Source organism: Acinetobacter sp. YH12144, from assembly GCF_013418345.1.
Classification (GTDB): domain Bacteria; phylum Pseudomonadota; class Gammaproteobacteria; order Pseudomonadales; family Moraxellaceae; genus Acinetobacter; species Acinetobacter amyesii.
This window is the reverse complement of sequence record NZ_VPCD01000015.1, coordinates 1-57,671: the sequence shown is the minus strand read 5'-3', so window position 1 is coordinate 57,671 and position 57,671 is coordinate 1. Positions and strand designations below refer to the sequence as shown.

The following is a 57,671-nucleotide window of genomic DNA, read 5'->3' as shown; positions in this document are numbered from 1 at the left end:
ATGGGGCTATGCGAACCGCTTGCTCGATTTATGTGAAAGTTTTCACTCTTTATAAAAATTCAAACTTATCCAATATAGAAAACATCTACTAGCTTGTAGGTGTTTTTTTATTTTCTAAAATTAGATGAAAAATCATGCGTAATGTCGTTGATGTATCTCGAAAATATTGAAAAACTTTAAAAAATATTCAAGCACAGCCGATTTATTGTTTAAGATGAAAGTCAAAGAAATATATAAAGAGTATTGAGCATGATGTTGATGTTACTTTGGGGATTTATTTTATTATTGGCGCTGGCGGTTATATTTTTAATTTGGCTACAGTTTAATCGTGACGTATCGCAATCTACCGCGCATGAAACCTTGCCACTTGAAGAAAAAGTGGTGCATCTAGAAGCCAACCTGAAAAAGACCTTGGAAATTATGCAAGACCTTGCAAAGAAAATGCATATCCAGCAAGAAGTATTAGATCAAACCACTCACAAATTACAGCAAGTTGAATTGCAAAATGCAGAATTGGTGAACATTTTGGCAAAAGTTGTCAAAACCGATCAAAGCTAATCGAAAGATAAAGAAGACTGCCCATAGCTCGATATCTGCATGAAGCATGTAATCTCAAGGTATGGGTATTTTTTTATCCAATAAGATGATTCTCAATATTTATTGTCATTGGGTTCAAATCGTAGTTCACGCGTTTTTCAACATATGATCGTATGGGACTAAATCAAAATTTGTCTTAACACGGCTGCTGAAAGCATGCTAATCACAACGGTAGGCAATAATGAAAAACGTGATGCTGCAAATAGGGTAATGGCCATCACGATCAAATCAGCAGGATTATCTTTAACAAAATAAGGCGCGATCACTGAGATCAACACACAGCCGGGAACAACTTCCATAATTTGACGTTGTTTGTTGGTGAGGCTACGGTTTTTCAGTAACACATAACCCAAGATACGGGTCAGGTAAGTGGTTAAGGCAATAAATAGAATCGCGATCAGGGTGCTAGAGTGGATCATACATCATCTCCAATTAGGAAAAATGCAGAAGCAATACCCGTAACTGCGCCAATCGGAACATACCAGCCCGCAGGGAGATACAAATAAGCCAGAGATGCGGCAATCAAACTGACCAGCCATGGACGTGCCGCTTTAAAGCCTTTCCACATGCCACGTAGTAAAACAAGAAATACAGCAGGGAAGGCCATATCAAAACCAAGTCGACTAATATCGCCAAGTATCGGTCCGATCATTGCTCCTAAAGTGGTAAAGCCGACCCACATCAAATATAGAGCACAGCATAAGCCTGCATAGAACATTAAACTAAAGGCGCGCTGAATTCCCAAAGCATTAGATTTTTTTTGCGCATCGGCCAAACCTACGGCCCAACTTTCATCGCACATAAAAAATAAAGCGGTATAAACCGTGCGATTCGGGAGATGTCGTAAATACGGGACAAGGCTCGCCCCCATTAATAGGTGCCGACTATTCACTAAAAACGTAATAAACATCAGCATGAGAATATTAGGGGGATTGGTCCAAACTTGCAAAATGGCAAATTCAGAACCACCTGCAAAGTTAAGACCAGTCAAAAGCGGAACTTCTAAACTAGAAAAGCCTTTATGTGTTGCCTGAGCACCCAGAACTAATGCAAAAGGAATAATGCCCAGCAGCATTGGAATAGATGTTTTTAGACCTCGTTTAAACTCAATAGAATGCTCTGAATGGGTATGATTGAGTGTACTTTGTCTAAACATCAACATGACGTTTTCCATGAAGCGAGATCGAAAGCAATATTTTATGGATATCTGAGCAGCATTTGGCAGCTATTTTATGGAAGATTGCTTTTATTGTGCAATGAAATTGCTAAAATAAAGATTATTGTGAAATTTAGTGCCTTTATTGATGGATCAGATAGATAAACGCATTTTGCAAGCATTACAGCAAAATGGAAAACTACAAAATAATGAATTGGCCCAACTTGTTGGTTTATCGCCTTCGCCATGTTTGAGACGGGTCAAGCAACTAGAAGATGAAGGCTATATTGAAAAATATGTCGCCTTACTGAACCAGTCAAAATTGAATTTAAGTTTAACGGTATTTGCTCGGATTTGGCTAAAAGGTCAAGATGCAAAAACCGTGAATGATTTTGTTGCAGCGATTCAAACGATGCCTGAAGTGGTTGAATGTCAACTCATGGCAGGGGATTGTGACTTTTTCTTACGTATCGTCGTGGCAGATTTAGAAGCCTATCGAAAGTTTCAGATTCATCATTTAACGCAGATCGCCAGTGTGCAAAATGTAAAAACAGAGATACCGTTACAGGCTGTTAAACTAACCACAGCGCTTCCTTTGGATTGATGCTCTAGTCTTAAATGAAGTTATTGAGCCTGATCATATTTATAACTTTGTTTAAAACTTCATCTATAGAAAGTAGAATGCTTATTATTTTTTATCAAATGGTTAAAAAATAACGTTCATAGGATTTTAAAATAGAAGCATAAACATGGATTTAGTTGTAAAAGTTAAAGCTGTGGATGAAGTAATGAATGCTGAAGCATCTTTTATGAAAAAGTCGTGTGCAAGCGTAAAACTATCGTGCTAAACTAGGAGAAATCGGGTGTGCTCCCGATTTTTTTATGCGGATTTGTTCCGCGCTGACAAGAATTTAGGTTTACAACATGCCCATTTCAGAGACATGGTTATTACCTGATGGTGTAGCTGATGTACTGCCAGAACAGGCGCAAGTGATTGAATCTTTGCGTCGTGAAGCATTAGATTTCCTCGCATCTCGAGGTTATCAGTTGGTGTACACGCCATTCATTGAATACATCGAATCTCTATCTTCTCTTTCAGAATCGAATCAAGATTTAGACTTAGCCACTTTTAAAGTGATCGACCAACTTTCAGGTCGTTTGCTTGGTGTGCGTGCCGATATGACACCACAAGTGGCTCGTATTGATGCGCATGTACATCCTGTCGAAGGTGTAGCTCGTTATTGCTACGCTGGTACAGTACTACATACTAAGCCACAGGGTTTTAATACCACACGTGCACCTTTACAGTTAGGTGCAGAATTATTTGGTTCAGACAGCATTGATGCTGACGTTGAACTGATTGATGTCATGATCAACTTGCTTGCTAAAGCAGGTCATGCAGATGGTATCCATCTTGATTTAGGGCATGTCGGTTTATTCCGCAGCATGGTAAAACAAGCTGGCTTGAGTAAAGCGGTTGAACGTCAGTTATCTGACTTGTATCAACGTAAAGCGCTACCTGAACTTGCTGAATTCACACAAAGCATTCCAAATGGTGCTGACTTCTATACATTAGGTCGTTTTGCAAGTGACTTAGATGCATTGCAAGCCAATTTAACGGCTGATGTATTGGCAAATGAAGCATTTAAACTGGCTTTTGATGCAGTGAAATCGACTCAAGCGGCAATCCAAGCCCGTTGGCCTGATCTACACATTGGTATCGATGTTGTAGAACTTCGTTCATATCATTATCACACTGGTTTAATGTATGCCGTATATGCACCAAACCGTGCTGCGCCATTGGCTCAAGGTGGTCGTTATGACGGTATTGGTGAACACTTCGGTCGCGCGCGTCCAGCGACAGGTTTCTCTTGTGATCTATATGCATTAACTGCAGGTCAAGTTCAGAAAAACCAAGTTTTGGTTGCACCAAAAGGCATCGAAGCAGATTTATTAAAGGCAATTGAGGCAGCACGTACCGAAGGATTCAGTGTTGTTCAATTGTTAGGTAATGATGATTTAAGCTCAGCACCGTATGCAACGCACCAGTTGGTGAATGCAAATGGCGAGTGGACAATCAAACAAATTTAATCTCGGATGTGCCTGCGGGCACACACGTTTTTTCCAATTTTAACAGCATGATGCAATGAGGCTATTATGGGCAAGAATGTTGTGGTACTTGGTACCCAATGGGGCGACGAAGGTAAAGGTAAGATCGTCGACCTGCTCACAGATCAAGCGGCTGCGGTAGTTCGCTATCAAGGCGGACACAACGCAGGTCATACACTTGTGGTTGGTGGTAAGAAAACTGTTTTACACCTCATTCCATCTGGTATTTTACGTGACAACGTATTGTGCTTAATTGGTAATGGTGTTGTTTTATCACCTGAAGCTTTAATCCACGAAATGGAAGTTTTAGAAAAAGAAGGCGTGCCTGTACGTGAACGTCTACGTATTTCTCCAAACTGCCCATTGATCCTTCCACACCATATCGCCCTTGACCAAGCACGTGAGAAAAAACGTGGCAATGCGAAAATTGGTACTACAGGTCGTGGTATCGGTCCTGCATACGAAGACAAAGTGGCTCGTCGTGCAATCCGTGTTGCTGACTTGGTTCGTGGTGGTGCTCATCTTAAAGCTCAACTAGAAGAGCTTCTTGAATACCATAACTTCCAATTGACTCAATTCTTCGGTGTTGAAGCCGTTAAAGTTGAAGATATAATCGCTCTATGTGACGAATGGCGTAAAGTCATCGAACCTATGGTGATGGACGTTACTGGCGAACTTCATGCTTACCGTAAAGCAGGTAAGAAAATCATGTTTGAAGGTGCGCAAGGTTCACTTCTTGACGTTGACCACGGTACATATCCGTACGTTACTTCTTCAAATACGACTGCTGGTGGCGTAAGCTCAGGTTCAGGTCTTGGTCCATTACACCTTGACTATGTATTGGGTATTACTAAAGCGTACACAACTCGTGTAGGTGCTGGTCCGTTCCCAACTGAACTTGTTTATGATGCTGCTAACGATGTTGGTGATGCAATCGGTAAACACTTAGGTACAGTGGGTTCTGAATTTGGTGCGTCTACTGGCCGTCAACGTCGTTGTGGTTGGTTCGATGCTGAAATTCTACGTCGTTCAGTAGAAGTAAACTCACTTTCTGGTATTTGCTTAACTAAACTAGACGTTCTAGATGGTTTAGAAGAAGTGAAAATCTGTGTAGGTTACGAAGCAGCTGATTCTGGTTGTGTAGGTTCTTCTGATGCGCTTGCATTTGAAACTTTAAAACCGATCTACGAAACTATGCCAGGTTGGTCTGAGTCTACTTTCGGTGCGAAATCACTAGATCAATTGCCACAAAATGCAATTAACTACGTGAAACGTTTAGAGCAATTGATTGAATGTCCAATCGACATCATTTCAACTGGTCCAGACCGAGATGAAACAATCGTATTACGTCATCCATTCGACGCATAATGTTGTTGAATTAAGATGTAAAAGCCTCGCGAAAGCGGGGCTTTTTTATATAACGAAGAATACAACTTCAAAAAAGTTGATTAAATTTAAATGATGGAAAAATAAAGATTTTGAAAAAATAAGCATAAAAATATTGAGTCAGTCAATTTTTTGTATATATTTGACACTCTTTATAAATAACTAGAGATCATGATGAATTATAAAAAATCTTTGGCATGCTTTGCCGTAGCAGCTTCTTTATCAGGTTGTACCACGATTGCTGATCTTGCAGGTGCTGATTCTGCATCTTTGAACTTACAGGCAACACAGTCTTATAACGCAATGCTGAAAGACGCACAGACCAAACAAGTGCTCGATACCAAGTCTGCGACTTATCAAAAAGTAAACCGTGTTTTCTGGAAAATGAAACCATTTGCAGATCAGATGAATCAAACGGGTCAGGCTTTTGATTGGAAAGTTGCCGTGATCAAGTCTAAAGAAATCAATGCCTATGTCGCACCCGGTGGCAAAGTTGTTTTCTATACAGGAATCGTCGAAACACTCAAACTTACGGATGATGAAGTCGCTGCAATCATGGGTCACGAAATGGTTCATGCCTTAGAAGAACATGCAAAAAATAAAATTGGCGCTTCAGCACTAACCAATCTTGCGGTGAGTATCGGTTCACAATATGTAGGCAATGCTGCAGGCGGCTATGGTGCAACCTTGCTTGACTTGGGGAGTCAATTTGGTGTGGGCTTGCCGTATTCACGTAATTTGGAAAGTCGCGCGGATAAAGGTGGCCTAGTGATGATGGCAAAGGCTGGATACAATCCAGAAGCGGCGATTTCATTGTGGAAAAAAATGAATGCGAATGATAACAGTGGCAACGACGCACTGAGCAAATTTATGTCTACACACCCAAGCAATAATGACCGTATTGCTGCTATGCAAAAAATGATGCCGGAAGCGCAGCAATATTATAAAAATGCGACACCTTCGAGTGTACGTCGTTAATATCTGCGGTTTTCAAGACTAAAGTTGCATTTTAGTACGCTACACACTTTGTGTTGAGTTGCTAAAATGCAATTTGAATTAGGAAGAGAAGTGCAGGATGCAAAAGAATATTTCGACCACCATTTTTTATTCTTTATTATTTGCGATGGGGGGAGCACCCACTATTGCTATGATGATCATTCGTGCCCAAACTCAAGATCCACAATTAATTTATCAAGCCCTGATTGGGTTGTCGGTGATTATTGCCTGTATTCTTGTGCCCATAGTTTTGATACAAAATGCTGTCTTATTTTTTAAGCGAAAAAATGTGCAGTTAGAAGAAAAAATTAAGCCATTAATGCATGTGTATTTGGGCTTGAATGTGGTTTGTTTAATCTATTGGTTGGTTCTTCAATTTTCGGCTTAAAAAAATTACATAAATACTATTATAAGTCGCTACAACTTCGTTTTAAGCTCCAAACCATAAGAATATAATATCCATAAATTCACTTATATTTTAATGGTCTGGAGTAGCCTTAATGAAAAAAATAATTTTAACGAGCCTGTGTATGGCCGGTGTAATGACGATTTCGGGCTGTGCGACAGTGGCAGATATGGCAGGAGCGGATACTGCTACATTGAACGCGCAAGCAACACAAAGTTATAACAAAATGGTGACAGATGCGCGTTCTAAAAATCAGCTCGATACCTCTTCGAGTACATATAAGCGCATTAATACTGTATTCCAAAAACTACGTCCTTATGCAGACCAAATGAACCAAACGGGTCAAGCGTTCCAATGGCAATTGGCGGTCATGAAATCTGATCAAGTCAATGCCTTTGTAGCTCCAGGCGGTAAAGTTGTATTTTATACAGGTATCGTCAATAAACTAAATTTAACTGATGCAGAAATTGCAGCGGTTATGGGACATGAAATGGTCCATGCTCTTGAAGAACATGCAAAAAGTAAATTGGGTGCTCAAGCTTTAACGGATCTTGCGCTGAATATTGGTTTAAGTGCCGCAGGCAATAATGTCGGTCAATTGGGCACTGCTGCTGCGCAGTTAGGTAGTCAAATCGGTATAGGGTTACCGTATTCACGTTCTCTAGAAAGCCGTGCTGACCAAGGTGGTTTAATGTTAATGGCACGTGCAGGTTATAACCCACAAGCGGCGATTACACTTTGGGAAAAAATGAACAAGCTTGAAGGTGCGGGAGGTTCATCATTCCTGTCTACGCATCCATCAAACTCACAACGTATTGAAGCGATGCGTAAAAATCTACCAGCAGCGCAGCAGGTTTATAACCAACGTCGTTAATTCATAAGAATTAATTATCCGTTTTAAAAAGCAGGCCGTGGCCTGCTTTTTTTCTATCACGAACAAAAATCATTGATAGATTTTGATGATATTTCATTTAGAGATTTAATTTCATTATCTTTTTTATCAAATTCTTTAAGGTTGTTTTGATAAGTTTTAAAGATTGTACAATTCCGTTGCTTTAGCTTTTGATCCGATTCTTTCCATTGATAAGGGTTCCATTTTTTTTCGTTACTTATTTTAATGGATGAATTTTCTAGGTCGGTTAAAAAATGTTTTGCAAATTTAGTTCCATACCAAACATTATCTTTAAATACCAGTGAACCATCAATATAAGTTCTCTTTAGAAGCTCATCGGGGACTAAGAATGCATCTTTTTGTTGTTTGAAAAACAAACGCCGCCACATGTGATTATAGTTTTTATTAAAGAATTGCTCATTAACTTGTAATGCATTTTGGGGTAATGCACGTAATTGAGTTGTTTGCGGTGTAATATCACGTCTAAGTGCACGTTCAGCCCAATTAGCCATACTTTCCAAGTACCATGCGTTTTTAAATTGTGCATAGCTATATTGGTATAAATGAAATAATTCGTGAGTGATCGTAGTCTAATAATTTCCAGGAAAGTCTTTTAATTGATTTGAAATAGAAATGCTGATAAAGCAAAGATTATTTTTAAGATTCGTGGCACTTGGCGCTCGAGATGAGTTTTCATAGGCGAGCCCATTTCCTTTTAGTTCGTGTACATATATGGCAATAGCCTTTACATTCTTATATCTTGGGCTTTTTAGAGGATGTCTAAATCCTGCTAGTTTAAAGATATCTCTTGATGCGACTGCTTGGATGGCAATATCTTCGATATAGTCAGGAATTGCATTATTGTTTGTATCGTTCAGATTTTGGATGCGGTCTCTACTTTTCTGTTTATCCGAATAAAAAATATAGAATTCATCTTTTTGATAGACGCGATTGAGTTGCTTTGCGCTTTTTAATTCGAAACTGCTACAAGTATCGCTAGATCCGTATGCTGGAAAAGACATATTTATGAGACATAGACTTAATAGAAGGGTATGAGTTTTCATTCTTATTCAATAAATTATTTGCTTTACATGAAATATAGCAAATAAAAAAAGGCAAAGTAAAAACTTTGCCTTCTTGCACTAGAGATTGGAAGATCTTAGTGGTGGTGACCGCCTGCACCGTGTACGTGACCGTGTTCAAGTTCTTCAGCAGAAGCTTCACGGATTTCAACGATTTCAACTTCGAAAGTTAAATCTTGACCAGCAAGTGGGAAGTTTGCATCAACAAGAACGTTGTCGCCTTCAACCGCTTTAACTGTCACGATTTGAACGCCGTCATCAGTTTGAGCTTGGAATTGCATACCAGGTTGGATGTTGTCCACGCCTTGGAACATTTGAGCAGGAACTTCTTGAACGAGATCAGGATTGTATTCGCCATAACCTTCAGCAGCAGGAACAGTTACAGTGAATTTTTCACCAACAGTTTTGCCTAAAAGTGCTTTTTCAAGACCTGGAATGATGTTACCAGCGCCGTGCAAATATGCTAGTGGCTCACCTTGAGATTGGTCGAGAGTTTCACCCTCTGCATTAGTCAATGTGTAGTGGAAAGAAACCACAGAGTTATTTGCAATAGCAGTCATGTTATTGATCCATTCAATTTTTTAAGGGTTACATCATAAAGTGAAATTGCACTTTTGTAGACTAAATTTATCAAAAAAATGCAATTTTTAAATGTTTATGATGCTTTTTTCATTAATTGGGGCAGATCTGTAAATTTCAATGCAATTTAATTTTAGGCGCGATTTTTCGTGTAACAAAATCTTTAGCCGTTAATAGTCCTGCATGTGCATAGCCGTAAATTGTGGCTTGATGCATTCGATACAATGAAACATACATTGATTTGGCAACAAAGCCTTGAACATTGACCTGACCTAAAAGTTCACCTACTGCTTTATGTTTACTTAATGAGACTAGGGAGCCTTTGTCTGAAAATACGAACATTGGGAGTTGCTGACCACGGATGCGTGCCTTTAAGCAATCCACGAGAAATGACGCTTGTTGGCTGGCAACTTGAGCGCGTGGGCCGAGGACGGGTTCATCTGCACGCGGTTGGCAATGAGCACAATCACCAAAAGCGAAAATGTCAGGGTAGGCTTTGGTTTGTAGTGTTGCATACACACTTAAACGCCCCATACGGTCTTTTTCAAAACCTTCAAGCTTCTAAATCACTTCTGGTGTTTTAATACCTGCAGCCCATACTTTCAGTTCAGCTTTAATTTTACTGCCATCATTAAAATAAACATGTTCAGCATCGACTTTTTCCACACGTTTAGAGGTTAAGACCTCAATTTTCATGCGTTGTAATTGCTGCTGTGCATGCTCGGCCATTTTTTCAGGGAGTGCAGGCAGAATCCGATCAGCACCTTCAATTAAATTGATCTGTACGCTTTGCGGATGAATTTTATTTAAACCATATTTATAAAAATTATGTTTGGCTTCGACCAATTCTGCGGAGAGTTCAACGCCAGTTGCACCTGCGCCAATAATGGCAATTTTCAACTCACGTGCTGTATTGCTATTTTGCGCATCCAAATATAACTGTAAGAGATCTTGTTGGAAGATTTCAGCTTGTTGTAGGCTGTCCAAATAGTGGCAATGTTCATACACGCCCGGCGTGTTGAAATCGTTAGAAACTGAGCCTAAAGCAAGAACAAGGGTGTCATAACTCAGTTGCAGTTGTTCTTGAGTAGATTCATATTTTCCTTGTTGGACTTTGCTGAGCTGAATGGTTTTTTCAGTAGGATGAACATTTTCAAACTTAGCCAAGACAAACTCATAATGATGCTTCGCAGCATGCGCATAGTAGTTGATTTCTTCTTCGCTGACTGACATCGTGCCTGCGGCAATTTCATGTAAAAGGGGTTTCCAGACATGCGTGAGTTTCATATCTACGAGGGTAATGCGCGCTTTCTTTTTTTTCCCGAGTAAATCACCGAGTTGCGTAACCAGTTCTAAACCACCAGCACCACCACCGACAATGACAATATGGTGTAACTTGGAGTCATCAGCGTTATTCATTGAATTACCTATTTTATTATTGTTGAAAAAAAGAAGATGGCACGAGTATGTCATCTTCTTTATTGCACAAATAACGAATTGTCTTACAAGTTACATAATCACATCATTGACCTAAAGGGTAGGTTTTAACTTCTGCTGCATCCGTATTAAAGATGCTAAAAAGGCCTTTGATCCACATCATGAAACGCTCAAAAATATTGGCTTCTTCAATTTGCACGTCATCTTCGATATCAAAGGTATTGATCAGCTGATTATTTTGATAAACAGTAACGGTGGCTAATTTCATTACTTCAGCCAAAGGCGCAGTGAGTTCTTTTTCATTTACTTCAACACTCAGTTTAGTCTGTGTTTCATGAAGTGGTTCAATGGCTTGAATTTGGCCATTGCTAGTATTTAAAAGAATACGTTGCTGTGTAGGATCAAAAGCTTTTAAATCGATGGCATAAGCTTGATCATAAAGTGAAGTTGTAATCAGTTTAGGTTGTTGAGTTTCCACCTTAAACATTTTCAAGGTTGATTTAACCACAGGTAATTCTGCAATTAATTGCTTATCTTTGATTGCAACTTCATTACGTGTATAGGTATAAGCCAAGTTCATGAGGTTGTGTGCTACTTCTGCACGTTTTAATCCACTTTTTGCCCCTAATACTACAACAATCAAACGACGTTCTGGCGCGTCAGGATTCGCGATCAAACGGTTGGCTGTTAAAGCTAAGTTATAACCTGCAGCTTTAGTAAAACCTGTTTTTAAGCCATCAACGGTGGGATCTTGTTTTAATAAGATATTGGTTGCACGGTGGAAGCGTTGGTTATAACTAAAACTTTGTTGTTTTGAATAATACAAATAGTCAGGTGTGTCAGTCACCAGTGCTTGCCCTAAACGTGCAAGGTCAGCCGCCGATGAATAATGTTCTGGCATGGTAATACCGGCTGGATTTTGAAAATTGGTGTCATTCATGCCCAAAGCTTTAGCTTCTTTGTTCATGCGTTCAATAAATTTTGGAATATCACCAGAAATGCGTTCAGCTAAAGTCACTGCGGCATCATTGGCTGACATGACCACAAGACCTGCTAAAAGCTGATCAACTGAAATTTGTTCACCAGCTTTGAGATACATTTGTGATTCATCCCATTGAACCACTTGTACGACTGGGGTTGCGGTTAAGATTTCATTTTTCTTTAAATGACCTGCTTTAATTTCCTTTAAAGCAATATAAGCCACCATCATTTTGGTAAGTGAAGCAGGGGCACGCTGAACATGGCTATTATGTTCTGCAATCACCTGACCCGACTGAGGGTCTAAAATGGTCCAAGCTTCAGCTTCAACGGTTTCAGGGACAATATTTAAAAGGGCAGCATTTGCTATCGTGGAGCATAGAAAACTAAGCAGCGCGATGAGGTAAATCATGTGTTTCAATGAGGTTCCTTAACCAACCATTCCGTTGGTGGTAAAACGAAAAAATTTTTAGGCATGCTATGCCTTTTTTTTTCTGCTGACTAGTCATTATTGTAGACAATTGCGACAGTTCCGCATTCAGTTGTAAAAAATGTTAATCTAATTGATAAGTTATCTTTTATTTATTTTATATCGCCCATTATGTTGCATTATCAAATCGAATTTGACGATTATCGTCAGCATCTAGTCCATGTCACTGCACGTTTCTTGGCAAATCCTACACAGGTGCTTTCGTTGCCTACTTGGATTCCCGGAAGTTACTTAATCCGTGAATTTTCGAAGCATATCGAAGCCGTTCGAGCATATGATGAAGATGGGCGTTTGTTACAAATTGAGAAATTTGAAAAAAATAAATGGCGTTTATTCAATACAGATCATGAGTTGATCACGGTTGAATATGATGTATATGCCTTCGATTTATCGGTCCGTGGTGCTTATGTCGATCAAAGCCGTTTATATGTCAATCCAGCTTGCGCATGTTTAGGTTTAGTTGACCAAGAAGATACAGCCATTGAGGTTGAAGTTTTCTTGCCACCCGAGTTAAAGCATTTCCAACTTGCGACTGGATTAAAGTCAAAAAGTTTAGTGAAAGGTCGTTATACCTTATATGCAGATAACTATGCTCAGTTAATTGATGCACCGTTTGAACTGGCGGAACAAACCCGTTTTAGTTTTGAAGCCAACGGCATTCCGCATGAGTTTGTGGTGTCGGGCAAACATGCTATGAACGCGCAGCGTATGCAGCAAGACATCGAAAAAATTTGTTCGACTGAAATTTCAATGTTTGGTTCGGCGCCATTTAAAGACTATACCTTTATGACCATGGCAACGGCCAATAGCTATGGTGGTTTAGAGCATCCAAACAGTACGAGTTTAATTAGCCCACGTGATGATTTGCCAAAAGCCAATGAACCTGTAGAACCATCGGCAGATTATCAACGTTTCTTAGGGTTATGCAGCCATGAATATTTCCACTCATGGTTGGTAAAATTTATCCGTCCAGAAAACTTTGTGAATTATGACCTCAACAAAGAAGGCTATACCTCTTTGCTTTGGATTTTTGAAGGTTTTACATCGTATTATGATGATTTGATCTTGCTGCGTAGCGGTGTGATCAATCAGGATTCTTATATCAAGCTTTTAAAAGCACAAATAGATCGCTATTTGCAAAATCCGGGTCGTGAGATTCAAACTGTGGCTGAATCAAGCTTTGATGCATGGGTGAAATTCTACCGTCAGGATGAAAACTCAAATAACGCAGGTACAAGTTACTACAACAAAGGTTGCCTCGTTGCATTGTGTTTAGATCTAGGCTTACGCCTGCGCGGTTCTAGCCTTGATGCCTTAATGCGTAAGCTATATGAAAATGCGCAAAATGGCATTCAAGTCAATGAACGGACTATTTTCAATTTATGTAATGAATTAACAGGTGATGATTGGTTAGAACAAATCAATCACTTGATTAATACTACAGATGAATTGCCGTTAGATCAGTTGTTCCCTGAGTTTGGCTTAAGCTATACACTCAAAAATGACAAATCATTGCCATTTGGTTTAAAACTGGCTGATAAGCCTGAAGGTGTGTTGGTTCAGTCTGCTCGCCGTGACGGTGCGGCGGCAAAAACTGGCTTGTCTGCAAATGATGTGATTATTGCAATTGATGGTCTAAAAGCGACAGTTAAATTGGCAGAAAAATATGCCAAGCAAGATGGAACTTATACCGTACTGGCATTCCGCCGCGATGAACTGATGAGCTTTGAAGTGAAAGCGGCAGGTTCAGAATTAACTGAAGTTGAACTTAAAGTGGAAGATCAGGCTAAAGCGGAGAAGTGGTTGAAGGCTTAATGCAAATCTAATTAACTTGTTAGATAAAACCCATACACTCGTATGGGTTTTATTGTTGAAATTCTAATTGATTAGTATCTTGTCGGCATTTATTCTTGCCCATAGTCATTAAAACATTCATGTACTGAACGTATTAAATTACTTTAAAAGTTTGAGCTTTAATTTCTATCGAATAAAATTTTTAATTAATAGATAACAGCTTTTTTTGCATGACATTTATAAAAACTCAGTTCTTGAGATTTTGCCCTCAAATCTTCTGCAAGTTGTTGAGTCACGATTTGTTCAATATGTTGAGCATTTAATTTTGGCTTGATATATGCAGCTTCAGTAATCTGCCCAATAGTTTTACGTTGTATTAATTCGAGATCTAAATAATTTTGAATAATTTCATCTTTTTCAGAATATTCACGACAAACAGAAATAACAATGCGACCGGTTTGGATCGATTCAGATAACATCGTTGCACTATCTTCAGTCACAAAAATATATTCACTACGCTTTAACACATCGCAAATAGAAGTTTTAGAACATGTATTCACAAGCTCTATATTTTTATCTTTTAACATTTGAATTACATGTTCTGATAACGCAGGCGTTCTACGAGAACATATGACCGAAGCCTGAATTTGATGTTGATCTGCAAATTGAATAAATTGCTGAATCATCTCTTCAAAGTCTTGATGGGTAAAAGGGTACTCTTTTGTCGGTCCGCCAATTAACAGACATGCTTCATGATTCGACGGAATATGCGCTAAGCGAGTAATTTTAGAAGGTACAGCACCTGTAGGAATAATGATTTGTCGACCTGAATGATCTTCGGGAATCGTTGTAATAGTCCAATCGATAAATTGCCAATTAAATTTACGTGTCCCGCCTGCATAAATAAGCGGGATATTGAAACGTTGAGATAAATAAGCGGCATAAATTAAATTAGGCATACCTGAACAGACAATAACGTCGGTATGCTCTAAGTTTCTCGGTAAGAATTTAAAGTATAAGCGCCCGAGTGTGCGAAACAAATTTGGGAAATGAGATAATTTCTTAAAAATACTCACTGTACGCTTAGGTAAAGTGGGGATTACAAACTGCTCAGATTGTAAATAAAAGCGCTTCTCAATCATTTCACTGACAGCAATTGCTGGATTTAAATGTCCAATTCGGTTGTCATGAATAATTAATACTTTGCTTCTATTGTGTGTAGATGTGCTGCTCATTTTTGATGTTTAATTAATCAATGTTTATCTCGTTATCGTTAATATTAGAAACGAAACATTAATTAAATCTTAAACATTATTAAATTTATAAAATTGCAAAGGCCTACATCAAATGTAGGCCTTTTTTGAAGCTTTTTATCAACGTCCGTTACGGCCGCGGCCACGTGGGGCTTTGGTATTCGGACGAGTTGTACCATTGGTACGGCGTTTTGGTTTTTCGCTCTCATCCATTTGCCAGATACGTTTTGTACCAGACTTTTTCACTGAACCATCTTTATTCTTACGAACCATTGGCTTACCACCGGTACCGCCTGGTTTTTTCACATAAGAGCGCGAACGGTAAGGTTCTTCTGCAGGTACATTTTGAAAATCAGGGTAAAGTAAAGGCTCAATTTCTTTGGTTTCACCAGGTTCTAAAGCCAATTGAACTAAATCGATTGCACCAATACGTGTACGAATTAAACGTAAAGTCGGGAAACCCACTGCTGAAGTCATACGACGAACTTGGCGGTTGCGGCCTTCACAAATTTGGATTTCAACCCAAGAGGTTGGAATGTTTGCACGGAAGCGTACAGGAGGATCACGTTCCCATAACCATTCTGGTTGTTGTACTTTGATGGCTTTGGCTGGCAAGGTCATACCATCTTTCAGCTCAACGCCTTTACGTAATTGCTCAAGTGCTTCTTCTGTGATCTCACCATCGACTTGTACTAAGTAGGTTTTGAACTTTTTATTTTCAGGGTTGGTAATGTACTGATTTAAACCACCATGATCAGTTAAAAATACCAAACCTTCAGAGTCCATATCTAAACGACCTGCAATACGTAGACTAGGATCGTCCACGAAGTCAGATATGGTCATATGCGCTTCGTCTTTACGGAATTGGGAGAGCACGTCATATGGCTTGTTTAAGATGACGATTTTCATAGGAAATAACTTCTATTAATTACAATAATTCAAATTGGTTAAGATTTATTCAATAGGGAAATGCAGCTATTTCCCATCTAAATCTCAAAAAAGGTAGATTTGCTTTAGAGTATTATGCGTGAAGCGCAATTAAAAGTCTTATCAAACAGCAATTATTTTTTCACTCGCTTCTCAGGGAGGATCATAAAAATGGGTTATCAGAAGATCGTCGTTCCAGTGGATGGGACAAAAATTACAGTAAATTCAGACTTATCATTCAATGTTCCCAATAATCCAATTATTCCATTTATTGAAGGTGATGGTATTGGTGTTGATATCACGCCCGTGATGAAAACCGTAGTGAATGCCGCAGTACAAAAAGCTTATGGTGGAAAACGTGCAATAGAATGGATGGAAGTCTATTGTGGTGAAAAAGCCAATAAAATTTATGGCACCTATATGCCTGAAGAAACCTTTGAGGCTTTACGCGAATTTGTAGTTTCAATTAAAGGGCCGTTAACGACGCCTGTCGGTGGCGGTATTCGTTCGCTGAATGTTGCATTACGTCAAGAATTAGACCTCTACGTCTGTGTGCGTCCAGTACGTTGGTTTAAGGGCGTTCCTTCACCTGTTCAGCATCCTGAACGTACAGACATGGTGATCTTCCGAGAGAACTCAGAAGATATATACGCTGGGATCGAATGGAAAGCAGATTCACCTGAAGCCAAGAAAATGATCAAATTTCTTAAAGAGGAAATGGGTGTTACTAAGATTCGTTTTGAGGAAAATTGCGGTATCGGGATTAAGCCTGTATCTAAAGAAGGTTCTCAGCGTTTGGTGCGTAAGGCCATTCAATTCGCCATTGATAACGATAAGCCGAATGTCACTTTAGTGCACAAAGGTAATATCATGAAATATACCGAAGGAGCGTTTAAAGAGTGGGGCTATGAAGTCGCAGTTGAGCGCTTTGGTGGTGAATTCTTGGATGGCGGTCCTTGGGTCAAAATAAAAAATCCGAAAACGGGTAAAGAGATCGTGATTAAAGATGCGATCGCAGACGCTTTTTTACAACAAATTCTCATGCGTCCGACCGATTATTCAGTTATTGCTACCCTGAATTTAAACGGTGACTATATTTCGGATGCCTTGGCGGCTGAAGTTGGCGGTATTGGTATTGCACCGGGTGCCAATATTGGTGGCGCGGTACAAGTTTATGAAGCGACACATGGCACTGCACCTAAATATGCGGGTCAAGACAAAGTAAACCCTGGGTCTATTATTCTGTCTGCAGAAATGATGCTGCGAAATATGGGCTGGACTGAAGCGGCAGATCTAATTATTAAAGGTATTGCGGGGGCGATTGAAGCCAAAACAGTGACCTATGATTTTGAACGACTCATGCAAGGTGCAAAACTCTTGCGTTGTTCGGAGTTTGGACAAGCCATCATTGAGCATATGGACTAACTTTATTTGCTAATCTAGGTGTAAAAAAGCTAGATGCATAAAAGGCTAGGTAAAAAGGATTGAATCATTCAGTCCTTTTTTAGGACTAAACATTAAAAACACAGAATCATAGCTTCTCAATACCATTCAAAAAACAGCAATCAAAAGGTGACTTCACGCAATCAATCAGATGGTCTGGCATGCTTGTCATGTTACTAAAAGTTTAAAACCGCACTATTCGAGTGAACTTAGGTAATGCAGAAAATAGAGGGGGATTGATTTCAAATTAATTATTCTCCAGAAATTTTACAATGACGTAATTCGAAACATTTATCGGGTTGGTTCCATGAAAATTAGCGGTACATTGGTTGTTGTCCTTTAGTAGATGTACATCTAGTAACAGTACATTGTGATACTTATGATGATAAGGAGAAATGAAATGTCTCGTAAACAGCATCAACAAAACCAACAATCTGATTAACAGCAGCAAAATGATCAGCAACAACAACAGCAACAGCAACAAGACCAAAAGAAACAGAAACAACAGCCACATCAACGAAATCAGCGTCAACAACATCATTAGTAGGCTAAAGACTTTGTGAATCAAAGTTCATTTGGCCGAATGGTTTTTAATTGATCGAAATTTAAGTTTTATACGTAGACGAGAAGGAGATGAATTTGTCTAAGAAAACCAAATCACTTAAAAAGGAAATTAAAGCGAGGTTGAACAAAATTTCAAAGCATAATTCTGCTCTGAAAAAATTAAAGAAAAAGCTGAAAAAAGCTTAGCCCATTCACTCTTTATCAAAATGAAAAGACCTATTTATATAGGTCTTTTCTTTGTATGCATGACTTTTGTATGTGTGAATGATGATGCAGTTGAATGTCTTGTGATCTACCTAGACGGTATTTTTGCTGAATTTTGGTGTTCGAGTAAACCAAAAGAGTTGTAGTGTTCCAATGCAGAGTACGCATGCGGCTAAAATAAATTGCTGTGAATAATCAATACCAATTCGCTGTAAAAAACTAAAGCTTAAACCACCGATCAATTGAATAGATGCAAAGCACAGGGTTGCAATACTCCAGAGCTTTTTATAGGCGCTACCATAGATTTGCAGAATGGTATAAGAGGTGAGAAAAACCACTGCTGGATTGAGCAGGCCTGTAGCAAAAGAAGATAAAAAAGTAAAAAGTGGATGGATATTAATAATTGCTATAAAAATCGCCAAGACATAGCTGCTATATAATATTTTAAGAGCACTAATATTTCCCAGTTTTTGTGCTAGGCAGTAAGCAGCAAATGCTCCTAAAGCACTTCCTAGACCATATAAAATCCAATTGAAATTGATCCCGATCGGGCTTAGGTGTAGGGTGTGAGTTAAATAGTCAATCCAAAATAATGAATGGGGCACGTAAGCAAAAGCACTGGTGCTATACACGATTAAGAGACAATAGAAAATTCCATCAACTTTATGTTCTGCAGCTGAAATCGTGGTGAATGATGTGAGCTGTGTTTTAAAACTCTTCAAAAGTACGCTGAGTAAAATACAAATCAGGCTTGAAAAAGAAAATAAAATCAACCAAGCCCACTTTGTCGACATTTGTTGGATGTAAGGCAAAAATAGCGTTGCCATTAAGACCCCCAAGCCAATGCCGCTAAAACCAATAAAGTTGATTTTAAAGCGATCTTGAAGCACTGAACATTGGGCAACGACACTTGGGGAGAGGATCATCAGTAAGCCGCCACTGATCCCTGAAATTACGCGCCAAGTGCTGTACCAAATTTCTGAAAAACCTGAAAATGCACAACTGAGTAAACTGAGTGTCCCTGCAATAGCCGCGAGTTGGATGTAGCTCACCATGCTTTTATTTTGGGGTAATTTCATGGCCCAAAATGCGCCGATTAAGTAGCCGAGCAAATTGGCACTACCTAAGATGCTGGCAAAACTTGAGCTCCAACCAAATGCTTCGCGGGTTGAAGGGAGGAGTGCGGTATAGGAAAAACGTAATATCCCGATGCCTAGGCACATGCTTAGACAGAGAAATAGGCTCAGTTTAATTTTGTTTGAGAACATCCCGTACTCATGTGTTTTTATGATTGGTTAAAAAATAACATGAATATGCTGTAGAAAAATCAACAGATCTTAAAGTTTTGACTAAGGTCTAAGCTCAAAATAAATTTATAAAAACTTAACTATTCAAAAAGATAGCTGTGGTGTGAGTACAGTAAGAAATCAAATTTAAAGATACAGTAATAAAAAAACCGTACATGGCGTACGGTTTTTTTATTTTTAAAGCACTTATGAATTAACGCATTTTCGCCAAAAAACGACCTAAACGAGTGAGTGCTTCACGTAGTTCATTTTCAGCAGGCAAGAACACCACACGGAAATGATCAGGTGTTGGCCAGTTAAAACCCGTACCTTGAACCAACAGTACTTTTTCAGCACGGAGGAAATCCAACATGAATTTCTCATCGTCTTGAATTGGGTAAATTTCAGGGTCCAGTTTAGGGAAGCAGTACATAGCACCCTCTGGTTTCACACAAGACACACCCGGAATATCATTCAACATTTCCCAAGCAATGTTGCGTTGTTCATATAAACGTCCGCCTGGACGGATTAAATCATTAATCGATTGATAACCGCCTAAAGCTGTTTGAATCGCATATTGCGCTTGGTGGTTGGCACATAGACGCATTGAAGCCAACATATCTAAACCCTCAATGTAGTCTAGCGCACGTGATTTATCGCCTGTAATTGCCATCCAGCCTGAACGGTAACCTGCAATTCGATACGCTTTAGATAAGCCATTGAATGAAATACATAGCTGATCGCCTGCCAATGACGCAACAGAGACGTGCTCAATACCGTCATAAACGATCTTGTCGTAAATTTCATCAGCAAATAAAATTAAGTCGTATTTCTTCGCAAGAGCTACAATTTGCTCAAGCACATGACGTGGGTAAACCGCACCTGTTGGGTTGTTCGGGTTAATCACCACGATACCGCGGGTATTAGGGGTGATTTTACTTTCCATGTCGGCAATATCTGGATACCAGAAATTTTCTTCATCACATTTATAGTGAATAGCTGTACCGCCAGAAAGGTTAACTGCTGCTGTCCAAAGCGGATAATCTGGCATAGGCACTAGCATTTCGTCGCCATCGTCGAGCAAGCCTTGCATTGCCATCACGATCAGTTCAGATACGCCATTTCCGACATACACGTCATTGACGTGCATGTTTAAGATGCCTTTTTGTTGATAATACTGACAAATCGCTTTACGCGCAGGGAAGATGCCTTTTGAGTCGGTATAACCAATTGCATTAGGCAGGTTGAGTGCCACGTCGTTAATAATTTCTTGAGGTGCTTCAAAACCAAAAGGAGCAGGGTTACCAATATTTAATTTAATAATTTTATGGCCAGCCTCTTCCATCTCATTGGCCGCTCGCAACACTGGTCCGCGAATGTCGTAGCAAACATGCTCGAGCTTAGACGATTTCTTAATTTCGCGGGGGGTGTTAAACGTATTCGGCATTTTTATATTCTCGGAAAGAGTGGAGGTCACTTTTGCATAACGGTATAAATAGCTTTTAAATGTCTCGGTCGTTACTAAATCGAGATGATGTTCGTCTCTGAGTAAAGCAACTATTTTTTCATGCGTAAACCCTGCCTGTTGATATTGTTTGATCACGGGCAGCAGATTTTTAAAAATTACGCTCTTTTTCTGCGACATTTTTTAATCCTGAGCAAGAGTAGCGCTAAGATTATCACTAAAGGTGCTCACAAAAAAGCATTTAATTTTGTATTTTGCTCACCACGATTTTATATTTGCTTACTTTTTGCTTTTTGGGTCATTATATAGATTTTGTAAATTGTTGAATAAAGACTAGAAATTTAAGATTGAATGACGTAAATATAGGATTATCCTATTTTAAATACCACGATATAAAGGGACGTCATCATGGGAAAACTCAATAAAACAGAAAGAGAATGGCAAAGAGAATTGTCGCCAGAAGAGTTTCGCATAACGCGTCAGAAAGGCACGGAGCAAGCTTTCACTGGAAAATATTGGAATACGAAACAAGCTGGCACGTATGTATGTCGTTGTTGCGGGGAACCGCTTTTTTCTTCTGAAACAAAATACGATAGCGGTTGTGGTTGGCCGAGCTTTTATAAGCCGATTGAACCTGCTGCAGTAGAAGAAAATGTAGATACGACACACGGTATGGTCAGAACAGAAATTGTTTGTCATCATTGTGACGCACATTTAGGGCATGTTTTCCCTGATGGACCACAGCCGACTGGATTGCGTTATTGTATTAATTCAGCATCCTTAGAATTAGAAACAAAAGAAAAAAATGATGAGGAAACTTATCCATGACCACCATTCACCAGTTTGAAGCAGAATTACTGGACGGAAGTAATAAATCCTTTGCAGATTATGAAGGCCAGGTTTTATTAATTGTAAATACCGCTAGTAAATGTGGATTTACTCCTCAATTTGCTGGTTTGGAGAAAATTTACGAACAATATAAAGATCAAGGTTTTGAGGTTTTAGGTTTTCCATGCAACCAATTTGGCGGACAAGATCCGGGTTCAAATGATCAAATTGGCGCATTTTGTCAAAAAAACTATGGCGTATCTTTTCCGATGTTTGCCAAAGTGAATGTAAAAGGCCCTGAAGCGCATGTGATTTTCCGTTATTTAACCAATAACTCGAAAGGCGTATTGGGTAATGGTATTAAATGGAACTTCACCAAGTTTTTAATTGGCAAAAATGGGCAAGTTATTAACCGCTATGCACCCACGACCAAGCCTGAAACATTGAATGAAGATATTGAAAAAGCTTTGGCTCAGTAAAATGAAGTGAATCATTGGCCGAACTGAGGTTGATATAAAGGCGCGAAAGCGTCTTTATTTTTTTGGATGTTTTATACTGACGTCTCTTTATTTGAAGGTCATAACATTGTTTAGGCAGATAGTTAAACGTCGAATTTGTGTTTTAACGGTTTTTTTACCCGTATGTGTGGGTACAGCATGGGCAGATAGCAATCTGAGCGCATCTGAAGTTGTAAAAACGTCTGTTGATGCCAGCAATCTAGACCGCACGACAGATGCTCGGGTCAATGCATTATTGCAATTATTAAAAACACCTGTTGAAGAATACCAACCTACGCGTGTTGCCGATGTAATTGATCCACATGTCAAACCGAAAATGTATGAAGTCTCTTGGGTAAATGCACCACAATATGTGCTGTCTGCGTCTGAAATGAAAACATATAAGCATCCTGTCAAACTACAGCTCACCGTGATTGCTGCAACAGGCTATATTGGTAGCTCAAAACTCATCGCAAGTTCAGGCTCTAAAAGCTTTGATCAAAAAGTACAAAAATCCCTATTGGTTGCGCGACTTGAACCCATTCCGATGGTCGATAAAAATCTCAGTTATACCGTTGAACATGAATTTGCTATTCATCCACCTCAATAAGCCTGTAGTAGAAGGCATATGTTAATCATTGTCTTAAGCTCCGAGAATGATTTGTCATTGTTTGGGTTTTCATCTGATAGATGAAGCTTGAAAATTGGTTTCATGAGTGGAAATTAAATTACTTAATCCTTGTGTATTTGATGAATGAAATCGCTCTTCGGCAATCAGGTGGGTGTAATTCATTAAGTTGAGCTTAATAAAAAATTACAATTAAAAAATAAAAAGTAATAAATAAAAAGCATCGTAAAAGATGAAATGAAAGAATAAATGCTAATCATTATCATTTATTATGTGTGCGTATTTTCTAGGATTACTCTCCCAATGTTAAAAATGAAGCAGCTCTGTGTGATGATGGCGTGTGCTACACAAGGGTTCACATATGTTTATGCGAATGAAATCGCTGAAACGGAACATCCCGCTGCCAATATCGATAGTACTGAAGTTCAAACGCTAGAAGCCATTAATGTGGTCGTGAGAGCGGATGCTTCTGCAAATGGCTTGATGAAGCCTTATACAGGGGGGCAAGTCGCGACAGGTGGTAAAGTGGGCATTTTCGGTAATCAGAAAAATTTAGAAACACCATTTAATATCACTAGTTATACCCAGCAATATATTCAAGACCGCCAAGCGAAAAGCGTTGGGGATGTGCTACAAGCAGATGCTGGTGTGCGTACCGCCAAAGGTTATGGGAACTTTCAAGAAGCCTATTTTATTCGTGGTTTTGCACTGGCATCAGATGATACGGCATATAACGGCTTGTATGGCATATTGCCGCGCCAATATATTCCAACAGAACTGTTTGAGCGGGTAGAAGTCTTCAAAGGTGCTTCGGCATTTTTAAATGGTGCAATCCCGGGAGGAACAGGAATTGGTGGTTCAATTAACTTGCTTCCGAAACGAGCCAGTAATGATCCCTTAACACGTGTGACGGTGGGGACAAACTTCAATGGTGCCTATGTGGCATCGGATGTATCACGTCGCTTTGGGACAGATGATCAATTTGGAGTGCGGGTCAATACCGCTTACCATGATGGTGGAACCGAGATTGACCAAGAAAAGAAAACACTTGGATTGGCTTTGATTGCTGCGGACTACAAAGGGGAGCGTCTCCGCCTATCTGGTGATTTGGGGTATAACAATAACCGCCTTGCAGAAAATCGACCGAGTTTACGTTTAAGCAATGCGGTTACACAGCTTCCGAGTGCAGCCCAATATGCTAATTATCATGGTCAAGCGTGGACTTATTCAAACGAAGAAGATTTATTCGGAAGTGTACGTGCAGAATATGACATAACCGATGCAACGACAGCCTATGCAGCATATGGTTTTCGAACATCAGAAGAAGCCGGTGTTTACTCAAGCCAGCAATTAAGTGATACCGCAGCAGGAACAGCAAAACTTTCTGCATCGATGATTCCACGTAAAGATCGCAATCATTCAGCAGAACTGGGTGTGAAAACTAAATTTGAAACAGGTGCTTTAAAACATCAAGTGGTCGCTTCTGGTTCTTTATATCGTGCAGATAAACGCTATAGCTATGGATATGCCACCAGTTTGAATGATAATTTTTATGATCCGATTTACACCGAAGATTCAAACATTGACAAATGGTTGGGGGGAGAAGGGACTTATCCAAAAGCGGGTGTCAGTACGTTGAAAAGTTTTGCCTTGGGCGACAATATTTCGATGTTAGATGATCGTTTAACGCTCATGCTGGGTGCGCGTTATCAGGAAGTTGATCAAGACGTATATTCTTACGGAACCTATAAATACAATATTAATAAAAATCAGCTCACACCAGTATTGGGCGTGAGTTATAAATTAACGCCTGAATGGTCTATGTATGCCAATTACATCGAAGCTTTGGTTCAAGGCGAAGCGATTTTGGATAGCGAAGGCAACAACTTTATTGCCGATCCATTTGTGTCGAAACAAAAAGAACTGGGCGTGAAATATGAAAATGGCTTGATTGGTGGAACATTGAATTATTTCTATACAGATCGCCAAAAAGCCTCAGTGAATAGCTCAGGTACAGCACAAATCAGTCAAGCGACGAATATTCACCAAGGGCTTGAATTTAATGCCTATGGTCAATTAACAGATTCAATCAAAATATTGGGCGGCGCAACTTGGATTGATACCGAGCAAAAAGACACTTACCAAGGTTTATTTGATGGACATCGTGTGATCGGTGTGCCGGAGTTCCAAGCCAATGTTGAAGCGGATTGGAAACTACCGATTGAGCAAGATATTAGTGTAAATGGGCGCGTTGTCTATACGGGTTCAACTTATGCAAACAATGCCAACACATTGAAACTTAAAGATTGGACACGTGTAGATTTGGGTGCAAACTATAAAACGCAAATCAAGAGTGTACCTACCAGTTTGAATTTTAGTGTGACTAATGTTTTAGATAAAGACTACTGGGCTTCGGCATCTGTGAACGACTATACGTATTTGTCACTGAGCGAACCTCGAACATTTAAATTGAGTGCTACATTTGATTTCTAATGGTTTCTCAATAATTGATTCTTATTGAATGTTTCTAAATAGTTATTACTAAATGATTTTCTTTGAATGATGTTTAAGAAATAACTCAAATAAAAATGCCCCAAATCTGGGGCATTTTTTGTTCTAAGCAAAACGCTTTAAATCAATTAAAGTACTGCTTTTAAGCGACGAATCACTTCTTCACATTGGGCAATATCGGCAACAAGGGCTAAACGCATATGATTTTCGCCCGGATTACCTTGTGCTGTATCACGCGATAAATAACGGCCTGGAAGCACTTTAACGTGTGCTTTTTCCATGAGCATTTTGGCAAAGCTTTCATCATTATCCACTTTTAACCAGTAGTAGAACCCTGCATCAGGTTTTTGTAATGGTAGTAGGTGACCCAGTTCGCGTTGGAATAATTCAAATTTTGCACGGTACTGGACGCGGTTTTCTTCGACGTGTGCTTCGTCATCCCAAGCTGCAATTGAAGCTAACTGGTGTTGAACAGGCATCGCAGCGCCATGATAAGTACGGTATTGTAAATAAGGTTTTAAAAGCGCAGCATCACCTGCAACAAAGCCAGAACGCATACCCGGTAAGTTAGAACGCTTAGACAGTGAGTGGAATACCACGCAGTTCTTATAATCATCACGGCCTATTTCAGCACAGACTTCAAGCAGACCAACAGGTGCTTCATCAAACCAAAGCTCTGAGTAGCATTCATCAGATGCAATCACAAAATTATATTGGTCAGACAGTGCAATCAGTTTTTTAAACTGTTCTTTAGAAAGTACCGCACCTGTAGGATTACCCGGTGTGCAGACAAACAGTAAAGCGGTTTTTTCCCAAACTTCAGCTGGCACAGCGTCAAAGTCGCCAAGGTAGTTATTTTCTTCTGTACAGTTAATGAAGTAAGGTTCTGCACCCGCAAGTAAAGTTGCGCCTTCATAGATTTGGTAGAACGGATTTGGCATCACCACATATGGGGCATCTTCACGTTTAATCAAAGCTTGTACAAACGAGAAGATCGCTTCACGTGTACCAGACACAGGCAATACGTTGGTGTCTGCACTGATGCTATTGAGTTTAAAGCGACGAGTTAACCAATTTGCAATGCTCGTGCGAAGCTCAGGTAAACCCTTGCTGTTTGGGTAAGTAGATAAGTGTTGAAAATTATCAATAATGGCCTGTTTCACAAACTCCGGTGCAGGATGCTTTGGCTCACCAATCGATAGGGGAATCAAAGGCAAATCTGCGGGTTTCACATCCTGAAATAGCTTATTTAGCTTTTCAAATGGATAAGGGTGCAATAATGACAAACTGGAGTTCATGGAATGGATACCGATAATTTAAGTTAATGATGACTACAAACCTGATTCGATGCTTCATCGAGTGCTGACTTTAACTGTGCAGCAAACGTTTCCGCTTCTGAATCACTCATAGGTGAGCCATCTTTTTTAGTGACATAGAAAATATCTTCAGCACGTTCACCGAGCGTTGCAATTTTCGCAGAGTGAATATCTAAACCTTGCATCATAAATAAACCACCAACTTTAGCAAGTAAGCCCGGATGGTCAAGTGTCGCAATTTCAACCATATTTTGTTGAAGTGCTTCATTGAAAGAAATACTCACGGTATTTTCAATATCAAAATGACGCAGTTGACGTGGGATACGACGTTGCATCAGGCCTGGATACTTGTCAGATTGGCTCAAGGCTTGTTTGAGTGCTTCAATAACAGTTTGCTCACGTTCAGGATCTGTTAATAAAGTGCCAAAACGGTCAAGTACAACATAAGTGTCCAAACTAAATGCAGTGGATGCAGTGATAATTCGAGCATCCTGAACATCTAGATTCATTCTGTCCAAAATAGCCACTGTGGTCGCAAACAAGTTAGGTTGATCTTGAGTGTAAATAAAGATCTGTACCGCATCTTGTGCAAATTTGCGATGTGCTCGCATCATCACCAATGGTTCTGCATTATTGCCATGTTTTAAAATGGCGCGCGTATGCCATGCGATTTCATCGGCAGATTCTTTCAGGAAATATTCATCACCGAGTTCTTGCCAAACGGTTTCTACATCGTAGAGCGCAAAATCGTTGACTAACAGTTCACTGGCCGCAAATTTGGTATCTTCAATCAGCATTGGATAGTCTACTGGACGACCCAAACCTGAACGAATCACATCACGCGCTTGTGTATATAGTTGACGCATAAGTGATGCACGCCATGTATTCCAAAGCGTCGGATTGGTTGCGTTAATATCTGCAACCGTCAAGGTGTAGAGATAGTCGAGATGCTCCATATCGCCCATTTTCTCAGCAAATTCTTTCACCACGTCTGGATCGGAAATGTCTTTTTTCTGAGAAGTGACAGACATCAATAGATGGTTTTGAATCAACCATGCGACAAGGTTGCATTCACGTTCAGTAAACCCATGGGTACGGCAGAAATCAATTGCATCCGCTGCACCAAGTTCACTATGGTCACCACCTCGGCCTTTGGCGATATCATGGAAAATTGCCGCTAAATATACAATGTCACGGCGCGCCAGTCGTTGGAATACGGAGCTAACGACAGGGAAGTCCTTGGCAAATTCAGGTTCTTTAAAACGGTTTAAATTACGTAGTAATAATAGGGTGTGGGCATCGACAGTATAAATATGGAACAAGTCGTATTGCATGAGTCCCATGATTTGCCCAAAGGCAGGAATATAGTTGCCGAGCACACCATAACGTTTCATCGCCACCATGGTGTCGTATAACCGGTAGGGTGAGCGAATGATCGCCATAAATAAGGCTTGATGTGCAGGATTGTCACGGAAGTTTTGATCAATACGTTTTGCCGCAAGAGACAATAGACGTAAAGTTCGGGCACGAATGCCTTCAATTTCCGGACGATTCGCCAAGAGGTAGAAAATTTCTAAAATAGCACTTGGATTTTCAGAGAAAATTTTATGATGCTGCACCGCCAATTTGCCATCAACTAATTTGAAGTTGGCATTGATTTCTTCAATCTTACGTTCATAGTCAGGCAAGCGCGGTGTGATGACCGATTCATTGAAATAAGCCAAGAGCATTTCATTTAAAGTCGTCACTTGCTGAGCGCTACGGTAGTAACGTTTCATGAACTGTTCGATTGGATAATTCGGTGATTTGCCTTCTTCACGCTGATAGCTAAATTTAGCGGCAATGTCACGTTGATAATCAAACAGTAAGCGGTTTTCGTCGCGCTTGGTTAAGCGATGTAAATGATGACGGATTTCCCAAAGAAAGCTTTCTGTTTCTTCAAGAACGCCAAGTTCAAACTCTGAAATAAAACCTAGATGTACAAGGTCATAGATGCGATTGACACGGAAATGACGCTTTGCAATCCAACCGATTTGGTTGATGTCGCGGATACCACCGGGCGCATTTTTAATATCGGGTTCTAAGTTGCTTTCGGTATTGTTATGTTGAGCATAGCGTTTGGCTTGCTCTTGCATTTTGGCATCATAGAAGGTTTTATCCGTCCATGTCTGTGACACGATACGGCGTGGCCATTTGGCTAGGTGTTCATTGCCCACAATCAAACGTGCTTCGATCAGCGCTGTTGCCACGGTTAAATCATTGGTGGCTTGAGCAACACAATCGTTAATAGTACGTACACTGATGCCCGGTTTGAAATTACCAACATCCCAAAGTGTTGAAATAAAGCTGGAGATGAGTTTTTCTTGTTCTGGGCTGATTTCATCCTCAGACAAAATCATGATATCGACGTCGGAGTATGGCAGCATTTCACGGCGACCATAGCCACCTACAGCAAACAAACCGAGATCGGTTTGGTCGAGTTCAGCATGTGTCCATAAGAACTTTAAAGCTTCATCGATTAGATTCGATCGCGCCAAAATCACATCACGAATCGACTGTCCATTTTCAAAGCATTCCTGTAGCTGATTTTCAACATCTGAGCGCCATTGGTTAATCGCCTGAATGTCGTGGTTACTTTTAATGTAATTCAGCAGAGGAAGCGTATTGATCATGAACAGTGGTCCGTTAAGGTGTTACAAACTTAGTTTTGTTGAACACTGACTTGTTGTGCAGCATGTTGAGCAAGTTCACGCGCGTGATCTGTGGTTTCAGCGCGTGCTGTTGCTACGCCCATACGGCGACGTTTAAAGCCTTCTGGTTTACCAAAGAGGCGTAAATCGGTGTCTGGATTAGCCAAAGCAAGATTTAAGCCAGTAAATGATAAATTGGTATCATCCACGCCTGCATAGATGACTGCGCTCGCAGCAGTACTGTGTCGAGCAGTATTCACAGGCAGACCAAGAATGGCACGTGCATGCAGTTCGAATTCGCTTTGGAATTGCGATGCAAGAGTGACAAGGCCTGTATCGTGTGGACGAGGTGATACCTCACTAAACCATACTTTATCGCCTTTGACAAACAGTTCCACCCCAAAAATGCCACATCCACCTAATGCAATGGTTACTTTATTGGCAATACGCTTGGCTTCCTCTAATGCAAGAGCAGTCATAAGTTGTGGCTGCCAACTTTCAACATAGTCACCAGAGTCTTGGCGGTGGCCAATTGGGTCGCAAAATGATGTTTCAATTTCACCTGTTTCTGCATTTTTAGCTCGAACAGTCAGCAGGGTGATTTCAAAGTCAAAGTCAATTTGTGATTCCACGATCACGGTGCCTTGATTTACACGTCCACCTGTTTGTGCATATTCCCAAGCAGCATCGACTTCATCAAAGCTTTTTACACGTGACTGTCCTTTACCCGAAGACGACATGACAGGTTTAACAAAGTTTGGATAGCCAATGTCATCGCATGCTGCACGGAACGCTTCAAGGGTATTGGCAAATCGGTAGGCTGAAGTCGGGAGTCCAAGCTCTTCGGCAGCTAGACGGCGAATCCCTTCACGATTCATCGTCAGGTTGACAGCTTTTGCAGAAGGAATGACAGTGGCAATCTTTTGTTCTTCAATCTCGACCAAAACTTGAGTCGCAATGGCTTCAATTTCAGGGACAATCAAATGAGGCTTAACTTGAGAAATTAAGGCTTTAAGTGCCTCGGGATCTGCCATATTTAAAGTATGAGAAAAATGTGCAACTTGCATGGCCGGAGCATGGTCATAACGATCGGCAGCATGAACTTCTACACCCAAACGTTGCAATGAAATCACAACTTCTTTACCGAGTTCACCAGAACCTAACAGTAAGATTTTATACGCTGAAGACTGAAGTGGAGTACCAATAGTGACGCTCATGTAATCATCCATGCTTGATTTTATGGGAATTTAAGCATAGCAGAACTTGTTCGAGAGATAAGCGAGTGTTCACATAAATAAATGATATTGTCCAACAATTTTTTTTATATCTTTATGGGTATGCGTTCGTGTAATTATTTACCTGTGAAAATCTTTAAAAAGTGGTATTTAGTTGTTTTTATTTAAATTCACTTTAAATATACCTGCATTTTTTACAGATGCAGGGAATGGCTCAATATCCAAATTTGCACATTGAAGCGCACAAAGCTGTATAGATGTTTGGCGGAAATTGGGCTAGTACAGCAATCCGAGCAGTGGTGCGACACATATGCATAAAATCAATATTAAGCCAATTAAAATGGCAGTGAAATAGAGTGCGTCTGCAACTACCGATAGAATGTGAAATGATGAATTGAGCCATGAACTGAGGCTAAAAATGCACAATAGAAAAATCAATAAAAAACCCGCCAGCTGCAGAAAATTGCTGAACAGGCGGGGCATCGATATGTGTGAAAACATCAGGCGGCGTGGATGTAAGTGCAGAATCTGCTGTGTGTAGTTATATAAGCCCACAATCGTCTTTTGCTGATTTTTCTCTATATAAATGGCGCGGATCTGATCTGCAGGTTGGTAATGTACAGCGCAGAAATTACCACTGAACAGCTGGCTTTGAATGAAGCATTGAAAATATGTACTTTCGATGGGTTTTTGCAGTCCCCAACTCAATTCAGATGGTTGTCTAGAATGAATATAAATTTTGCCTTGAATACAATGGTACTTTGCCATCTATGGGGTTTCGCTAGATTTTTATGTTATGCGTTGACTATCTCATAAATATTGCTAATTAAAAGGCACAGGCTGAAGAAGCTTGTGCTTGAGGTTTTTATTTGGATTGTCGCTGACTCAGCTTTAGAGATGAAAAGGTATATAGGTATAGACTAAGCCGTAAGTCAGTGCCGCAGTCAGTGTAGCAGGGACAATTTTTTTAAACTTGAAATACAAGCCTGCAAGCACAGCAAATCCAACTAACATGGCAAAGCTTTTATTTGGAGTTTCAAGCAGCGGCGGTAAGGTTGCAACCACCAACATTGAACTAATTGCGGCAATACCAATCGAGCCCAAAGCGATTTTGAGCCATAAAGAACCACGCTGCTGTGAACCTTGCTGAAATTTCTGAATTACAAAAAATGGCCCAAACCGTGATGCAAAATTCGCAATCCCGACCAAGATCCCAACCAAGATAATTTCTAGATTCATGATGCTTCACCCATATGTTCAGGATCAGGTTTCTTTAAGACATAATGTTTGAATAAACCGGCAAAAATACCAGAAGAAATACCGATAAAAATCGCAGCAGACAAGTCGATAAAGTAGCAGGCAATCGCAGAAACAATAATTGTAACCGTGACCACAAATGTATGTTTTTTCTCAAATGCTGCGAGTAAAAAGCTTAAAAACAATGCAGGCAGTAGGAAGTCGAGTGCGGCTTGTAAAAATTGTGGAAGGTTGCTGACTTGATCGGCAAATAAACCGCCTAAAAATGAGCCTGTTGCCCAGGACAGCCAACTAAATAAGCTGAGTCCTAACATCCAAGATTCCGACCATTCTTGACGACGTTGCGACAGTTTGATCATGCCTGATGCGAAAACTTCGTCGGTTAAACCCCAAGCCCAAACTGCCGTTTTCTTTAAATTGAGTCGGTCTTGAATCAGGTTTTGTAAGGCAGGGCCATAGAGTAAATGGCGGATATCGAGGGCAATTACAGTAAGAGCAGTCATCCAAATGGATGTTCCACTTCCCAGTAACGCCACGACGAGAAATTGACTGGCACCTGCATACATAGAGCAAGATAAAAATAATGCTTCCCATGCAGTGAAGCCAAATTGAGTCGCAGAAACCCCAAATGCAAAAGAAACAGGAAGATAGGTAAAGATAATGGCTTGACTATCTTTAGCACCTTGCCAAAAACCCGCAGGCTGAACTGTAGGAAGTTTGTGCTCAGACACGACACACCTTTGAAAGAGTTGAACAACAGGTCAAATGATGATTGAGTATTGTACGCGAATTCACTAGCATATTGCCGAATATGTTTGCTGAAATGAGCCGGATATGCAGAGGTTAAAGATGCGTGGGATACTGATTGTTTCATTATTGAGCAGCACGGTGTTGTTGCAGGCCTGTGGTAATGATGGAGCTGAACAAGCTCAAGTCGAAATTAAAGCAGCACCTAAATTAACCAATGATGCAACGGAGTATGCTGCCAAAGCTTGGGCGTTTATCAATGAAGTCGATCCGATTGTTTATGCAAAACAAGTCGATCAGATGGAAGAGAAAGTTCGTATTCCAGCGCGTAAATTGAGTACGGAATGGCGTATCAATGTCAAAATGACCGATTCTGTTACGGAAGGCAAATACGCGCTGTGTCGTAAGGCTTTGACAAGTTTGGAAATTTGGGCACGTGAAAGTATTGATCAGAGTTCGACTGTTGCACAGAAGCAAGCAGATTATGAGCGTGATAAAAATCAATGCAAAGGTGCGATTGAAAACCCTGAACTCGGAAATACCGATCCGAAAAAAGTAGGCATTTAACCCGATCAAAGCAGTGAATTTTCACTGCTTTTTTTTGGAAAATATCAAAAACAAGAATAAATCTATAAGAGAGGATTGGAAAATCCTCCTAAAATCATCGCTATTTTATATAAAAATTAAATCAGTGCGCTGCCGTAGTATTGAGCTAAATTCCAAATTGCATGGTTGTTTTCTGAAGTTAAATAGATAAAGCATAGATAATGAATAGTAAAAATATCTTTTGAGAAAAATTTATTGATAAAAAATCCCCCCATTTTAGAATGCCAGTCGTCTGACCTGCTCTTTAATTAATATCTTTAAAATATTAATAATATAAAGTATGGATAATGTGATAAAAAATTAAAATTATCATTATTTGATAAAGTATGTAAAAATTACTACGTAAAAGATGAAGTATGTAAATTAAATTAAAGACGTTGAATAGGTGATTAAGATGAAAAAAACATTAATGAAGTTATCGGTTTTGGCTGTTTTGACTACAGCGGTCAATGTACAAGCAGCGACTGAAGACAAATCAGAAGCATCAACTCAAGAAGTTGCAGCATGTACAAATGGTTTTGACAGTGTAAATGTTTGCCAATTATTGTCGTGATCAAAACTCGATAAAGCGAAGTGCCACAAATAAAAGCAAAATAACTATAAAGAATCATTCTGGTGCAATTAAATGCACTTATTTGAATCACAAATGTCAGACATCATGCACAGGAAGTGCATGAGCAATCTGATGTAACTGCGCTAGATCTAAAATTTCAATTTGTTTAAACGCAACACGAAGCACCTGCATTTTTTCCAACTGCTGAAGCTCCTGATTGACTGATTGTCGTGAGCAATTCATCAGTTGCGCAAGTTGTTCCTGCGAGATGTATATGGTGTGTTGCTCAATTTCCAAATGATTTCCATATCCATTTAAAATAAACAGCAGACGCTGTGCGAGACGTTGACTTAAACTTTGCGTTTGTAACGCTATGAGTTCCATAAAGGCATAGCGAAGCTTTTGACTGGTGAGCTGGGCAATATGAAACCAAAACTCAGGGTGTTGTTGTAATAATTGCTGAATTGCTTGAGCCGGTAGGTGTAATAAGGTGGACTTTTTGGTACAGATGGCATCGTGAGAACGTGGTAATTGGTCAACCAAGGATATTTCGCCAAACCACATAATCGGCTCAGCAATGGCGGCAATCGCTTCTTTGCCATGAATATCAATATAGCCTAAGCGAACTGCGCCTTCTAAGACCGCATACATACCATTAAAACGCTGTCCTGATAAAAAAACACGTGCGTCTTTTTCGAAAGCTAGGGTTAAGGCATGGCGGCAGATAAAGTCTTGGAAGGAAAGATTTAAGCCTGAATACCATACATTTTTATTGAGTTGATGCACATATTGAGCGTCCAGCACAGCATAATTGATGCATTTTTTATATAGTGAAATGAGTAAATGAACAAGGAGTAAGTTAATGAGCAAACTTGAAAGACTGCTAAGCCAGTATGCAGCATATCATTTAGATCGAAAAAATGTGCTGACGCATTTTGTGGGTATTCCGCTTATTGTGTTTTCGATTATGTGCCTAACAGCACGAGTAGGGCTAATGATTTCAGGTTTTGAACTGACCCTTGCATTGTTGTTGATTATTGCCAGTGTAATTTATTACCTGAGTTTAGATAAAATTTTCGGTTTGATTATGCTTTTGGTGTTTGCCGTCACATATCCCTTAGCCTTAATGATCGCAAAAATGAGCCTTATGTCATGGTTGATCTGGAGTGTGGGGATCTTTGTTGTGGGTTGGATCATCCAATTTATCGGTCATTATTATGAAAAGAAAAAGCCTGTGTTTATGGATGATGTTATTGGCTTGGCAATAGGGCCTTTATTTGTTCTAGCTGAGTTTGTGTTTCTACTCGGCTTTCGTAAAGAGCTTGAACAACGCATGTTGACAGAAGGAAGAAGACAGCGTGCAGAGATGGATGCAAAAGCATTACATATTGCTCACCCATAAATGAGTTGAATAAAAAAGCCGGATAATTCCGGCTTTTTTTGTGCTATGTGTTAATTCTCAACTGTTTAGGATTTCACAGCAGCTTTATGTTGTTCCGCTGCGACCTTTTGTGCAGCGATTTTTGCTTTTGCGTCAGTATTTGCAGCTTTGGCAGCATGGGCTGAAGTTTTAGCTTCTGATTTTGCTTGTGTTGCAAGATGCTGTGCTTGAGCTGCATCATGTTTTGCTAATTTTTGATTATGTTTCACTTTACTCTGAGCCAATTGGCTGGCTTGTTTTGCATCGTGTCGAGCGACTTTTGCATCATGCTGCGCAACTTGTGCTGCATGTGTAGCAGTACGTTCCTGATGTTTTGTATCTTTAGCAATGGAAACACAAGTACCACCTTTATGGTTTGCACCTGTACCACCTGTAAGTGTGGTGCCTTGTGGACATGCAAACGCAGTTGCACTAAGCATTGTAAAGATACCTGCTGTTAGAATTGTGCTGATTTTTTTCATTGCTATTGTTCTATGAAAATAGGCATTAGTGCCTATGGGTAAATTTATAGCAGAACGGTAGAGATTTAAGTCTTTGCACTGTGGTGACTCAGCAACCAAATCATGTATTCGTGTCGATATAATTTTGTTTTTAAGCAGGTTTTAAGTTTTTAAATATGCTTATTTTTTGGCTTCATCATTTGCCTAAAATTAAAGAAGCCAGCAAATTGCTGGCTTCTTATGGGTGCTGTTTTATACGTTAAAACGGAAGTGTAAAACATCGCCATCTTGAACGATGTATGTTTTACCTTCTAAACGCCATTTACCTGCTTCTTTAGCGCCAGCTTCACCATTGTATTGAACGAAGTCGTTGTAGGCAACACATTCAGCACGAATAAAGCCTTTTTCGAAGTCAGTGTGAATCACACCTGCAGCTTGAGGTGCAGTTGCACCAATTTTTACTGTCCAAGCACGAACTTCTTGTACACCAGCTGTGAAGTATGTTTGAAGGCCGAGTAAGCCATAACCTGCACGAATAACTACGTTTAGACCAGGTTCTTCCATGCCTAAAGCTTCAAGGAATTCCGCACGGTCTTCGTCTTCAAGTAATGAAATTTCTGCTTCGATTTGGTTGCAAAGTGGAACCACAATCGCATTTTCTTCAGCAGCTAATTTTTGTACTGCTTCTAAGTGAGGGTTATTTTCGAAACCATCTTCTGCAACGTTGGCAATATACATGGTTGGTTTAAGGGTTAAGAAGCCATAACCACGCACCAATTTACGTTCATCTTCATCAAGGTCAGCTGCACGCGCAGGTTTACCTTCATCCAGTAAAGGTAAGATTTTGTCTAAAACAGCTTTGGTCGCAATCGCTTCTTTATCGCCACCTTTTGCAGATTTTGCTAGACGTGTAATTGCTTTAGAAACAGCTTCTAAGTCAGCAAGTGCAAGTTCAGTGTTGATTGTTGCGATATCGTCAAGTGGGTCAATTTTGCCATTTACGTGAATGACATTCTCGTCTTCAAAACAACGTACAACATGTGCAATAGCATCCGTTTCACGAATGTTGGCTAAGAATTGGTTACCAAGGCCTTCACCTTTAGATGCACCAGCAACGAGACCTGCGATATCCACAAATTCCATCGTGGTTGGGACAACACGTTGTGGGTTTACAATTTCAGCAAGTTTATCCATACGTGGGTCAGGTACAGGTACAATCCCAGTATTTGGCTCAATTGTACAGAATGGGAAGTTTTCAGCAGCAATCGCAGCTTTGGTTAATGCGTTGAAAAGCGTTGATTTACCAACGTTCGGCAGGCCGACAATACCACAGTTAAAACCCATGAAATAACTCACAAAGTATTATAAAAAAATTGTGGATGATTTTACATGAAAGCCATAATAAAGTCAGGTGATATGGGCAGGAGAATGTATATCTTATTGAATCGCGCAGAGATAGAGATGAATTCACGTCTGAATAATGCTTGAGTTGCACTACAGATGCAGAATAGGTGCAAAAATGACATTGTGTTTCAATAACACAGTGACTAAAGTATCCCTATAAAATTACTGGGTTTTATAAACTACAGTTACAACAAAAACTTGGAGCATTTATGCGAACTCTCTACCAGTTTCCACTCTCACATTTTTGTGAAAAGGCGCGCTGGTTACTCGATCATAAAGAGTTGGATTATGTGGCTCATAATTTAATGCCGGGTGTACATCGTGCATTTGCACAGCTTAAAACAGGGCAAAACAAATTACCGATTTTACGTGATCAAGATCATTGGGTTGCAGATTCAACTCAAATCGCCTTTTACTTGGATGCGACCTACCCCGAACATAGTCTGATCCGTCCAGATGTCAAACTGCGTGAAGACGCTTTAGAAATTAATGAACTCTCCATTGAGTTAGGGCAACATGTGCGCCGTTGGGGGTTGGCACATGTATTAAATGAAAGTGAAGAATCACTTGATATTTTAATTGGTGAAAAAGGCTATTTACGTCAGTTTGAAAAATATTCAAAACCGATTATAAAGGCACTGGTTTCTAAGGGTTATCAATTAGATACAGATAAGGTTGCGGCTTCACGTGAGCGACTGGATGAAATTGTGGTTGATTTAAATCAACGTCTGATTGAACAAGGTGGGCGTTATTTTGTGGGCGACCGATTAGGTTTAGCCGATATTGCGGTGTGTTCAATGTTAGCGCCGTTATTAGAGGTTGTCGGAACGCCGTGGGAAAAAGAGCATGGCGAAACCTTGTCAGAAGAGTTCAAAGCTTATAAAGCCTATTTGAGCGATTTGCCTTTAGGTCAATATGTACAACGCATATACCAAACAGAACGGAATGCACGGGTAGATTGGCGTGGTGTATAAGCCCTTTATATGAAACTTTGCGTCATACTGCTTAAAAAAAGCGCGCCTAATGGCGCGCTTTTTTTAAGCCACTTAATACTTACTTGGTAATATAAAAAATCAAACCGTGATGAAAAAACATTCATTTAATCAAGATATTTATGCAAATTATTATTTATATGATGCATCTGAGCTTTATTATTTTTAATAAATCATGCTATACATGAGAAAACTTGCACATAAATGCTGATTTTAAAATTTAAAATAACATTGAAAATGACAACAGGTGTTTGATGAATCGGGATCATCAGCACTGTTTTCAAAAATGGCTGGAGTAGACCGATGGAACTAGACCGTTTTGATAAACAAATTTTAGAAATTTTGACCCATGAAGATGTCAATTTAAATGAACTATCAGAGCGGGTGAATTTATCGGTCAGTTCCGTTCATCGGCGGATCAAACAATTGATTGATCACAATATTATGAGCGGTTTAAAGCGTGAAATTAATTATCAGAAATTAGGGTTTAGTCTACATGTAATTTTACAGGTGTCACTCAGTAAACATGATACGGATACTTTTGCAAAATTTTTAGAAGAATTAGAAAGTATTCCTGAAGTGATTAATGCATTTTTAGTGACAGGGCAGTCAGCTGATTTCTTGGTTGAAGTGGTGGCACGAGATATGGAAAATTACAGTGAAATTTTACTCAAGCGTATTGGAAAAATTGAACATGTGGTCGCATTACACTCGAGCTTCGTGATTAAACAATATAATGTCTTTAACTGTAATGGATTGTTAAATAAGGTTTGAGTGCTGCACTTAATTCAAACTCATTATCCGTTGAAAGCTTAGCAATAAAAAACGCACCGATGGGTGCGTTTTTTATTTCATAATGAAGAAATTATAGGGCTTCTAACTCAGCCATCACTTCATCGGTGAATTCAACGTTGGTATACACGTTTTGAACGTCGTCAAGATCTTCAAACATATCAATCATTTTGATGATTTTTTTCGCTTGTTCGATATCTGAAATTAACGCTTTCGTTGAAGGGTTCATGACCACTTCTGCGTTATCAGATTTTAAACCTGCTGCTGCAAGCGCATCCTGAACTTCACCGAAAGTTTCAGGTGTAGTGATAACTAGAATTTCTTCTTCGTCCACTTCGATGTCTTCAGCACCCGCTTCTAAAGCGATGTCCATAATTTGATCTTCTAAAGAAACATCTTCAAAAGTAATCTCACCACGTTTGGTAAACATATAAGCCACTGAACCTGCAGTACCTAAATTACCATCAGTTTTAGAGAAGCAGTGACGAACGTCAGGAACAGTACGGTTCAAGTTGTCAGTCATTGTTTCAATGATGACAGCAACACCACCAACGCCATAACCTTCGTAAGTGACTTCTTTTAGATCAGCATTTTCTTCACCGCCCACACCGCGTTGGATTGCACGGTTAATGGTGTCACGTGTCATGTTTGCAACTAATGCTTTTTCAACAACAGCACGTAAACGTGGGTTAGACGCTACATCACCGCCGCCTAAACGTGCAGCTGTCACGATTTCACGGATAAATTTTGTGAATACTTTAGCGCGGCTCGCATCTTGTTTTGCTTTACGATGCTTAGTATTAGCCCACTTGGAATGACCCGCCATGCGAAATATGCTCCTTGTAGATTGGCCTTATGCCTATCAAATTGAGCAAATTCTACCATAATGGCTTTTTTGTGTGAAAGTACTGGATTTCATGAATTGAGTAGTTGAAAAAAAAATATCCAAATTTGAGAAATTAATGCGAAATGTCTAAACGCTGGTACTGTAATTTTTCTTATGCTGAGAATCGGACTAAAGGGCAGTTCGATCTTGTTATAAAAAGAAGATGTAAATGTACAATGCATGGAGCATGATACATTTACATCTTTAAATACGTATATCTTAAAAAAACGTGAATGGCACTTAGTCTTTATTTTTAGGTTCTGGGATCACGATGTCTAAACCTACTTTATCTTTATAGAGCTGCTTAATTAAAGCTAAATCGTGATCGAGGTCAGTCGGGTAAATCTTACCGAAAATACCGCCTTGTTTGGTTTTTGAGTTGGCATACATTAATACAATCGGCACACCTGCTGCTTTAGCGATATACCAAAAGCCTGTACGAATCGGTTTTCGTGCTTCACCACGTTCTGCACGGGTCGCTTCTGGAGCAATGACTAAATTAAATTTTTCATTGGCTTCAAAATGCTCAACCATTTGAGTCACGATGTCTTTATTGGCTTTACGGTCTACAGGAATACCGCCAATCGCTTCAAGTACAGGTTTAAATGGACCTTTAAAGAGTTCTTTTTTAATCAGCGTGTGAATTTTAATGTCGTAAATTTGGCAAAGGGCCAGTGAAAGAACAGCATCCATCATTGAGGTGTGTTCAAAGCCGACGATCACTTGTTTATTTTCTAAAACATCAGGTTCTACGTGGTATTTCCAGCCTGCCAATTTAAATGCAGATTCGCCAATAAACTTTTTCAACATAGTCGGTGATACGGTGATTTTAAAAAGGTGTAATTTCTGCTTGTTTGGATCATGAGTCAAGAGGATTTAAGTGAGCTTTGATCTGAATTGTGCAGATATTTCAAATCGGAATAAGAAGGGCGGATTGAAGAATTATACTTTTTAGCAATAAATCGGTTAAATTTTATATAGCAAAGCTATCATCATAGATAAAAATACTCTTAAAAATTTGCTAAATATGGCTAGGCACCGTCAGAAATTCTTATTAGACTTTTGTCGTAGATTAAAATTTTTAACCTGTTGGTCTTAACTCGTTTTCTAACGGAGAACTCAAGCATGATTTATTTAACTGCTGTGTTATTCGCTGTTGCTATGTTTGCTTTGATTGTTATTTGGTCAATTGTTGAGTTTTATTTGGACTTAAGAAAGCCTGAACAGGTTGAGTCTTAATATTTGTGCTTTTAAAGTGTGAAATATATAGTATTTCTAAATGTCATGAATCAAAAAACATTTGCTTATAATGAATAAAATAATACCTTTTAAGTATAACAAATCGTGACTTTATTTAAGGGTATCTAGAACTTAAGCTTTTAAATTTTTCTTGAATGTATTTCTTTATAACCTACTTCTCGTATTAACCAATCGTAGCTTACTCAAGTTGACTTGAAGTTTTGTACGTATCTATATGTTATCTGCCATATCTTTTAAAGGCTTAGACAAACTTTACTTAGCTTTTAACATTAAAAAACCCCTCACGATTAATGCACGTAAGGGGTTGTTTTATATGGTGGGCCCACACAGACTTGAACTGTGGACCAACGGATTATGAGTCCGCTGCTCTAACCAACTGAGCTATAGGCCCTATATTCTGAATGTGTTATTTATCAACAAGTTCAGACGCAAAGCATACTAGCGAAGATTTTTTTAAAAGACAAGCCTTTTTCTTCACGGCTGCACACTAACACAACAAATTGGCTGTAGTTGCAGCAGTTGAGCTTGGATTAGACCAAAATGCACAAAGTGCCGAATCCTATCGTGATGTAAATCACGACAAAAGTTATCAAACAGTCAAAATAACCTTATAATAATGCCCATTCTTGTCAGTACCGTGCTCAACAGCGCATAGATTGGTACTGGCCTCACATTTTTAAGTCAATGTCCTACATTTATTCGGCTTATGTTTTCATTTTTATGTGTTGCACTGACACATAAGAATATTTAGGTGCCCACATGGAAATTAAGGTTAATTATCTCGATAACCTTCGACAAGAAGCCAAATTTGATGACTTCACGGTAATTGCCGACCAACCTATTCGCTATAAAGGCGATGGCTCTGCTCCCGGACCATTCGACTACTTTTTAGCGTCATCAGCATTATGTGCAGCGTATTTTGTAAAAGTGTATTGTGTAGCGCGAGACATTCCGACAGACAATATTCGTTTATCTCAAAATAATATTGTTGATCCTGAAAACCGCTACAAGCAAATTTTCAAAATCCAAGTCGAACTTCCTGCGGATATTTCAGAAAAAGACCGTCAAGGCATTTTGCGTTCAATTGACCGCTGTACGGTTAAAAAAGTGATTCAGACTGGTCCTGAGTTTGTCATTGAAGAAGTAGAAAGCATTGATGCAGATGCACAAGCTTTACTTATGCCAAATTTAGCGTCAGAAAGTACCACGTTTATACCGGGTAAAGATCTGCCACTAGAAGAAACCATTGCCAATATGTCAGGTATTTTGGCTGGTTTAGGCATGAAGATTGAAATTGCATCATGGCGTAATATCGTACCGAATGTTTGGTCACTACATATTCGTGATGCACAATCGCCAATGTGTTTTACCAATGGTAAGGGTTCAACCAAAGAAAGTGCCTTAGCCTCGGCTTTGGGTGAATTTATTGAACGTCTCAATTGCAACTTCTTCTATAACGATCAGTTCTGGGGTGAAGAGATTGCCAATGCGGACTTTGTGCACTATCCAGATGAAAAATGGTTCCAACCCGGCCCAGAAGGCGAGTTACCTGTCGAAATTTTGGATGACTACACACGTGTAATTTATAACCCAGAAAATGAGTTATTAGGCACACATCTATATGACACCAATTCAGGAAATACAGCACGCGGTATTTGTTCTCTGCCATTTGTACGTCAGTCAGATGGTGAAACAGTGTATTTCCCATCAAACTTGATTGAAAATTTATACTTGTCAAACGGCATGAGTGCAGGGAATACCTTGGCAGAAGCGCAGGTTCAATGCTTATCTGAAATCTTTGAGCGTGCAGTAAAACGTGAGATTTTAGAAGGTGAATTGGCTTTACCAGATGTCCCTGAAGAGGTTTTAGCCAAATATCCAAGTATTGTTGCAGGTATTCAAGGCTTAGAAGAACAAGGTTTTCCTGTATTGGTAAAAGATGCTTCACTTGGTGGTCAGTACCCTGTGATGTGTGTAACCTTAATGAACCCACGTACAGGTGGGGTATTTGCATCTTTTGGTGCGCACCCTAAACTCGAAGTGGCTTTAGAGCGTAGCTTAACCGAACTTTTACAAGGCCGTAGCTTTGAAGGTCTAAACGATCTACCAAAACCAACGTTTAGCTCAAATGCAGTCACTGAGCCAAATAACTTTGTAGAACACTTTATTGACTCAAGTGGTTTGGTGTCTTGGAAATTCTTTAGCGCACAATCAGACTATGATTTTGTAGAGTGGGATTTCACAGCAAAAGGTGAAAATGCCAATGCGGAAGAAGCTGCAGCGATGTTTGCGATTCTAGAAGACATGGGCAAAGAAGCGTATATGGCGGTCTATCAGCATCTTGGTGCTACGGCATGTCGTATTTTAGTTCCGGGTTATTCTGAAGTGTATTTGGTTGAAGACTTGGTTTGGGATAACACCAACAAAGCTTTGGACTTCCGTGAAGATATTTTAAACATTCATCGTCTAGATGAAGACGAGTTAGTGTCACTGGTTGAGCGCTTAGAAGAGCTTGAAGTGGATAACTACACGGATATTGTGACGCTCATCGGGATTGAGTTTGATGACAATACCGTATGGGGTCAATTAACGGTTCTTGAGCTCAAACTACTGATCTATATTGCGCTACAAGAGTTTGAAGAAGCAAAAGAGTTGGTCGAAACCTTCCTTCAATACAACACCAATACGGTCGAACGTGGTTTGTTCTATCAATGCATGAATGTGGTTTTAGAAGTTGAATTGGACGATGACTTAGATCTCAATGACTATGAACATAATTTCCGTCGTATGTTTGGTGACGAACGTATGGATGCAGTGATTGGTTCAATGGATGGCAGTCTTCGCTTCTACGGTTTAACTGAAACCAATATGCAACTTGAAGGTTTAGATCGTCATTTACGTCTGATTGATAGCTATAAAAAATTGCATGCTGCACGTGCGAAGTTTGCCAGTCAGAACGTTTAAATCTGGGCTTGTGAATAACGTTACTCATGTGATCATCTATTTGAAAAAACTCTCCTAATGGGGAGTTTTTTTGTGCGAAATTTGCTGAAAATTAATCTATATCTGTGATGTTGATATTAATAAAAATCCTTATAACTCAGGTGAATATAAGGAAGGCTTAAAAATAACCGATTATCCGAAATTGTGTCATTTTAAAGTAAAGATATTTGACTCATTGGAAAAATATGATAATAAATTAGCTATGGCGTGTTTAGGCATGTTCATAATATTTCAGGACGAAATATTCAGAAGCACATTAATAAATAAACGGGAGTTTTAACAACATGCTTCAATTATTCAGAAAACTATTTTGCATGCATATTTACGAATACGAGCAAATGGAAGAAATCGGTTCGCACAAGGAATGTCGTAAGTGCGGTGTGACAAAGTAATGCAGAGTCTAAGCCGAAAAAAAAGTGAGCGAAAGCTCACTTTTTTAATGCCGGTCAATATTGAAATCATTAAAATAGAAATACATTCACAGTTTTTATGCAGATATGAGTAAAGATTTTCAAGCCGAGCGTTATACCGTCGATGCCAATATGGCAGATACCATTGCATGGTTATTACAACATCAGGATTGCTTTGAATCTTTTCATTATGATGTGATTCAGCAGCAATTGGTGGTTCAACATGCTAATGGTCAAGACATTATTCGTGAAGGGGATTATTTAAATGCAGGCTATGGAATTTTAATAACAGCACATAACTTTGTTAAGTAAACGATATATTTTCCCTATTCATGGTGATTTAGCCATTTCATTTGTTCGCACCATCTCTTGCATTGCACTTTGATACCTATCACTGATCATTCAATTGAACTAAGCCCCGAACTTCGGGGCTTATTTTAAGCCATTTGCATGGCATCAGTTGAAAGCTGTGCAGCATTTGGTTTGGGCTGTTCAGCCACTAAACCGAGTTTGCTAAATAAAAGCTGATCTTTGCCTTCGCCTGCATTTGGCGTGGTCAGTAGTTTTTCACCAGAAAAGAGTGAATTTGCACCTGCCATAAATGCCAAAGCTTGTTCTGAATCACTCAGGGATTCACGACCTGCAGAGAGTCGAATATAGCTTTTTGGCATAATGATCCGTGCGACTGCAATGGTGCGAATCCATTCGATCACATCAAGTTTCTCAACTTCTGCAAGTGGGGTACCTTGAATAGGCACAAGGAGATTAATCGGCACGGATTCAGGATGAATCGGCAGCGTTGCCAACTCCATCAGGAAGGCAATACGGTCATCACGGCTTTCACCTAAGCCCACAATTCCGCCGCTACAGATTTTCATTCCAGATTGGCGAACATAGTCTAGCGTCGTTAAACGGTCATCATAGCTACGCGTGCTAATGACATTGGGATAATACTCACGAGAGGTATCGAGGTTATGGTTGTAATAATCTAAGCCTGCCTCATGTAGGCGCTCTGCTTGAGACTGATTCAGCATGCCAAGGGTCATACAGGTTTCAAGTCCCAGCGCTTTGACTTCACGCACCATTTCTAGCACATAGGGCATGTCCCGTTCATGTGGATTGCGCCATGCAGCGCCCATACAAAAACGTGAAGAACCTGAAGCAAGCGCAGCTTTCGCTTCATTGATGACTTTTTCCACAGCCATGCGTTTTTCGGCTTCTAATCCAGAGTCATAATGTGCGGACTGAGAGCAATATTTACAGTCTTCAGGGCACTTACCAGTTTTAATCGAAAGTAAGGTGCTGACTTGAATATGATTGGCTTGGAAATATTCACGGTGAATGGTCTGTGCTTGGAATAATAAATCCATCAATGGTTGTTGATACAACTCTTGTATTTCTGGGTGTGTCCAGTCATTTCGGTAGCTCATAAATGATCCATATTTTCTGCCTAATGCAGATCATCATACGTAAAATTTGCAGACTTCCAAGACTATTTTGTAACATTGAAAGTTGGCTAAAGTACATTGAAATGACTTTTTCAAAGAACTTTTGATATTTAAGATGCTTGCAAAGTTATGCTAAATGACAGCACAATCGCTGCAATGTTTATTTTGAGCTAAAAAATTAATTTTCTTGGATTACGTCACTAAGTTTTAGCTTAAATGAAAACTTTGTAAGGATCTGGAAAATAGAGAATAAAAGTCCTTAAAGCATTTTTGAGTTTTGTTCTGCAATTGCCCAATCAATATGAACTTGCACAATCGCGTCATGTTTTTCGCGAGAATTTTTTAATGATTGCACAATATTTGAACTGTATGGTGCATTGCCTAAGCCAATGGCGATATTTCGCATAAAGCTTTGATAGCCTGTTCGTCGGATAGGACTGCCTTCAGTACAGCTTAAAAAAGTGGCCTCATCCCATTGCCAAAGATCTAATAAACTCACTTGGTCGAGGCCATGACGTGGATAAAAGTCCTCAATTTGAGTTTTATGCGCAAAGCTATTCCATGGACAGATAAGTTGACAGTCATCACAGCCAAACACACGGTTGCCAATGCCACGGCGTAATTCCTCAGGAATAATACCTTTGTATTCGATGGTTAAGTAGGCAATGCATTTACGTGCATCTAACATATAGGGCTCAACGATGGCCTGAGTTGGACAGATATCAATACAGGCTGTGCATGAACCACAATGTTTGGTTGCCGGCGAATCAAAAGGCAAATCGAGTGATGTAAACAGCTCACCTAATACAAAAAATGAGCCTGATTTTTTATGGATCAGTAAGGTGTGTTTGCCTGTCCAGCCCATGCCTGCATTTTCAGCTAAGGATTTTTCAAACACTGGTGCAGAGTCGGCAAAGGGTCTAGATTCAAAATCTCCGATTTTTTCACGGATAATATTCGACAAGGTTTTTAAACGACCGCGCATGACTTTGTGGTAGTCACGACCTCGTGCATAGCGTGCAATGATAGCTGCATTTGGTTCATCTGGAACATAACGTGGTTTAGGGGTTTCGACCAAATAATCCATGCGGACACAAATGATACTGCGGGTGCCGGGGACTAAAAGTGCAGGATTGGCACGTTTTTCAAGGTTTTCCTCTAGAAATTTCATATCGCCATGATAACCACGTTCTAAATATTCTTTAAAACGAGGGAGTTCCTCTTGAGCATCTGGCTTTGCGATGACACAATCAGAAAAACCTAAATTTAAGGCTTGTGCTTTAATCCATGCTTTTAGGGTTTCTGGATCATATTGATCGACAGGAATTTTTTGTGCAGGAGTTGAGGCGGCCATAATCATAACAAGGAAAAACAATGCGTCTGCAAGTTTACCATAGCCCTGTTTATCTTAGCCAAAGTATTCAAGCTTGGGAGCAGCGTTGGTTTGCTCAGCACAATAGCAGTTATGGTCTGATGCAGCAGGTTGCATGGTCGATTGCTCAGCAACTCATTCCAATGTTAAAGCAGCAAAATTTAAAAAATATTGCCGTATGTTGTGGGCAGGGCAACAACGCGGGAGATGGCTATCTTACAGCGCAATATCTACAGCAAGCTGGCTTTCATGTTGACATCTATGCCGCTGAAATAGCGACATCGAAAGACTTACATTCTGCGGTACAGGAAGCGATAGATCACAAGCTCAAGATCTATACACATTTTGATTTTCAGCGTGACTATGATGTTTATATCGACGCATTATTTGGTATAGGGCTCAATCGTGAACTTTCTAGCGAATGGCAAGCCATTATTCAACGATTGAATGCATGCACGGGACTCAAAGTTGCGATTGATATTCCAAGCGGTTTACATGCTAATACAGGGCAGCCTTTACCCATCGCATTTCAAGCTGATTATACCTTTACGGCATTGGGTTTAAAAGCAGGGTTATTTACAGGTCAAGCGAAGGAATATGCAGGTGAAGTTGCGGTGATGGCATGTATACCGACTGATGCAGAGCTAGAGCCACTTGCGTATTTGTCGCCGCACAAAATCACTTTACCTGCACGTCAAGCTTTTGGTCATAAAGGCAGTTATGGCCATGTTTTGGTGGTTGGTGGGCATGCTGAAATGGGTGGGGCGGTGATTATGGCTGCTGAGGCAGCATTCCATGCAGGTGCAGGAAAGGTCACGGTTGTTTGTGATGCACGGCATCACACCGCGATTTTGGCGCGCGCACCGAATATTATGCTACGCGATATCAATGCTTTAAATACAGAAACGATTCAGCAACTGATCGATCATGTTGATGCGATTAGCTTTGGCATGGGGCTTGGTCGTGACGATTGGGCACAACAGCAGTTTCAGTCATGGTTTCCATTGATTCAGCAGTCAACCTTGGAAATTATTTTGGATGCAGATGCCTTATGGTTTCTAGCTGAAGCACCTAAAAATTTGAATGCACGAACCTATGCAACGCCACATCCGGGTGAAGCTGCGAAATTATTGGATATTACTACTGCTGAAGTTGAAGCAGATCGTATACAAGCAATTCAGTATTTAAAAGAAAAATTTCAAGGTCAATGGGTGCTTAAAGGCGCAGGCAGCTTAATACTTGAAGATCAGCTTTGGATTTGCACCGCAGGTAATGCAGGAATGGGTACAGGCGGTATGGGAGATGTGCTTGCAGGGATGATTGCAAGTTTAAAAGCACAATTTCATCAGCAAATTCATCTGCACGAAATCGTAAGCCTGCATGCTTTAGCAGGTGATGTATTAGCGAAGTCGGGGATGCGTGGTTTGCAAGCACAGGATATGGCCCAAGCGGTTTATCATATGGTTAATCATTCAGGAGTTGAAGACTAAAATGCATGCGGTTAAATTGCGAATTCAAGGTAAAGTGCAGGGTGTTGGCTACCGTCGTTGGTTTGAGCAGCAAGCGCTTGCACTTTATAGGAACTGAAAACGCCATTCATAAAATACTGAAACACAGTCTGGTGGGGCCTTTACGAGCAGACGTAACTAAAATCGATCAGCTAGAAATTCCAATGCATGAATTAGACTATAGCGGTTTTAAAATGATCCGCTAAATTTGATCACTAGATTGAGTGGGCTTTTGAAAACTGTCTGAACTACTGATCTATATGAATTGACGATTTATTTATCGACGTCGAGTGCTTACACGACTTCGACCACGAGCCATACCGCCTAAGGCATTCAGTACTGCCATTTTACTCATACTCCCGGACGCATGCGCATGACAAATTGCGGCAGCCAAAGCATCGGCTGCATCCTGCTGGGGTTTGATGCTTAGGTTCAGAATGCGCATAACCATCATTTGGACTTGTTCTTTATCTGCAGCACCATAGCCGACCACAGATTGTTTGATTTGCCGCGCAGTATATTCAGCGACTTGTAAATCTAAATTGGTTAAAGCAGCAATAGCAGCGCCACGTGCTTGGCCTAGTTTTAGGGCTGAGTCAGGGTTTTGAGCCATAAAGACTTGTTCAACAGCAGCTTCAGTAGGCCCGTGAAACTTTACGATGCGATCAATACCAGCAAAGATACGTTTTAAGCGTTCAGGCATTTCTGTTGTTTCGGTACGAATGGTGCCAGCATCGACAAAACGTAGTTTAGAACCATCCTTTTCGATGATGCCGTAACCAGTTAGGCGAGACCCAGGGTCAATACCGATAATTAATGACATGTTTGCCCTATTTGCCCTTTAAAAATAAAATAATGCCCATATTGTTACATAAGCGTGTCAAAAAAGCTTGATAGTGATTGAGCAGTTGAACGCAACACCTTAAATTAATTTACTGAGATTTGTTTAATTTTCATGAAATTATTTCTTCTGATTTTAGCAGGCTTGATCCTGGAAGTGTTTGTCTGGATCGGTGTGGGCGACCTCGTCGGCAGCATGTGGTATGTCTTTTTCTGGTTCGTGGCGGCCTTCTTTATAGGGATGAATATTATCCGTAAATATTCATCAGGTCTGATGCCTCAAATGCAGCAAATGCAAGCAGGTCAAATGAGTAATGATCCAGCTTTAACTGGAAATTTACCAAAAATTTTGGCTGGTTTCTTATTGCTGTTACCGGGTCTAATCTCAGATATTATGGCATTACTTATTTTGATTCCACCTGTACAAAATGCCATGAAAGCAGTCATGATGAAAACAATGATGAAGCGTCAGCAAGCCATGATGGAAAAAATGATGGGTGGCATGATGGGCGATATGGGAGGCATGGGCGGTGCTCAGGGTCAGAACCCATTTGCAGATATGATGCGTCAAATGCAAGATATGCAAAATCAGCAATCAGGTCGTGATTCATCCGTTATTGATGGTGAAGCTCGTGAAGTGACGCCAGATGCGAAACAAATTGAACTGAAAGATGTCAATAAAAAATAATTAACTCAGTATGAAAGGCCGAATGTGTATTCGGCTTTTTTTTGCATGAATTTTGATACAGCCTAAAAATAAACCTTGTGTTGCCAACAAAAAAATTGAACAGGCGATATAATCTTCACGTTTTAATTCAAATGAATCAGCTTGCATGTCACTGTTATTCACCATCTGCGCGCTACATTTTATTGCGCAGTTGAGTCCCGGTCCAGACGTATTATTAATTGCTAAAAGTGCAGCATCAACAACCCGTGCAAATACCTTAAAAATTATTGCGGGGATCTCTGTCGGGATTGTGGTGTGGGTCGTTTTAACCTTATTGGGCTTTACGGTTCTGGTCGAGCAATTTCCATGGATACAACAAGTTTTAATGGCTGTTGGTGGATTTTTCTTAGCGAAAATGGGTTGGGCGATGTTTAGTGGCGGGCTTAAAAGTTTAAATCAAACAGCCAATTTAGAAGATGGGCAGGCCTTAAGTCAGCAGAAAACTGAAAATTATTTTTTATTAGGTTTATTTACGAATTTAGCCAATCCGAAAACACTGATTTATTTTAGTAGTGTGTTCTCTCTGGCGTTGAGTTCATCAGCCAGTAGCAACCTCAAAGCACAGCTTGCTGTCATCATTCCGATTCAAACCTTTATTGTGTTTAGTCTGTTTATGATGATTATGTCTTTGCCTAAAATTAAAGCACTCTACCAACGTTCGGGTAGTTATATTGATGTGGTTTCAGGGGCGTTATTTTTAATTTTTGCGATTTGGCTGTGGTTCGACGCAATTAGAATGTTCAATCTTCAATAGCTGCAAACATATTGCTGTCAGCAAAGCGAAAGCCAAGTATTAAAACTTGGCTTTTTTTATGTCCAAGTTCTATTGCTCTGGATTGGTTTGATCTTGGTCTTTAGATGGTGCTGTATTTGATGGATCTTGTGCAATATCGGTGGTTTCAGCATGATCACGATAACGGTTTGGCTTGAGGGTAGTTTCGGTATTTTCAGAGCCTTTGTATGATCGGCTACGATTGGCGCGTTCACGTAAACCGCCTTTTTTGATTAACTGCACCATCATCTAGAACCTCATTGCTATCGCCATAGTTTAAAGAATTTTCCTCGTGAAGATAAGTAAGCAGGGCGATGCAAGCGCATAAAAAAGCCTGAAATCATTCAGGCTTTCATCATTTTAATTTCTCGCTTTGAATGACTTTAAAGCAACTGGATAATAGCGCTTAAATACGGATTGTATGATATTTAGGCATTGCCAGCCTGTTCATAGGGCTATATTTGGCTGTTGTAAAAAAGCTTAATTTTTACCATCCTGCTTGAGTACTTCAAAGATGTTGAGTTGGGTTGTCGCTTCAGTATCGTGCTGTTGCAAATACACTTGAACACTCTTAAATAGAATGGCAACAGCCAAACAACTGAGTATGCAAAATATCCAAAAGCCATATGGGCTACGGATATTATGCGAGCCACATTCGGAACATTCTTTATCGCTTGAAGCCAATACTTTATTGCAACAAGCACAGTGATATTGATAGTGCATTGCGTTTCTCCATTTAGTCGAATTTGACCAACATTCTTGTTGTTATTGTCAACCATCAATCCGTGATGATTGTTTTATCTTAATGTGCAAATAAGCTGCTGTACAAGTTTTAAACGGTTTGTTTTGCTCATTATTGTGTAAGTGAAAAGCGTCAGAGAGTTAAATATTTGTTTTATTAATAATTTATAAATGAAACAAGACATGAATTTTCAGTCATAAAAAAAGCCAGTTCGAAAACTGGCTTTTGCTGTTCTGTTTAAACTGAATTATTGACCCGAACGGATGATGTAATCAAAAGCAGACAATGATGCTTTCGCGCCTTCACCTGTAGCAATGATGATTTGTTTGTACGGTACTGTTGTACAGTCACCAGCAGCAAATACACCTTTTACATTGGTTTCATTGCGGTCGTTAATTACGATCTCACCACGGTTTGAAAGTTCTACAGCTGTTTCTTTTAAGAAATCAGTGTTTGGTAACAAACCAATTTGTACAAAGATACCTGCCAATTCAATCGTTTTGATTTCATCTGTTGCACGGTCTTTGTAGTTCAATGCAGTCACTTGTGAACCATCACCGACTACTTCTGTAGATAATGCATTCATGATCACAGTGGTGTTCGGTAAGCTATTTAACTTGTCTTGAAGGACTTGGTCAGCACGAAGCTTGGTATCAAACTCAACAAGTGTTACATGTTCTACAATACCAGCAAGGTCAATCGCCGCTTCGACACCTGAGTTACCACCACCTATGACTGCAACACGTTTACCTTTAAACAATGGACCGTCACAGTGTGGGCAGTATGCAACACCACGAGTACGGTATTCTTGCTCACCTGGAACATTCATCTCTCTCCAGCGTGCACCTGTTGAAAGAATCACTGTTTTAGATTCAAGTTTTGCACCATTCTCTAAAGTTACTTCAACTAGACCATTGGCTGTTTGATCTGCACCTTTGATGTCTGATACACGTTGCAAGTTCATGATGTCCACACCGTACTCACGTACATGTGCTTCCATTTCAGCAGCAAACTTAGGACCTTGGGTCTTTTGAATCGACGTGAAGTTCTCAATGTCCATAGTATCCATGACCTGACCGCCCATGCGTTCAGCCACGATACCGGTTTTAATACCTTTACGTGCTGCATAGATTGCAGAAGTATTACCTGCAGGGCCACCACCAATCACAAGGACATCAAATGCTTCTTTGGCATTTAGCTTTTCAGCATCTTTTGCAGCAGAGTTGGTGTCTAATTTGGCAATGATTTCTTCCAAGGTCATACGACCTTGACCGATGTGATTGCCGTCTTGGAATACCATCGGTACAGCCATGATTTTGCGTTCTTCCACTTCTTCTTGGAAGAATGCACCATCAATCATGGTTGCAGTTGTGCCAGGGTTGTAAATTGCGATCAAGTTTAGTGCTTGAACTACGTCAGGACAGTTATGGCAGCTGAGTGATACAAATACATCAAAATCAGCTTTAAGACCTAAACCTTTAATGGTATTCAGTACTTCGTCAGAAACTTTCGGTGCATAACCTGAAGTTTGTAGCAAAGCTAGAATCAAAGACGTGAACTCGTGGCCCATCGGTAGACCTGCGAAGAATACGCGTGGTGTTTCACCTGCTTTTGCAATACCAAAGCTTGGCGCACGGCTGTTGTTACCGTCAAAACGTGCAGTCACTAAATCAGATAAAGCAGCAACTTCAGTCACCAATTCTTTAATTTTGTCTGATTTGTCCGTGCCGTTTAAAGTTGCGACGATTTCAATCGGGCCTTCAAGGCGTTCAAGTAAGGTTTTTAATTGAGCAGAAGTATTTTGATCTAACATTGCTAACGTCTCCAGAGGAGTAAATTTATTTGATGAGAGAATGATAGAACAAACCATTAAATAGGTGAAACGGTTTGTTTTTATAAAATTAATCGGTTTTACAAATCAAGTGATTAAATTTCTTTCTAAATCATAAGAATATACCGATGTGAATGCAGTCAATATTGGGCCATTATCGAGAAATGCAAGTTAAATAGTGGAAAAATAAATGAATTCATCGCGCTTTAAGCAAGACAATGCTAGAGTCAACCCTATTGTATTGAGAACTTTTTAAGGAAATGACATGCAGGTTAAGAAAGGGATTTATCAGCATTATAAAGGTCAGTTGTATCAAGTCTTTCATGTTGCAACACATAGTGAAACGCGTGAAAAAGTTGTGGTCTATCAGTGCTTGTATGACGACTATTCCATGTGGGTCAGACCCTTAGAGATGTTTATGGAAACCGTTGAAATTGATGGTGAAGTAATTCCACGTTTTAAGCTGATCCAAGAAACCCACTAAGTAGATATTTAGTACTTCAATTTATAAATATGAATGAAATAGCAAAAGGATAGAATCATAAGCATGGATGCAAATTTTAAAAACTATACGCAACAACTCTATGCAGACTTTAGTGCTCACGATGCTGCGCAAAATCACCGACTTGCGCGTTACCGAAATATTGAGCCTGAGTCTGCACTGTTTTTGGCTATGCAAATTCGCTTAAAACAAGCCAAACAAATCTTGGAAATTGGAACATCTACAGGCTATTCCACGCTGTGAGCAGATGCTGCGCAGTCTACACAAGGGCGGGTCGAAACCATTGAAATTGATGCAGCGCGTATCGAACAAGCTAAACAACATGCGGCAAATTTAAGCTTAGCCGAATACATCGAATTTCATCATGGCGATGCACTGCATTTTTTACAGCATTCAAATCGTCGTTATGACTTCATTTTATTAGATGCAGAACGTGATGCATATGTGGCGTATTGGTCATATTTAGCTGAATTGATACAAGTTCAAAATGGCGTGTTGATCGTGGATAATGTGCTATCACATGCCAATGAGGTCGCTGAATTTATCCAACGTGTTGAAGCGGATGATCGTTTTATCAGTACGACCTTAAATGTGGGCGCAGGGCTCTTTATGGTGACTTGGCGCAACTAAAAATCAGGGCATTCAGCCCTGATTTGATCGAATTTTTTTTAATTAGTAAAAATACTGTTGCTATAGCGCTGAGCTTGTAGCGGTTTAACCCTGTAAGCTTACTCGTGAAAAATGTAGATCATATTCTAAATATTTGTGGACAAATGCCGTTTTATCACTACATCGAAGTAAATTATCATAAATAAAAGGTGAAACTGGATAAAAGAGATCCCCAGAACCATTCGCATAAAATATTTTTAAGTAACGTGAAGAAGAACTGTATTTCCAAGAAGTTACAACAGTTGTTGTCATAAGCCACCCCCTTATTGCGTTGTTATAGTCATACTGCAGTTAAAGGTTTATCTCTTTTGAAATTAAGACAAATTCGGGGCGTGGAGTATTGCAGAATTGTTAAAAAATAAAGTTTTATCTCACATTTTTTTCATTTCTTTATCAACTAATTTGATAAAAATATTGCCAGTTCAAATAAATGTCATAAGTGTCATTCTCCCATATTAGTGTAAGGAGAGTTAAAAACTACGGCATTGTTCTGATTTATTGCCTTTGACTTGGTTGTTGCTGCCATTAATTGAAAAAGCATTTTCAAGACAAATCAAATTACCTGCGATTTCATTATTATTTAGCACAATATTGCCATTATTTTTCTTTAATTTGAGGTCGCCTGAAATTTGGTTATTGAGGAGTTGGATGTTTTTCCCAGTTGTAAAATCGACATTGCCACTGATATTGTTATGATTGGCAATGATCTTGGTAAAGTTTTTATTCGATTCAATATTGCCTTTGATGTGGTTGTCATGCAGTTCAACACTTGCACCATTTTCTAAAATCACATTGCCATGAAGAATTAAACCTTCAAGCTGACAATTTTTTTTGACTTTAATATCTTCACGAATACTTTGGTTTTTAATTTCACCTTCGCAGTTCATGGCAGCAAAAGTTGTAAACGAACATAAAATTAAACTGATCGAGACGAAATATTTTTTCATGGGCTTACATCTTCCTGAAATAAGCAATTGACCTAAAATTCATGTTAAAAATACTGAAATACTGGCAAAGATGTAAGCCTAGACAATCGGGTTTGCTGCGCATTTTTATTATATTTGTGTAAGCTCTAACTTGATGAATATCTACAGATATGTAGAAAGTGCTAGTACGTTAAAGTTGTATGAATAAAGTGTGAACTGCGTAGGGTGTATAGAGGTATATACTCGCAGATAATAGGCATAAAAAAACCACGCTAAAAGCGTGGTTTTTGAATCAGTTCAATCTAATACAGATTAGATTTTACCAACTAGGTCGATTGAAGGAGCAAGAGTTGCGTCGCCTTCTTTCCATTTAGCTGGGCAAACTTCGCCTGGGTGAGCGTGTACGTATTGAGCTGCTTTAACTTTACGAAGAAGTTCTTGAGCATCACGACCGATACCACCAGCGTTGATTTCAACGATTTGGATTTTACCTTCTGGATCGATAACGAAAGTACCACGATCAGCAAGACCGTCAGCTTCGATTAATACATCAAAGTTTTTAGCAAGAGTCCAGTTCGCATCACCAACCATTACGTATTGGATTTTTTTGATTTCTTCTGAAGAATCGTGCCAAGCTTTGTGAGTGAAATGAGTGTCAGTAGAAACTGAGTAGATTTCAACACCTAGTTTTTGGAATTCTGCATAGTTGTCAGCAAGGTCACCAAGTTCAGTTGGGCAAACGAAAGTGAAGTCAGCTGGGTAGAAGAATACAACAGACCATTTACCTTTAAGATCAGCTTCAGTTACTTCGATGAATTGACCATTTTGGAATGCTTGTGCTTTAAACGGTTTAACTTCAGTATTAATTAAGCTCATCATTGTCTCCATGATTGAGGTTTGTTTTTGATTTCCAATAGGGTACAGAAATTTTGCTTATTGCTGAAATAGTATTTTTACATAACTAATATCGGAAAATCCGAATTAGTACACTCCAGAACTATTTCAGCAATAACGATTATTTATCATTATTTCATTCGATATAAGCCATATCAATGCCATATAAAGTTGAAAGTAAAATGACAAAATCATCTTTTTAAAGTCTGTAACCAACATGATGCTTGTGGCATAAGATTTCAAGGGTGATCTCTAAAAAAGTTATAAAAAATATTTCAAATTATAGAATTTGTTCATATAAGATGGCATGAACATAAAATGATTCCAGATTTGATCAGGTGCTTAGTCAATTTTTTCGTATCATTGCCATTCTCAGTCTTGCACTTGCATCACTATGTATTCTTAAAGTTGAAGACACAGGTACAAATTTATGTATCTATGAATACTTGCAACCTAAAAAAGCGACCTATTTTAATGAACTATTTGGAACTTCATCAGATGATCCTACGCTATTGAGTACCATGGGAATCGTTGGAATCTTCTTTTTTTTTCCCACTGTTGCTATCATTTAGACGTGCTTGGTATGTGGTTATATTATGGCTATATGCGATTTTTCAATTCATCATCATTTTAATGATAGAAACTGCTTCAATTTCAAAAATTATCTATGACAGTATTGTTTATTGTCATAATGGTTGGTTGTTCGCATGGGTGATCGGGCAGAGCATATTTATTGTTTTTAGTTTCGTTTACATTTTCTATGGCACTGAAACTAGGGTCTGTTGACATTTGTTGATTAAAAAAATAGCGAGATAGTAAAATTAAATCGCCAAACCCAATTTTACACTCGCTATGCCTCGAACAATGCTAAATGATCAACACTGGTCCAAGTTACTTGCT

The 57,671-nt window shown here is 39.5% G+C and carries 56 protein-coding genes, 1 tRNA gene and 2 pseudogenes (1 of these 59 running past the window's edge); 27 read left to right on the top strand and 32 right to left on the bottom strand.

Annotation, left to right across the window (positions count from 1 at the left end):
- Together FTU79_RS11210 and FTU79_RS11205 are read left to right on the top strand one after the other, a co-directional pair.
- Positions 1-55, top strand: the 3' end of a protein-coding gene (locus FTU79_RS11210) for a type I glyceraldehyde-3-phosphate dehydrogenase (RefSeq protein WP_180042042.1). Its footprint begins 974 nt before the window's first position; the window shows 55 of its 1,029 coding nt (coding positions 975-1,029); the start codon falls outside the window, past its left edge; it ends in the stop codon at positions 53-55.
- 200 nt (positions 56-255) lie between these two features.
- Entirely contained in the window at positions 256-558 is a 303-nt protein-coding gene (locus tag FTU79_RS11205) for a hypothetical protein (RefSeq protein ID WP_168379360.1), read from the top strand.
- A 158-nt stretch (positions 559-716) separates the two neighbouring features.
- Here the strand turns inward: FTU79_RS11205 and FTU79_RS11200 are convergent, their stop codons facing one another.
- Together FTU79_RS11200 and FTU79_RS11195 are read right to left on the bottom strand one after the other, a co-directional pair.
- Entirely contained in the window at positions 717-1,016 is a 300-nt protein-coding gene (locus FTU79_RS11200) for an AzlD family protein (protein ID WP_180003989.1), read from the bottom strand.
- A complete protein-coding gene (locus FTU79_RS11195; protein WP_180050088.1) occupies positions 1,013-1,759 on the bottom strand; it encodes an AzlC family ABC transporter permease in 747 nt (248 codons plus the stop codon). Before FTU79_RS11195 ends, FTU79_RS11200 begins: the two co-directional genes overlap by 4 nt.
- Positions 1,760-1,901: 142 nt before the next feature.
- Here FTU79_RS11195 and FTU79_RS11190 point away from each other — a divergent pair, with 142 nt between their 5' ends.
- The 6 genes from FTU79_RS11190 (at position 1,902) to FTU79_RS11165 (ending at position 7,524) form a co-directional block, all read left to right on the top strand.
- Positions 1,902-2,357, top strand: coding sequence for an Lrp/AsnC family transcriptional regulator (locus FTU79_RS11190; RefSeq protein WP_180050086.1), 456 nt, complete (start codon positions 1,902-1,904; stop codon positions 2,355-2,357).
- A gap of 320 nt (positions 2,358-2,677) precedes the next feature.
- Positions 2,678-3,844 carry an ATP phosphoribosyltransferase regulatory subunit gene (locus tag FTU79_RS11185; protein WP_168379351.1) on the top strand — a complete coding sequence of 389 codons (1,167 nt, stop codon included), beginning with the start codon at positions 2,678-2,680 and terminating at the stop codon, positions 3,842-3,844.
- Between the two features lie 66 nt (positions 3,845-3,910).
- Positions 3,911-5,230, top strand: a complete 1,320-nt coding sequence (locus tag FTU79_RS11180; RefSeq protein WP_180009418.1) for an adenylosuccinate synthase — start codon at positions 3,911-3,913, stop codon at positions 5,228-5,230.
- A gap of 192 nt (positions 5,231-5,422) precedes the next feature.
- Positions 5,423-6,226 (top strand): M48 family metallopeptidase, encoded by an 804-nt coding sequence (locus FTU79_RS11175; RefSeq protein ID WP_078194387.1) that lies wholly within the window; start codon positions 5,423-5,425, stop codon positions 6,224-6,226.
- A 97-nt stretch (positions 6,227-6,323) separates the two neighbouring features.
- A complete protein-coding gene (locus FTU79_RS11170) occupies positions 6,324-6,632 on the top strand; it encodes a hypothetical protein (protein ID WP_078194385.1) in 309 nt (102 codons plus the stop codon).
- Positions 6,633-6,744: 112 nt separating this feature from the next.
- Positions 6,745-7,524, top strand: a complete 780-nt coding sequence (locus tag FTU79_RS11165; RefSeq protein ID WP_168379353.1) for a M48 family metallopeptidase — start codon at positions 6,745-6,747, stop codon at positions 7,522-7,524.
- A 56-nt stretch (positions 7,525-7,580) separates the two neighbouring features.
- Here the strand turns inward: FTU79_RS11165 and FTU79_RS11160 are convergent, their stop codons facing one another.
- From FTU79_RS11160 to FTU79_RS11140, 5 genes and pseudogenes are all read right to left on the bottom strand, one after another.
- On the bottom strand, positions 7,581-8,054 hold the full coding sequence (locus FTU79_RS11160) for a hypothetical protein (protein ID WP_180009419.1): 474 nt from the start codon (positions 8,052-8,054) through the stop codon (positions 7,581-7,583).
- Between the two features lie 78 nt (positions 8,055-8,132).
- Positions 8,133-8,564, bottom strand: a complete 432-nt coding sequence (locus FTU79_RS11155) for a hypothetical protein (RefSeq protein ID WP_180009420.1) — start codon at positions 8,562-8,564, stop codon at positions 8,133-8,135.
- Positions 8,565-8,701: 137 nt separating this feature from the next.
- Positions 8,702-9,184: a peptidylprolyl isomerase gene (locus tag FTU79_RS11150; protein ID WP_078189067.1), complete on the bottom strand. Its 483-nt coding sequence runs from the start codon at positions 9,182-9,184 to the stop codon at positions 8,702-8,704.
- 136 nt (positions 9,185-9,320) lie between these two features.
- Positions 9,321-10,622, bottom strand: a pseudogene (locus tag FTU79_RS11145) (NAD(P)/FAD-dependent oxidoreductase).
- A gap of 103 nt (positions 10,623-10,725) precedes the next feature.
- A complete protein-coding gene (locus tag FTU79_RS11140) occupies positions 10,726-12,039 on the bottom strand; it encodes a D-alanyl-D-alanine carboxypeptidase PBP6B (protein ID WP_306669884.1) in 1,314 nt (437 codons plus the stop codon).
- Between the two features lie 180 nt (positions 12,040-12,219).
- Between FTU79_RS11140 and FTU79_RS11135 the strand changes: the two genes are divergently transcribed.
- Positions 12,220-13,923 carry a M61 family metallopeptidase gene (locus FTU79_RS11135; protein ID WP_180009423.1) on the top strand — a complete coding sequence of 568 codons (1,704 nt, stop codon included), beginning with the start codon at positions 12,220-12,222 and terminating at the stop codon, positions 13,921-13,923.
- A 185-nt stretch (positions 13,924-14,108) separates the two neighbouring features.
- Here FTU79_RS11135 and FTU79_RS11130 read toward each other — a convergent pair whose 3' ends face one another.
- Together FTU79_RS11130 and FTU79_RS11125 are read right to left on the bottom strand one after the other, a co-directional pair.
- Positions 14,109-15,137 carry an ELM1/GtrOC1 family putative glycosyltransferase gene (locus FTU79_RS11130; RefSeq protein WP_180009424.1) on the bottom strand — a complete coding sequence of 343 codons (1,029 nt, stop codon included), beginning with the start codon at positions 15,135-15,137 and terminating at the stop codon, positions 14,109-14,111.
- A gap of 138 nt (positions 15,138-15,275) precedes the next feature.
- On the bottom strand, positions 15,276-16,064 hold the full coding sequence (locus FTU79_RS11125) for an rRNA large subunit pseudouridine synthase E (protein WP_180009425.1): 789 nt from the start codon (positions 16,062-16,064) through the stop codon (positions 15,276-15,278).
- A gap of 189 nt (positions 16,065-16,253) precedes the next feature.
- Between FTU79_RS11125 and icd the strand changes: the two genes are divergently transcribed.
- Complete coding sequence (gene icd, locus FTU79_RS11120; protein WP_180009426.1) at positions 16,254-17,507, top strand: NADP-dependent isocitrate dehydrogenase; 1,254 nt, start codon at positions 16,254-16,256, stop codon at positions 17,505-17,507.
- A gap of 395 nt (positions 17,508-17,902) precedes the next feature.
- Here icd and FTU79_RS16590 read toward each other — a convergent pair whose 3' ends face one another.
- From FTU79_RS16590 to FTU79_RS11110, 3 genes are all read right to left on the bottom strand, one after another.
- Positions 17,903-18,037, bottom strand: a complete 135-nt coding sequence (locus FTU79_RS16590) for a hypothetical protein (RefSeq protein WP_257224295.1) — start codon at positions 18,035-18,037, stop codon at positions 17,903-17,905.
- A gap of 348 nt (positions 18,038-18,385) precedes the next feature.
- Positions 18,386-19,561, bottom strand: coding sequence for a YbfB/YjiJ family MFS transporter (locus FTU79_RS11115; protein ID WP_180009464.1), 1,176 nt, complete (start codon positions 19,559-19,561; stop codon positions 18,386-18,388).
- Between the two features lie 232 nt (positions 19,562-19,793).
- The gene (locus FTU79_RS11110) at positions 19,794-21,224 is read right to left on the bottom strand and encodes a pyridoxal phosphate-dependent aminotransferase (RefSeq protein WP_078189059.1); all 1,431 of its coding nucleotides are present in this window, start codon (positions 21,222-21,224) and stop codon (positions 19,794-19,796) included.
- Between the two features lie 228 nt (positions 21,225-21,452).
- Between FTU79_RS11110 and msrB the strand changes: the two genes are divergently transcribed.
- The 4 genes from msrB to FTU79_RS11090 all read left to right on the top strand — a co-directional run bounded on the left by msrB (position 21,453) and on the right by FTU79_RS11090 (position 25,490).
- On the top strand, positions 21,453-21,872 hold the full coding sequence (gene msrB / locus FTU79_RS11105; RefSeq protein ID WP_180009463.1) for a peptide-methionine (R)-S-oxide reductase MsrB: 420 nt from the start codon (positions 21,453-21,455) through the stop codon (positions 21,870-21,872).
- Positions 21,869-22,351 (top strand): glutathione peroxidase, encoded by a 483-nt coding sequence (locus tag FTU79_RS11100; protein WP_180004104.1) that lies wholly within the window; start codon positions 21,869-21,871, stop codon positions 22,349-22,351. Before msrB ends, FTU79_RS11100 begins: the two co-directional genes overlap by 4 nt.
- Positions 22,352-22,457: 106 nt before the next feature.
- The gene (locus FTU79_RS11095) at positions 22,458-22,979 is read left to right on the top strand and encodes an energy transducer TonB (protein ID WP_180009462.1); all 522 of its coding nucleotides are present in this window, start codon (positions 22,458-22,460) and stop codon (positions 22,977-22,979) included.
- Positions 22,980-23,300: 321 nt separating this feature from the next.
- The gene (locus FTU79_RS11090; RefSeq protein WP_180050084.1) at positions 23,301-25,490 is read left to right on the top strand and encodes a TonB-dependent siderophore receptor; all 2,190 of its coding nucleotides are present in this window, start codon (positions 23,301-23,303) and stop codon (positions 25,488-25,490) included.
- 146 nt (positions 25,491-25,636) lie between these two features.
- On the opposite strand, the gene dapC is transcribed toward FTU79_RS11090, so the two are convergent.
- The 5 genes from dapC to FTU79_RS11065 all read right to left on the bottom strand — a co-directional run bounded on the left by dapC (position 25,637) and on the right by FTU79_RS11065 (position 32,737).
- Positions 25,637-26,806: a succinyldiaminopimelate transaminase gene (gene dapC, locus FTU79_RS11085; protein ID WP_180050082.1), complete on the bottom strand. Its 1,170-nt coding sequence runs from the start codon at positions 26,804-26,806 to the stop codon at positions 25,637-25,639.
- 23 nt (positions 26,807-26,829) lie between these two features.
- Complete coding sequence (gene glnD / locus FTU79_RS11080) at positions 26,830-29,496, bottom strand: [protein-PII] uridylyltransferase (protein WP_180050080.1); 2,667 nt, start codon at positions 29,494-29,496, stop codon at positions 26,830-26,832.
- Positions 29,497-29,525: 29 nt separating this feature from the next.
- Positions 29,526-30,731, bottom strand: coding sequence for a formate-dependent phosphoribosylglycinamide formyltransferase (gene purT, locus FTU79_RS11075; protein ID WP_180050078.1), 1,206 nt, complete (start codon positions 30,729-30,731; stop codon positions 29,526-29,528).
- Between the two features lie 909 nt (positions 30,732-31,640).
- A complete protein-coding gene (gene ygaH, locus FTU79_RS11070; protein ID WP_078189050.1) occupies positions 31,641-31,988 on the bottom strand; it encodes an L-valine transporter subunit YgaH in 348 nt (115 codons plus the stop codon).
- Positions 31,985-32,737: an AzlC family ABC transporter permease gene (locus FTU79_RS11065; RefSeq protein ID WP_078194362.1), complete on the bottom strand. Its 753-nt coding sequence runs from the start codon at positions 32,735-32,737 to the stop codon at positions 31,985-31,987. The genes ygaH and FTU79_RS11065 overlap by 4 nt, the downstream gene beginning before the upstream one ends.
- A 103-nt stretch (positions 32,738-32,840) precedes the next feature.
- On the opposite strand from FTU79_RS11065, the gene FTU79_RS11060 reads away from it, so the two are divergent.
- A complete protein-coding gene (locus FTU79_RS11060; protein ID WP_180027232.1) occupies positions 32,841-33,320 on the top strand; it encodes a hypothetical protein in 480 nt (159 codons plus the stop codon).
- 433 nt (positions 33,321-33,753) lie between these two features.
- A complete protein-coding gene (locus tag FTU79_RS11055; RefSeq protein WP_227591814.1) occupies positions 33,754-33,912 on the top strand; it encodes a hypothetical protein in 159 nt (52 codons plus the stop codon).
- Between the two features lie 96 nt (positions 33,913-34,008).
- On the opposite strand, the gene FTU79_RS11050 is transcribed toward FTU79_RS11055, so the two are convergent.
- The gene (locus tag FTU79_RS11050; RefSeq protein WP_180050076.1) at positions 34,009-34,716 is read right to left on the bottom strand and encodes a Crp/Fnr family transcriptional regulator; all 708 of its coding nucleotides are present in this window, start codon (positions 34,714-34,716) and stop codon (positions 34,009-34,011) included.
- A gap of 58 nt (positions 34,717-34,774) precedes the next feature.
- Between FTU79_RS11050 and FTU79_RS11045 the strand changes: the two genes are divergently transcribed.
- Positions 34,775-35,314, top strand: coding sequence for a DUF962 domain-containing protein (locus FTU79_RS11045; protein WP_180050074.1), 540 nt, complete (start codon positions 34,775-34,777; stop codon positions 35,312-35,314).
- Between the two features lie 65 nt (positions 35,315-35,379).
- Here the strand turns inward: FTU79_RS11045 and FTU79_RS11040 are convergent, their stop codons facing one another.
- Positions 35,380-35,772 (bottom strand): hypothetical protein, encoded by a 393-nt coding sequence (locus tag FTU79_RS11040; RefSeq protein ID WP_373685369.1) that lies wholly within the window; start codon positions 35,770-35,772, stop codon positions 35,380-35,382.
- 273 nt (positions 35,773-36,045) lie between these two features.
- The gene (gene ychF, locus FTU79_RS11035; protein ID WP_078189045.1) at positions 36,046-37,137 is read right to left on the bottom strand and encodes a redox-regulated ATPase YchF; all 1,092 of its coding nucleotides are present in this window, start codon (positions 37,135-37,137) and stop codon (positions 36,046-36,048) included.
- 269 nt (positions 37,138-37,406) lie between these two features.
- Here ychF and FTU79_RS11030 point away from each other — a divergent pair, with 269 nt between their 5' ends.
- Both FTU79_RS11030 and FTU79_RS11025 read left to right on the top strand, forming a co-directional pair.
- Positions 37,407-38,171 carry a glutathione S-transferase family protein gene (locus FTU79_RS11030; RefSeq protein WP_168379640.1) on the top strand — a complete coding sequence of 255 codons (765 nt, stop codon included), beginning with the start codon at positions 37,407-37,409 and terminating at the stop codon, positions 38,169-38,171.
- A 321-nt stretch (positions 38,172-38,492) separates the two neighbouring features.
- Positions 38,493-38,963, top strand: coding sequence for an Lrp/AsnC family transcriptional regulator (locus FTU79_RS11025; protein WP_180050071.1), 471 nt, complete (start codon positions 38,493-38,495; stop codon positions 38,961-38,963).
- Positions 38,964-39,054: 91 nt separating this feature from the next.
- Here the strand turns inward: FTU79_RS11025 and FTU79_RS11020 are convergent, their stop codons facing one another.
- The 3 genes from FTU79_RS11020 to FTU79_RS11010 all read right to left on the bottom strand — a co-directional run bounded on the left by FTU79_RS11020 (position 39,055) and on the right by FTU79_RS11010 (position 41,518).
- Positions 39,055-39,807 (bottom strand): YebC/PmpR family DNA-binding transcriptional regulator, encoded by a 753-nt coding sequence (locus tag FTU79_RS11020; protein ID WP_078189042.1) that lies wholly within the window; start codon positions 39,805-39,807, stop codon positions 39,055-39,057.
- A 300-nt stretch (positions 39,808-40,107) separates the two neighbouring features.
- Complete coding sequence (locus FTU79_RS11015) at positions 40,108-40,677, bottom strand: 1-acyl-sn-glycerol-3-phosphate acyltransferase (RefSeq protein WP_078189041.1); 570 nt, start codon at positions 40,675-40,677, stop codon at positions 40,108-40,110.
- A 764-nt stretch (positions 40,678-41,441) separates the two neighbouring features.
- A tRNA-Ile gene (locus FTU79_RS11010) sits at positions 41,442-41,518 on the bottom strand.
- Positions 41,519-41,886: 368 nt separating this feature from the next.
- Between FTU79_RS11010 and FTU79_RS11005 the strand changes: the two genes are divergently transcribed.
- On the top strand, positions 41,887-44,091 hold the full coding sequence (locus FTU79_RS11005) for an OsmC domain/YcaO domain-containing protein (protein ID WP_180050068.1): 2,205 nt from the start codon (positions 41,887-41,889) through the stop codon (positions 44,089-44,091).
- A gap of 536 nt (positions 44,092-44,627) precedes the next feature.
- Positions 44,628-44,852: a hypothetical protein gene (locus FTU79_RS11000; protein WP_180007368.1), complete on the top strand. Its 225-nt coding sequence runs from the start codon at positions 44,628-44,630 to the stop codon at positions 44,850-44,852.
- A gap of 125 nt (positions 44,853-44,977) precedes the next feature.
- On the opposite strand, the gene bioB is transcribed toward FTU79_RS11000, so the two are convergent.
- Complete coding sequence (gene bioB / locus FTU79_RS10995) at positions 44,978-45,970, bottom strand: biotin synthase BioB (RefSeq protein WP_180007367.1); 993 nt, start codon at positions 45,968-45,970, stop codon at positions 44,978-44,980.
- A 277-nt stretch (positions 45,971-46,247) separates the two neighbouring features.
- Positions 46,248-47,342 carry a tRNA epoxyqueuosine(34) reductase QueG gene (queG, locus tag FTU79_RS10990; RefSeq protein WP_111885754.1) on the bottom strand — a complete coding sequence of 365 codons (1,095 nt, stop codon included), beginning with the start codon at positions 47,340-47,342 and terminating at the stop codon, positions 46,248-46,250.
- A 20-nt stretch (positions 47,343-47,362) separates the two neighbouring features.
- Here queG and FTU79_RS10985 point away from each other — a divergent pair, with 20 nt between their 5' ends.
- Together FTU79_RS10985 and FTU79_RS16740 are read left to right on the top strand one after the other, a co-directional pair.
- On the top strand, positions 47,363-48,850 hold the full coding sequence (locus FTU79_RS10985; RefSeq protein ID WP_180050065.1) for an NAD(P)H-hydrate dehydratase: 1,488 nt from the start codon (positions 47,363-47,365) through the stop codon (positions 48,848-48,850).
- Between the two features lies 1 nt (position 48,851).
- Complete coding sequence (locus FTU79_RS16740; RefSeq protein WP_180050062.1) at positions 48,852-48,947, top strand: acylphosphatase; 96 nt, start codon at positions 48,852-48,854, stop codon at positions 48,945-48,947.
- A gap of 198 nt (positions 48,948-49,145) precedes the next feature.
- On the opposite strand, the gene ruvC is transcribed toward FTU79_RS16740, so the two are convergent.
- Complete coding sequence (gene ruvC / locus FTU79_RS10975) at positions 49,146-49,691, bottom strand: crossover junction endodeoxyribonuclease RuvC (protein ID WP_078189034.1); 546 nt, start codon at positions 49,689-49,691, stop codon at positions 49,146-49,148.
- 132 nt (positions 49,692-49,823) lie between these two features.
- On the opposite strand from ruvC, the gene FTU79_RS10970 reads away from it, so the two are divergent.
- Both FTU79_RS10970 and FTU79_RS10965 read left to right on the top strand, forming a co-directional pair.
- Positions 49,824-50,396 carry an FxsA family protein gene (locus FTU79_RS10970; protein ID WP_078192890.1) on the top strand — a complete coding sequence of 191 codons (573 nt, stop codon included), beginning with the start codon at positions 49,824-49,826 and terminating at the stop codon, positions 50,394-50,396.
- 145 nt (positions 50,397-50,541) lie between these two features.
- The gene (locus tag FTU79_RS10965; RefSeq protein WP_180050059.1) at positions 50,542-51,189 is read left to right on the top strand and encodes a LysE family transporter; all 648 of its coding nucleotides are present in this window, start codon (positions 50,542-50,544) and stop codon (positions 51,187-51,189) included.
- Positions 51,190-51,258: 69 nt separating this feature from the next.
- Here FTU79_RS10965 and FTU79_RS10960 read toward each other — a convergent pair whose 3' ends face one another.
- The 3 genes from FTU79_RS10960 to ahpF form a co-directional block, all read right to left on the bottom strand.
- Positions 51,259-51,453: a hypothetical protein gene (locus FTU79_RS10960; RefSeq protein WP_168379657.1), complete on the bottom strand. Its 195-nt coding sequence runs from the start codon at positions 51,451-51,453 to the stop codon at positions 51,259-51,261.
- A 234-nt stretch (positions 51,454-51,687) separates the two neighbouring features.
- Entirely contained in the window at positions 51,688-51,930 is a 243-nt protein-coding gene (locus FTU79_RS10955; protein ID WP_078192893.1) for a hypothetical protein, read from the bottom strand.
- Positions 51,931-52,196: 266 nt separating this feature from the next.
- Positions 52,197-53,762, bottom strand: coding sequence for an alkyl hydroperoxide reductase subunit F (gene ahpF / locus FTU79_RS10950; RefSeq protein WP_180050056.1), 1,566 nt, complete (start codon positions 53,760-53,762; stop codon positions 52,197-52,199).
- Positions 53,763-54,045: 283 nt separating this feature from the next.
- Here ahpF and FTU79_RS10945 point away from each other — a divergent pair, with 283 nt between their 5' ends.
- On the top strand, positions 54,046-54,264 hold the full coding sequence (locus FTU79_RS10945; RefSeq protein WP_180010283.1) for a DUF1653 domain-containing protein: 219 nt from the start codon (positions 54,046-54,048) through the stop codon (positions 54,262-54,264).
- 57 nt (positions 54,265-54,321) lie between these two features.
- A pseudogene (locus FTU79_RS10940) lies at positions 54,322-54,912 on the top strand (O-methyltransferase).
- A gap of 84 nt (positions 54,913-54,996) precedes the next feature.
- Here FTU79_RS10940 and FTU79_RS10935 read toward each other — a convergent pair.
- The 3 genes from FTU79_RS10935 to ahpC all read right to left on the bottom strand — a co-directional run bounded on the left by FTU79_RS10935 (position 54,997) and on the right by ahpC (position 56,753).
- Complete coding sequence (locus tag FTU79_RS10935) at positions 54,997-55,203, bottom strand: KTSC domain-containing protein (RefSeq protein ID WP_078189026.1); 207 nt, start codon at positions 55,201-55,203, stop codon at positions 54,997-54,999.
- Between the two features lie 218 nt (positions 55,204-55,421).
- Positions 55,422-55,898 (bottom strand): hypothetical protein, encoded by a 477-nt coding sequence (locus FTU79_RS10930; protein ID WP_180050053.1) that lies wholly within the window; start codon positions 55,896-55,898, stop codon positions 55,422-55,424.
- A 291-nt stretch (positions 55,899-56,189) separates the two neighbouring features.
- Positions 56,190-56,753, bottom strand: coding sequence for an alkyl hydroperoxide reductase subunit C (gene ahpC, locus FTU79_RS10925; RefSeq protein WP_078193727.1), 564 nt, complete (start codon positions 56,751-56,753; stop codon positions 56,190-56,192).
- Positions 56,754-57,671: the final 918 nt, after the last annotated feature.

What these genes read in the sequence shown, in the direction of transcription:
- FTU79_RS11200 (WP_180003989.1), bottom strand. Translation starts at nt 1,016, where the DNA reads ATGATCCACTCTAGCACCCTGATCGCGATTCTATTTATTGCCTTAACC.
- FTU79_RS11195 (WP_180050088.1), bottom strand. Translation starts at nt 1,759, where the DNA reads ATGTTGATGTTTAGACAAAGTACACTCAATCATACCCATTCAGAGCAT.
- FTU79_RS11190 (WP_180050086.1), top strand. Translation starts at nt 1,902, where the DNA reads ATGGATCAGATAGATAAACGCATTTTGCAAGCATTACAGCAAAATGGA.
- FTU79_RS11185 (WP_168379351.1), top strand. Translation starts at nt 2,678, where the DNA reads ATGCCCATTTCAGAGACATGGTTATTACCTGATGGTGTAGCTGATGTA.
- FTU79_RS11180 (WP_180009418.1), top strand. Translation starts at nt 3,911, where the DNA reads ATGGGCAAGAATGTTGTGGTACTTGGTACCCAATGGGGCGACGAAGGT.
- FTU79_RS11175 (WP_078194387.1), top strand. Translation starts at nt 5,423, where the DNA reads ATGAATTATAAAAAATCTTTGGCATGCTTTGCCGTAGCAGCTTCTTTA.
- FTU79_RS11170 (WP_078194385.1), top strand. Translation starts at nt 6,324, where the DNA reads ATGCAAAAGAATATTTCGACCACCATTTTTTATTCTTTATTATTTGCG.
- FTU79_RS11165 (WP_168379353.1), top strand. Translation starts at nt 6,745, where the DNA reads ATGAAAAAAATAATTTTAACGAGCCTGTGTATGGCCGGTGTAATGACG.
- FTU79_RS11160 (WP_180009419.1), bottom strand. Translation starts at nt 8,054, where the DNA reads ATGGCTAATTGGGCTGAACGTGCACTTAGACGTGATATTACACCGCAA.
- FTU79_RS11155 (WP_180009420.1), bottom strand. Translation starts at nt 8,564, where the DNA reads ATGTCTTTTCCAGCATACGGATCTAGCGATACTTGTAGCAGTTTCGAA.
- FTU79_RS11150 (WP_078189067.1), bottom strand. Translation starts at nt 9,184, where the DNA reads ATGACTGCTATTGCAAATAACTCTGTGGTTTCTTTCCACTACACATTG.
- FTU79_RS11135 (WP_180009423.1), top strand. Translation starts at nt 12,220, where the DNA reads ATGTTGCATTATCAAATCGAATTTGACGATTATCGTCAGCATCTAGTC.
- FTU79_RS11130 (WP_180009424.1), bottom strand. Translation starts at nt 15,137, where the DNA reads ATGAGCAGCACATCTACACACAATAGAAGCAAAGTATTAATTATTCAT.
- FTU79_RS11125 (WP_180009425.1), bottom strand. Translation starts at nt 16,064, where the DNA reads ATGAAAATCGTCATCTTAAACAAGCCATATGACGTGCTCTCCCAATTC.
- icd (WP_180009426.1), top strand. Translation starts at nt 16,254, where the DNA reads ATGGGTTATCAGAAGATCGTCGTTCCAGTGGATGGGACAAAAATTACA.
- FTU79_RS11115 (WP_180009464.1), bottom strand. Translation starts at nt 19,561, where the DNA reads ATGTTCTCAAACAAAATTAAACTGAGCCTATTTCTCTGTCTAAGCATG.
- FTU79_RS11110 (WP_078189059.1), bottom strand. Translation starts at nt 21,224, where the DNA reads ATGTCGCAGAAAAAGAGCGTAATTTTTAAAAATCTGCTGCCCGTGATC.
- msrB (WP_180009463.1), top strand. Translation starts at nt 21,453, where the DNA reads ATGGGAAAACTCAATAAAACAGAAAGAGAATGGCAAAGAGAATTGTCG.
- FTU79_RS11100 (WP_180004104.1), top strand. Translation starts at nt 21,869, where the DNA reads ATGACCACCATTCACCAGTTTGAAGCAGAATTACTGGACGGAAGTAAT.
- FTU79_RS11090 (WP_180050084.1), top strand. Translation starts at nt 23,301, where the DNA reads ATGTTAAAAATGAAGCAGCTCTGTGTGATGATGGCGTGTGCTACACAA.
- dapC (WP_180050082.1), bottom strand. Translation starts at nt 26,806, where the DNA reads ATGAACTCCAGTTTGTCATTATTGCACCCTTATCCATTTGAAAAGCTA.
- glnD (WP_180050080.1), bottom strand. Translation starts at nt 29,496, where the DNA reads ATGATCAATACGCTTCCTCTGCTGAATTACATTAAAAGTAACCACGAC.
- purT (WP_180050078.1), bottom strand. Translation starts at nt 30,731, where the DNA reads ATGAGCGTCACTATTGGTACTCCACTTCAGTCTTCAGCGTATAAAATC.
- ygaH (WP_078189050.1), bottom strand. Translation starts at nt 31,988, where the DNA reads ATGAATCTAGAAATTATCTTGGTTGGGATCTTGGTCGGGATTGCGAAT.
- FTU79_RS11060 (WP_180027232.1), top strand. Translation starts at nt 32,841, where the DNA reads ATGCAGAGGTTAAAGATGCGTGGGATACTGATTGTTTCATTATTGAGC.
- FTU79_RS11055 (WP_227591814.1), top strand. Translation starts at nt 33,754, where the DNA reads ATGAAAAAAACATTAATGAAGTTATCGGTTTTGGCTGTTTTGACTACA.
- FTU79_RS11045 (WP_180050074.1), top strand. Translation starts at nt 34,775, where the DNA reads ATGAGCAAACTTGAAAGACTGCTAAGCCAGTATGCAGCATATCATTTA.
- FTU79_RS11040 (WP_373685369.1), bottom strand. Translation starts at nt 35,772, where the DNA reads ATGCTTAGTGCAACTGCGTTTGCATGTCCACAAGGCACCACACTTACA.
- ychF (WP_078189045.1), bottom strand. Translation starts at nt 37,137, where the DNA reads ATGGGTTTTAACTGTGGTATTGTCGGCCTGCCGAACGTTGGTAAATCA.
- FTU79_RS11030 (WP_168379640.1), top strand. Translation starts at nt 37,407, where the DNA reads ATGCGAACTCTCTACCAGTTTCCACTCTCACATTTTTGTGAAAAGGCG.
- FTU79_RS11025 (WP_180050071.1), top strand. Translation starts at nt 38,493, where the DNA reads ATGGAACTAGACCGTTTTGATAAACAAATTTTAGAAATTTTGACCCAT.
- FTU79_RS11020 (WP_078189042.1), bottom strand. Translation starts at nt 39,807, where the DNA reads ATGGCGGGTCATTCCAAGTGGGCTAATACTAAGCATCGTAAAGCAAAA.
- FTU79_RS11015 (WP_078189041.1), bottom strand. Translation starts at nt 40,677, where the DNA reads ATGTTGAAAAAGTTTATTGGCGAATCTGCATTTAAATTGGCAGGCTGG.
- FTU79_RS11005 (WP_180050068.1), top strand. Translation starts at nt 41,887, where the DNA reads ATGGAAATTAAGGTTAATTATCTCGATAACCTTCGACAAGAAGCCAAA.
- FTU79_RS11000 (WP_180007368.1), top strand. Translation starts at nt 44,628, where the DNA reads ATGAGTAAAGATTTTCAAGCCGAGCGTTATACCGTCGATGCCAATATG.
- bioB (WP_180007367.1), bottom strand. Translation starts at nt 45,970, where the DNA reads ATGAGCTACCGAAATGACTGGACACACCCAGAAATACAAGAGTTGTAT.
- queG (WP_111885754.1), bottom strand. Translation starts at nt 47,342, where the DNA reads ATGGCCGCCTCAACTCCTGCACAAAAAATTCCTGTCGATCAATATGAT.
- FTU79_RS10985 (WP_180050065.1), top strand. Translation starts at nt 47,363, where the DNA reads ATGCGTCTGCAAGTTTACCATAGCCCTGTTTATCTTAGCCAAAGTATT.
- FTU79_RS16740 (WP_180050062.1), top strand. Translation starts at nt 48,852, where the DNA reads ATGCATGCGGTTAAATTGCGAATTCAAGGTAAAGTGCAGGGTGTTGGC.
- ruvC (WP_078189034.1), bottom strand. Translation starts at nt 49,691, where the DNA reads ATGTCATTAATTATCGGTATTGACCCTGGGTCTCGCCTAACTGGTTAC.
- FTU79_RS10970 (WP_078192890.1), top strand. Translation starts at nt 49,824, where the DNA reads ATGAAATTATTTCTTCTGATTTTAGCAGGCTTGATCCTGGAAGTGTTT.
- FTU79_RS10965 (WP_180050059.1), top strand. Translation starts at nt 50,542, where the DNA reads ATGTCACTGTTATTCACCATCTGCGCGCTACATTTTATTGCGCAGTTG.
- FTU79_RS10960 (WP_168379657.1), bottom strand. Translation starts at nt 51,453, where the DNA reads ATGGTGCAGTTAATCAAAAAAGGCGGTTTACGTGAACGCGCCAATCGT.
- FTU79_RS10955 (WP_078192893.1), bottom strand. Translation starts at nt 51,930, where the DNA reads ATGCACTATCAATATCACTGTGCTTGTTGCAATAAAGTATTGGCTTCA.
- ahpF (WP_180050056.1), bottom strand. Translation starts at nt 53,762, where the DNA reads ATGTTAGATCAAAATACTTCTGCTCAATTAAAAACCTTACTTGAACGC.
- FTU79_RS10945 (WP_180010283.1), top strand. Translation starts at nt 54,046, where the DNA reads ATGCAGGTTAAGAAAGGGATTTATCAGCATTATAAAGGTCAGTTGTAT.
- FTU79_RS10935 (WP_078189026.1), bottom strand. Translation starts at nt 55,203, where the DNA reads ATGACAACAACTGTTGTAACTTCTTGGAAATACAGTTCTTCTTCACGT.
- FTU79_RS10930 (WP_180050053.1), bottom strand. Translation starts at nt 55,898, where the DNA reads ATGAAAAAATATTTCGTCTCGATCAGTTTAATTTTATGTTCGTTTACA.
- ahpC (WP_078193727.1), bottom strand. Translation starts at nt 56,753, where the DNA reads ATGAGCTTAATTAATACTGAAGTTAAACCGTTTAAAGCACAAGCATTC.